Raw genomic sequence first — 57,671 nt, forward strand, 5'->3', positions numbered from 1 at the left:
CTCGGGAACGGCCTCGGAGGCCGTCGGGAAGACGATGAAGCTCGTGCGCATGGGCGCGCGGTTCACGGCGAAGCACTCCGGATCGAGCCAACGCTCCGCGGGGGCTTTCGCTGAAACCGCCGTGGCGGCGCAGAGGGCGAGAAATAGCAGTCTTTTCACTTTCGGCATTTTTTTAAGGTGCGTTATTCGATACCCCGGAAGACGAAATCGGCATAGCGGTACCCCTCGCGGTCGTACAGGCCGCGCAGGCTCCCGAGCCGGCGCACGAAATCGTCGTAGTCGCGTCTTTCCGTCGCCCACGCCACTTCGGACATGGCCGCCAGACGCGGCAGCAGCATGTATTCGGCATGGTCCATCGTGGAGATGTATTCGGTCCACAGATTGGCCTGGACGCCGAGGATGTTGCGGCTCTGCGCCTCGTCGAGCCGGTCGTAGGGATCGTAGCCGTAGAGTTTGCGGATCGGGACGTTGCGGCCGATCGCGAGCGGTTCGCCGTTCTTCTCCGGGTCGGAGGTCTGGTAATAGTCGAGGTAGAAATAGAACCGCGGGGACATGATCGCCCGGTTGCCGAGCTTCGCGGCCTCGATGCCGCCCTCCGTGCCGCGCCACGACATGACGACCGTCGAGGGCGTGACGCCGCCTTCGAGCAGTTCGTCCCAGCCGATCATTTCGCGGCCGTGGGCGTGGAGCCACTTCTCGATGCGGCACACGAAATAGCTCTGAAGGGCGTTCTCGTCCTTCAGCCCCTCCCGGCGCATGCGGCGCTGACAGTCGGGGCACGCTTTCCACCGCACCTTGGGGCATTCGTCGCCGCCGACGTGGATGTATTTCGACGGGAAGAGTTCGAGCACCTCCGCAAGCACGTTTTCGAGGAATTCGAAGGTCGTTTCGCGGCCCGCGCAGAGCACGTCGCTGCTGTAATACCACGTTGTGCGCACCTCGTAGGGACCTTGCGTGCACCCCAGCCACGGATACGACGCGAGGGCCGCCATCGAATGTCCCGGAAGCTCGATCTCGGGAATGACGTCGATGCAGCGTTCGGCGGCATAGGCCACCACCTCGCGGATTTCGTCCTGCGTGTAGTAGCCTCCGTGGGGCTTCCCGTCGTATTCGTCCGAGGTCTTGTAGTGGCCGATCAGCGTCTCCCGGCGCTGCGACCCGATGCGCGTCAGTTCGGGATAGCGTTTGATCTCGATGCGCCATCCCTGGTCGTCGGTCAGGTGCCAGTGGAAGGTGTTGAGCTTGTGCAGCGCCAGGATGTCGATAAACCGCTTGACGTCATCCACGGGGTAAAAATACCGCGCCGCGTCGAACATCGCTCCGCGGTAGCTGAAATGGGGCTCGTCGCGGATTTCCACGACGGGAACGCGGCCGCCGTCGACGAGCTGGCGCAGGGTCTGCACGCCGTAGAGCACCGCCCGGGGCGATCCGCCGCAGATCGACACGCCCTTCCGCGTCGCGCTCAGCGTATATTCCTCGCTGCCGAGCGTGCCGTCCAGCTGCAGGTCGACGCCGTGGTGTACGGGTTTGTCCTCTACGACGGGATTCCGCACACCCGCTTGGGTCAGGTAACCGGCGCACAGCGCGGCGGCGGACTGCAGCGCCGGGTCGTCGTAACCGACCGGGCAGCTGCGGCCGAGGCGGAACGTGCCGTCGCCCCGCTCCACCGATACGGGCCGGGGAATGACATCGGCTTCGGGTTGCGGGGCCTCGGCGCACGCGGCGAAGAGAAACGAGGCGGCAAGGATCAGGATTTTTCTCATGGATTCGGGTTTCAGGCATCGGCGGCCGGGACAGGAATGACCCGCTCCGGCCGGCCGCGCGTTATTACTTGTTGTAACGGATGGCGAAATAGTTCATGCACGACGGCGAGTCGATCGGCTGTGCGGCGTACTCGTCGAGGCTTCCGCCGAGGTTCCGAGCCGCCTGCAGACGGATGTAGACGTTCTTTTTGCCGAGCATTTCGAGCGGGAGCTTCACGTCGACGGGTTTCCAGCCCGCATACTGCCAGTAGCGTGTCGCGGGGGTCCAGCGTGCCATGTCGGGCACGGTGTAGGAGGCGATGTAGGTCCAGTCGCCGTCGGCGTTCATGTCGCCCGTCTCGGACCATGCCACGTCGAAATAGCGCGGCGAACCGTATTTGCCGCTGTCGTAGCGGTCGTTCAGGACGCTCACCTGCATCGACAGCACGTCGGTTTCGATCCCTTCGGTCGAGAAGTTCACGATCCACGCATGCCCGCGGTCGTTGGTCTTGTCCCACCAGTACCAATCGACCCATGCCGGGCCTTCGGCGCTGTTCTTGCGCGGAACCTTGCCCTTGCCGGCGCCGGACGTGTCGCCCGAAGTGTTGCTGTTCACGTCGGGGTTGTCGCGCCACCAGTCGGTCCCGTCTTCGAGGATGATGCCCATGCCGTTGACGTTGCCGATGTTCGACCCGAAGATGAACGAGGACTTGTTGCCCACGGGGCCGAGGTAGCTGAAATCCTCGTTGGCGAGAATCTTGATCGCCCCGGTGCCGTCCTTGTAGCTGTGCGTGAGGTAGCCGTTCGTGCCGTAGGTGGGGTAGACCTTGTTGTTGTCGTATTGCAGGAAGCGGTATTCGGTCAGCAGGGCCGAGAAACTCTCCTCGAAATCTTCGGCCAGTCCGTCGAAATCCGATTTCGAGACGTGGCGCAGCTGATAGCGGCCGATGTATCCGTACGATTCGTCGTCGCCGCTCGCATTGTCCTCCCACTCGAAGCGCGGGAACAGTTCGTGGACGACGATGCCCGAAAGTTTGCCCGAGCCGTAGGGCAGGCGGCTGCCGTCGCGGCGGTAGAGACACGTCGTGTTGGTGTAGAGGTAGATGTGTTCGCCCTCGATGTCGCGCACGAGCGACGCGCACTTCTCCGTGCGGTTGGCGCCCGTGGCATTGGCGTAGCCCTCGTTGATCGGCGTGAGCGGACCCTTGCGGATCGGCAGTTCGCAGTCGGTGAGCGTGACGTAGGTGTAGATGTCGTCGTCGGTCAGCTGGCTGATGCGCTTCTCCTTGCGCGGAATGTCCGCCGCCGTGCCCAGCTCCGAGCTGATGATCATGGCCGACTTCACGCCCTTGAGGGCGAAACGGTCGGGATCGGTGTCGTGCACGAGCCGCACGCCTTTGAGCGAGAGCTGGATGCGGCTGTAACGCATGAAGATGTTGTCGTCGGCCGTTTCGGTCTCGATCAGGAAGCCCAGGCTGCCGTCGATGCTCTCGACATAGGCGGTCTTCTTGCACACCTCGTAGTTGATCGTTGATTCGGTGGTCATGGGGTTGGCTCCCATGTTGCCGCCCGCGGCGTCGCTGACCACCCAGGCCGAAATGTAATAGTCGTTTTCGACGGTCACGACCTGCCCGGGGCCGCACAGGGCGCGGATCTCGGCGAACGTCTTTTCGGTTCCGAAATCGTCGCGGGCGTTGGCCTGCACGACATAGAGCTTGGCCGCCGTAACCTTGTCCCAGCCGTTGGTGAACGAGAGGGTTATCTCCGCCGACCGCATGTTCTCCTGATCGGGGTTGGCCTGCGTGGCGAAGAGCAGCGCGCCCGACGCGTCGTCGATGCGTACGTCGGAGAGCCAGCCGGCGTTCTCCTCGTCGGGATAGGTTATCTTGGTCGTGAGGCGCTCCGAGCCGATGTTGGTGTCGAGCGGGACCGAGACGGAGCCTTCGGCGGCGCTGCCTTTCACCGAGACATTCGGCGCGGGGAACACCAGCCGCTCTTCGATCAGCCCCTCCTGACGGATGTAGACCGTGTCGCGGCGGCGTCCGCTGTCGTCCTGCAACAGCAGGCGCGCCACGCGGGCGAAGGAGTCGTTGGCTTCGTAGGTGACGCTGAACGCGCCGTCGCCCGGAATCCGGTCGGCGTGGGCCTCGGCCCAGGGAGTCGCTTCGAGGAACGAGACGTTGCAGCCGCGGTTGCTGTAAACCTCGACCTCGACCGTGCCGCTCTGTGCCGGCACGATGTATTCGCCCTTGACGGCCCCGAGTTCGATGACGGGAACTTCGTCCGGATCGTCGGTGCAGGCTGCCGCACAGACCGTGAGGGCCGTCAGCAGCAGTAGTTTCCAACTGTTTATCGTTTTCATGGTGTCTTTGTTTTGAAGGGGTTTGTCAATCCAGCAGGCGCACTTCGATGTCGTCGATGAAATAGTAGCTCGTGGGAGCCGCCGTTCCGTTCTTTTCGAAGAAGTTGAACGACGTGTTTTTCGACACGCCGCTGGCGATCAGCCGCACTTCGGTCCAGCCGTCGGTGCCGATCGTGGCGTTGGGAATGTAGGCCGACGTGGCGGGCGTGAATGCCATCTTTTCGCCGTCGATGTAGACCTCCTGATAGGTTCCCTTGTCGATCCAGCTCTGGAACGAGTCGGTCATGTTCGCTCCCTTGACGTAGCAGATCCGGAAGGTGATCTGCACGTTGTCCGAGGCGTCGGCGGGGATGTTCGTCAGCTTCGGCGTGTGGATTTTGCCGCGGCCCAGCGTGGGCGATCCGACACGCATGCAGCCCTGGAACTCGGCGCAGCGATAGAGATAGGTCCAGTCGTAGAGGTTGCGGTTGCGCATGTAGTCCGCCGTGACGTTGTTGGCGGCCGAAGGCGGCGCTACGTTCCACGAATTGGTGTAATCCGCCGTGCCGGCCGCGTTTTCCATCACGTAATAGGGAGCCTCCTCGACGCCCGTCGCCGATCCGTCCGCGGTCGTTCCGGCCAGACTGCCGCTGTTCCGCTGGTCTTCGGTCTGCGTGGGGGAATAGCCCTTCGTGTTGCCCACGTAGTCGCCGCCCCACACGCAGGCGTCGAAATGCTCGGCGAAGATCAGGTCGGCATCGGGGGCGTACTCGATCGCCGGGGTTTCGGTCACGACGTTGCGTTTGATCGTGCGCGGCGTCGGCGAATCGACGGTCATCGTCCGGTGCGAACGGTCGGTGATGCGGATTTTCAGCCCCGAGGCGTATTCGCGGGCGGGCATCACGATGTGGAAATCGGTTCCGTTCTCGCTCAGCGTCACGCCTTCGCCCGCACCGCCGCAGTTCATCACCAGGTGGTAGGAGCGGGCCGAACTCGTCTCGCCCGGTACGAGGATTTTATTTCCTGCATCGTCGGTCCCGAGCGTGGCGTAGCCCGAAACCGGGGTGCCCGAACGGTCCTCGACGAGGATCGAATTGATCGTCGCCGAGCCTTTCAGCGTCAGTTTCAGCACGCCGCACATGTTGCGCAGCCGGATGTTCACGTAGCCCTTCTCTTCGTCGATGCCCGTCGCTTCGCCGTACATCGGCATCGCATTGCGGCCGAACGTGCCGGAACCGGCATGGAACTGCGCCAGCGGCAGTTTGAAATTGGCGGCTTCTTTCGTCTGCTGGAGGAAATTGCAGGCCGAGGGGAACACCGCTTCGTAGCGGTCGGCTTCGGGGACTTCGGGCACGGCGGCCGTTCCGTCTTCGAGCAGGAAGACTTCGTAGGCCGTGCCGTTGATGTCGATCATGTCGCCCGGCTGGAACTTCACCCGCAGGGCGTCGTCCAGTTCGGCGCGCGTGTCGGCTCCGGCGTCGAGGCGCAGCGAAACGTATTTCACCGGAGCGGCTCCAGTCTGCCCGCCGGCCTCTTCGGGGGTTTCGGAACACCCCGCTAACAGCAGGCAGCCGGCGATCAATAGGTTCTGTATCTTTTTCATTTTCGCGTCTGTTTAGTCGGTTACCATTCGTTGTCGTCCTTTTCATTCTCCATTTGGTCGCCTTCCACGCCGCCGATGTCGCACTTCTCCTGGGTCAGGGTCACGTAGCCGGTGGTGATACCCCCCCCCTCGCCGTCGTCGTAGCGCAGGGCGATGCGCGCCGAACGCGGTGCGGTGGGATTGGCCGGGACCTTCACGCTCAGCAGCCCCGCTTCGCGGTCGATGCGGTAATTCGTCAGCCAGCCTTCGGCTCCGGTCAGGTAGTCGCATACGAGCGTTATGTCGCCGTAGATTTCCGGGATGTTGCACTCGAACGCCTGTTCGAACGTCTCGCCGTAGGCCGCCGCCGCGTGGGTCTCCTCGGCGGGCGTCATCGTCAGGCGCAGCGCTTCGGTGCTTTGCGTGACGGTGGCGCGGGTCTCGTAGCGCGTGCCGTTGCCGTCAGCGACCCAGAGGGTTATCGTGGCGAAGCGCATGGCTCCGGTCGTGTTGTCCGCCACCCTGAAGCGCAGCGATTCGTCGTCGAGCGTCACGTCGCCGATCCACCCTTCGCCGCTCTCCTCGCCATAGGCGATTTCGTGTTGCACACGTGCCAGATCGGGGCCGAGGTTGCTGGAAAGGGTCATCGTCACGGGGCATCCCTCGCCCAGCAGCGCGACGCTTCCGGGCGTGACGGTCAGTGTCGGGTCGGCGATGCCCGCGGCCTGCGACATCACCACCTCGCAGGCGCGGTCTCCGGACTGGATGCGGATCGTCGCCTTGCGCGACAGACCGCCGTTGGCGTCGTATTCGAAGAGGAAATCGCCGTTTTCGCGGCCCGACTTCCGGTCGATCCGCGCCCATGCGTCCCCGGACTCCGAATCCACGGAGAGCGACCAGTTTCCGGTCGAGTAGACCATCACGCGGGTCATGCCCTCCGTCGCCGGCAGCGCGACCAGATTCTGATCCACGGCCAGCCGGATCGTCGGTTCGAACGGCTCGTTGCAGCCGCCCAGCGCCCCGCAGAGCGCCGCCAGCCATGCAATGCCTTTATAGCTGAATCTCATAATGTTCCGTTTTTTAGGTTAAAGTCCGTATTTTTCATACTCCTTGTTGTCGAGCGCATAGCCCGAGTAGACCACCTGCGTGTCGGGAATCGGGTAGTATTCGTGGCAGGGCAGGATGGCGTTGCGCACGGTTTCGTAGTCGGCCGATTCGAGGGTCTTGGTGTACCAGATGCCCCACCGCACGAGGTCGAACTTGCGCTGGAACTCGCCGATCAGCTCGCGGGCGCGCTCGTTCTGAATCTCTTCGAGCGTGCGCTCCCAGCTCTTGAAGGCCGAGAACTCGGCGATGCCCGCACGGCTCTTCACCTGATTGAGATAATGCTTGGTCTGTTCGAGGTTCTCCTTCATGCACCAGCACTCGGCCATCATCAGCACGGCGTCGGCATAGCGGAACACCTTGTAGTTGTTCGAGTCGTAGCTGTCGCGCATGCCGGGACACCAGAATTTGGGGCCCAGCCAGGGCCGTGTGGCGACGCTCTTGAACTCCTGCCCGCCGTACTCCCACGCGAGGTTCATCTCCACGCGGCGGTCGCCGCCCGTGCGGGTCTGCAAGCCGGCGCTGAACACCAGATTGGGCCGCATGCCGGGCCACACGTTGGCATCGTCGCCCAGCTCCTCGATCTTCACGCCGTCGAAAATGTCCGACCCCGACTCGGCGGTGGTCTGGTTGGGCATGCAGATACAGGCGTAGTTCGAGGTGTAGATCAGCCCGCCGGAGGTGTAGGAGTGCTGGATTTCGAGGATCGACTCGGGGGTGTTCTTCATGCGGAACGGAATGTCCGAGAGCGGGTATTGGTCGAGCGTGCCGTAGATCTTTTCCAGTTCGCCCAGCGCTTCGAGCGCCGTGTCCCACTGTTTGTTCCACATCGCCATCTTGGCGGCGAGCATCCACCCGACGGCCGCACCCATGCGGTTGTCGGCGATCTCCGACGAACGCACCTGGTCGAGGTCGGGAACGACCTCCATCAGCTCTTCGATCAGGTAGTTGCGCGTTTCGACGGCCGACATGCGCGGCAGGCGGGCCGTCTGGTTGAGCAGTTCCTCGGTGTTTACGTCGATCGTGTAGAAGGGCACGTCGCCGAAGACCGACGTGAGCAGGTAGTAGTACATCGCCCGCAGGATCACGCCCTCGGCCAGCAGTTTGCTGCGGTCGTCCTCGCTCACCGTGGCGTGGCGGATGCCTTCGATGGCGGCGTTGCAGTACATCACGGCCTTGTAGCATTGGGTCCACACCGTGGCTCCGTAGCCGGGCAGCGCGGGCGAGATTTCGAGGCGCGAATCGTAGACCGTCGGCGAATTGTGGTACAGCAGGTCGGTGACGCCTTCGGTCATCACGCCGAAATTGAAATTATAGATCGTCTTGAGCGGAATGTAGCAGCTGTTCAGTCCGGCGATGCACTCCGACTTGTTGCGGTAGAAATTGCTCCGGTTGACGAAAAATTCGGGCGATTCCTGAAGCGAGCAGGCTCCTGCGAGCACCGCCGCGACCGTCAGCAAAACTATTTTCATCGGTTTCATAATCGTAGTCGTTTTTGATTAGTAGCGGATTTGGACGCTGAATATCACCGTGCGCGCCCGCGGATAGGCTCCCATGTCAACGCGCCGCAGCGTCGAGCTTTCGCTCGATGTCGAAACGTCGGGGTCGAAGCCGTTGTATTTCGACCACAGGTAGAGGTTTTCGCCGCTGACACTCAGCGTGATGTCCCGCAGCCATTTCACCCGCTTGCGCAGGTCGAACGTGTAGCCCACCGAGACGTTTTTCAGTCGCAGGTACGATGCGTCGTGCACTTGCAGGTCGCTCGGCACGTGCACCTGCACGGCGCCGGCGCGCGGCAGGTCGGAATCGGGGTTGCGCACCGGGTGCCACGAATTGGCCATGTAGCGGTACTGGTTCGAGGAGTAGGTTCCGGCCATGTAAAGCTCCGAATAGTTGTAGATCTTGCCGCCGAGCGAATAGGCGAAGTAGACGCCGACTTTCAGCTGCCCGATGTTGAACGTGTTTTGCAGGCCGCCGTAGATCGTGGGGTCGGCGTTGCCCAGATAGACCAGGTCCTTCTGGTCCAGCGAACCGTCGTTGTTGGTGTCGATGTAACGCGGCAGGCCGGGGCTGAGCGAGGTCGTGGCCGAAACGTAGGTGTTGGTCACCTTGTTGCGCTCGATCTCCTCCTGGTTGTGCCACACGCCGCCGTACTTGAAGCCCCAGAGGGCGTTGAGCGGACGGCCCTTGACATAGCCGTACATCATGTACTGGCTGTTGCCGGGGCTGTTCATGGCGCTGACGAAGTCCTCCGAGCCGATGTCCTCGACCATCTGCTTGTTGTGCGAGAGCGTGAGCGACGTGGACCACGAGAATTTGGGCTTGACGATGTTGCGCGTCTCGACGGTCAGCTCCACGCCCTTGTTCGACGTGCGGCCGATGTTCTCGAAGTGGCTCGTGAATCCCGACTGCGAGGCTTTCTGGACCGACAGCAGCAGGTCGCGGGTCTTCGAAATGTAGGCTTCGAAGGTGATGTTCAGGCGTTTCTTGAACAGCGAGGCGTCGATGGCGGCGTTGTAGAGGTCGGTGGTCTCCCACGTGAGGTTGTCGCTCGCCACACGCACCGGATAGAACGCCGTCGATTGCGAGCCGCCCAGCAGATAGCCGCCCGAGGTCGAGGTGTAGGCTTCGATCGAACGGTAGGGTTTGATGGCGTCGTTGCCCGTGCGGCCGGCGCTCAGGCGCAGTGACAGCTCCTCGATCCAGCGCACGCGGCGCATGAAATATTCGTTCGAGATGTTCCACTTGACGGCTGCCGAGGGGAAGAAGCCCCACTTGTGGTTGGCCGCGAAGTTCGACGAACCGTCGTAACGCCCGGTCAGCGTCAGGTAGTAGCGTTTCTTGTAGTTGTAGTTCACGCGGGCCAGCACCGACATCTTCGTGATGTAGTTGGTGTAGGAGGTGCTCGTGTAGTTCTCCTTGTCGTAGATGCCGTTCATGTTGTTCCACTTGTTGTCATCGACGATCAGCCCCTTGGCGTTGAGGTCGAAGCCGTTGAGGCGCGATTTCGAACCCGTGAAACCGCCCATCACGTCGAAATAGTGGCCCGTCTTGGAGGTGCGGGCGTAGGTCACGGTGTTTTCGGTCGAGAGCGTGCGCGTGTCGTACTCGGCGCGGTAGCCCTCGCCGCCCTCGCCCTCGTTCTTGACGGGAAGCGTGCTCGGATAGAAGCGGTAGTCGTGGCGCTGGTAGAGGTAGTAGGTGAATTTGCTGCTGATTTTCAGCCCCTCGACGGGTTTGATGTCCACGTACAGCGTGTTGGTCGAGGCGAAGCGTTCCAGCGTGTTTTCGTTCAGGTCGATCGTGTAGCGCGGGTTGTTGATCGTCTGTCCCGAGCCGTAGAAGGGGTTGTAGGTGTCCTCGGGACGCAGCACGGGGGCCAGATAGGTCGCGGCGTTCCACACCGACGAACCGCCGATATTGGCCTTGTTGTTGGCTTCGTCGCGGTAGGAGAGCGACGAATTGACGCCCGCCGTGAACCATTTGGTGAAGTCGTGCGACACGTTGACGCGGGCCGTCGTGCGCTGGAAACCGCTGTCGTCTACGATGCCCTGGATGTCGCTGTAACCCAGCGACACGAAATAGCTGCTGGTCTTCGAGCGGCCCGACACCGAGAGGTTGTAGTTCTGATAGGGTGCCGTGCGGGTGATCTCGTCGATCCAGTTGGTGCCCTTGCCCAGCGAATAGGGGTCGTTGTAGGTGTAGTCCTGAACCGGGCGGTTGCCCATCTGCCAGTTGAAATAGGTCACGTCGTTGCGGTAGAGGGCGAACTCCGTGGCGTTCATCACGTCGAGGTTGCGGGGCAGCTGCGAGAAGCCCATGTCGGCTTTGAGCGTGATCCACGGTTTGCTCACCGTGGGATTGCCCTTCTTCGTGGTGACGATGATGACGCCGTTCGAGCCGCGTGCGCCGTAGATGGCCGTCGATGAAGCGTCCTTGAGCACCGAGATCGACTCGATGTCGGCCGAATTGATGTCGCTCAGATCCTGCACGGCGTCGATGATGCCGTCAACGACGATCAGCGGTTCGTTCGAGGCGGTGATCGAGCGGGTTCCGCGGATGCGGATCGAGGTCGAGGCGGTCGGGTCGCCCGACGTGGACATGATGTCGGCGCCGGCCACGCGGCCCTGCAACGCCTGATCGACCGATACCACCGGAACGTCCTTGATGTCGCCCATCTTGACGTTGGTCACCGAACCCGTGAGGTCGGTCTTCTTCACCTCGCTGTAACCGATCACGACCACCTCGTCGATGTTCTTGTTGTCGGCCGTCAGCGCGATGTCGATCTGCGAGCGGTTGCCGACCCGGATTTTCTGGGGCACATAGCCCAGGTAGGAGAAGTCGAGGACCGATTCGGCGGAGGGCACGGCGAGGCTCCAGGCGCCTTTGGCGTCGGTCGTGGTTCCCCGGGACGATCCCGAGAGCACGACGGTGACGCCGGCGAGCGGGTTTCTGTTGTCGCTGTCGGTGACGACGCCCTTCACCACGCCCGAGGTCCGGGCTGCGGGTTTCAGCGCGACATCGACCTGCGCCCGTCCTTCGGCGGGGACTTTCCGGGCCTGGTAGCCTTCGCGGGAGAATTCGAGCACGGCCGCGGCGGAGGGAACCCGGATGGCATAGGCGCCCTTCGCGTCGGTCGTGGTTGACACGGCCGAGCCGGAGAGCTTTACGCTCACGCCGGCGAGCGGCCTGCCGCTGTCGCCGTCGGTGACGGTTCCCCGGACCTCGGAGGCCGGCTGGGCCGCGAGGGTGGAGAGGGCAACCGATACCAGTACGGCCAGCGTACCGATCATTTTGCAGAGTTTTCTCATATTGTCAGATAGTGTTTTAGGGGTGCTTCGTTCAGCGTTCGATCCGCGTGACTACGCGGAAGTCGCGGTTGCGGATATGGTCCGTGCCGACGATCTCGATCTCGGCGCCGGGGTCCTTCGGGGTGTAGAGATAAAGACGCACGGGTTTCTGTTTGAGCCACGTGTAGCGTTCGTAGGGGATGATGCCCTCCTCGACCAGCGAACGGGCCAGCGGATCGTAGCGCTGGACCAGCTGTCCGCGTCCGTAGGTCAGCTCGCCGTTCTCGCGGCAGACGAAGGTCCAGTTGGGGGCCACGCCCCAGAAGAATACCAGCACCGACGGCGCGCCGCCCGCGGGGTCGAGGGCCGAGGAGCTTGCGATGCCCGTGTTCGAGGTGACGCCCTTGTTGTAGACACGGTACTGCTGTTTGCTGTTGCCGTTGGCCCAGTCGATGAGCGAGCGGCTTTCGAGGCGGTCGCCCCGGAAGACATACTCGGTGAAAGCGGCGGGGTAGCCGTTGCAGCAGATGCCCTGCCGGTACCACCAGTTGCCCGTGACGGCCGGATGGACGTACTCCACGATCCGGTCGCTGACGCGCGTCGTGCCTTCGGTGTGCCAGTCGCCCGTCATGATGGTCACGTCGTAGTCCTGCAACAGCACGAACAGTTCGTCCTTGTTTTTGAGGTTGTACCAGATGTCGTCCCAGGCGCCGTTGTTGGCTACGAGGGGCACGTGGCAGGCCACGACGAGCTGCCGGATCTCCGGATCGAGCGCCCGAAGGTCCTTGTAGAGCCATGCGAGCTGCTCCGGGGCGATGATCTTGTCGTATTTGTTGCGCCCGTGGTAGAGCATGTCGTCGAGCACGACGTAGTGGACCTTGCCGATGTTGAACGAGTAGTAGGTCGGCCCGAAATACTTGCGGTATTCGGCTTCGGCCTCGTAGTCGTTTTCGTATTTGTGGCAGTGGTCGTGGTTGCCGATGACGTGGTACATCAGAAACGGGGTGTCTTTGGCCAGACGCAGGTATTCGGCCATGCCCGTGTTGTTGCGGAACCAGTATTCCGAGTGGGTCATGTCGCCCAGGTTCAGCCCGTAGACCGGCGTGCGCCGCATCAGGCTGTCGGCATATTCGACCAGCCGGGGCATGAAGTCGTCGCGGAACTGGATCGAGTCTACCGGGGCGATGACGTTGCCGCTGCCGGGCGGGATGTCGATCACGCGGCCCGAGACGTGTTCGTCGGCCACCACGAGCAGCGTGTAGTCGTCGTTGGCGGCGCGCGTGAGGTGGAAATCGAACTGCTGGACGCTCTTCTTGTCCGCCGTCTTGTCGAGGGCGTGGAAGAATTTGGGCAGGAATCCGGAATAGACCTCCGGGTCGTAGCCCCTCGGCGTGGAGATCATCACGAACTCCGAGCGCGACAGCTTGGTTTTGAGCCAGTAACGGCCCTCGGCATCGGTCTTCACGACGTTGAATCCGTCGGAGACGACGACCCCTTCGACGCCGCGTCCCTCGCATTCGACGTAGCCTTTGACCGTGGCTCCCGGTTTGTCGGGGAGGGGCGGCAGTCCGGCGCTCCGGACCGGCGCCGCAAGGAGTGCGGCGACAGCCAGGAAGAGCAGGATTTTTCTGTTTTTCATCATGTTGAAATCGGTATATGGGTTCGGATTTATTCGATCTTCGTGTCGATCACGTGCAGGAGCGCTCCCTTTTGGTCGGTCACCGTGATCCGGATGGCCGCCGCGGGGTTCGCGGGGACGTATTGCAGCCAGTGGTCGGCCGTGCGGACCGTCGCGCACCACGAATAGCGCTGCCATCCGATCAGCCCCTGGTTGCAGAAATCGCGGTGGATGGGGTCGTAGCGCGCCACGCGGGTCAGCCGGCCCGAGGTCTGCACGCCGTTCTCGTAGCAGTCGAAGGTCCAGTCGGGACGCATCTCCCAGAGATTGACCAGCACCGCGGGCGAACCTCCGGCGGGGTCCGAGGCCGTTCCGGGGGCGACGGTTCCGGTGTTGGTCGTCACGCCCTTGTTGTAGACGCGGTAACGCTCCGTGGCGTATTCGTCGCCGATGGGTACGATGCGGCGGCTCATCGAGGTTCCGTTGACGGTGCAGGCCGCGAAGGCCGCCGGGGTCCCGTCGTTGCAGAGGAGTTTGTACCACCACGTGCCGCATGCCGCTGGGAGGATGTATTCGGAGGCTTTGTCGCTGATGCGCACCGAGTGGGCGTGGTGCCAGTGTCCGCTCATCACCGTCAGGTTGTAGTCGGCGAAAAGCGCGTAGAATTCGTCGAAATTTCCGAGCGCCTTTTTATAGGAGCCGTCCGTCTGCAATCCGTTGACGGTCGGCACGTGCATCGCCACGACCACGTCGCGCACGGCGGGGTCCGTCGCCGCGAGGTCCTTGCGCAGCCACTCCATCTGGCGGTCGTCGATCCGCGTGTCGTAGGCGTTCGAGCCTTTGTAGACCATGTCGTCGAGTACGATGTAGTGGATGCGGCCCAGGTTGAACGAATAGTAGGTGGGGCCGAGCGCCGCCTTGTACTGGGCGTCGGCCGTGTCGTCGGCGACCTTGTGGCAGTAGTCGTGGTTGCCGATGGCGTGGAAGACCGGGAAATCGACATCTTTCATCGCCTCGATGTACTGCGGGAAGGAGTAGTTCTTCGAATACCAGTATTCCGAGTGGGTCATGTCGCCCAGATTCAGCCCGTAGACGCGGTATCCCGCGGGGGCCGAGGCGGCGTGGGCGGCGAGCGCGGGGACGAACCGTTCGCGGCATTGCTTGGCGTCGAGTTCGGCGACGACCGTTCCGCTGTCGTTCGGATAGCCCGGTTTGCGTCCCGAGATGTGTACGTCGGCCATGACCAGCAGCAGGTGGCGGGTGTTGTCCGCGGCGGTCAGGTCGAAATCGAAGCGCTGCGTGCCCGGTTCGGCGGGATCTATGGCCGCATAGAATGTCGGAAGGATGCCGTCGCGGGCCGTTTCGTAGCCCGAGGGTACGGAGATGCGCACGAAATCGGCCGACGAGAGGTCGCTCGTAAAGGAGTAGTAGCCTTCGGCGTCGGTTTTCACGACGTTCGCGCCGTCGGAAACCGCGACGCCGGCGATGCCACGGCCGTCGCAGCGGACATATCCGCAGATATTTCCCTCTCCGGCGGGAGGGGGTACGGGGCCTTCGGAAGACGAGTCGGACGAACAGCCCGCGAGGAGCGTCAAGGCGAGCGCCGCCGATGAAAAGCAATTCAGAATTCGGTTCATTCGGGTTTGGATTTTCGTGTTGCCGTGTGGCAACGGTTAGTCGGTACGGCAAATGTACCCATAAATGAATATCCTCCGCAGGAGGGCTGCGAAAATCAAACCCTTTGAAAAATAAAGGGGCTGAATGTCAGTCTGTTGCTGATAATTCGGGTTCGTTTTATCAAACTGTGTAACGGCATTGTAACGCCCGAAAAGCGCCCCGGAAGGTGATTTTGATTCCGAATTTTATTATCTTGTCTGACCGAAACACGCCTTTTGCCATGAACCGAAGCCTTTGCTGTCTGCTGTTTGCCGCCGTATCTCTCACGACGGGCTGCCGGGACGAACTCGATCACGAACTCGACAGGACGATCCGCGAACTGAACGATGTCATCCGCAACGAAGCGGTCTATGTGGAACGCCGCCACCGCATCATCCGCAAATACCGCGACATTGCGGACACCACCCGCAGCAAGCGGACCCGGGCCTGGGCTTATACCACGCTGGCGGGGCATTACAGCCATTTCCAGCTCGATTCGTCGGCCTATTATTGCAGGATGGCCCGTGCGCTGGCCGAGGAATTGGGCGACGAACGGCTGATCAACGATGCCAAGGTCCGCACGGCCATCGTGCTGATCGGCAATGTCGAACTCGCGGAGGCCAACCGCATTCTGCGGAGCGTCGATACGACGGACAGCCGGAAGGTGGACCTGACGCTCTACTACCGCACGCGGGCCACGGTGTTCCGCGAATCGAAACGCTTCAGCGTCTTTCCCGAGGTGCAGAGCCGCTATGACGATTCGCTCAAATACTACCTCCGGGCCTATCTCAACCGCGCTTCGGGACCGCGCATCGCCTATCAGAAAAAGAATTTCGAAGCCGAACTGCTGCGTCTCGAAGGACGCAACCGCGAGGCGCTGGAAAAGCTCGAAGGGCTGATCCGGGACGACATCGACAGCCTCGATATTTTCCAGAAGGGCAACATCACCTACCAGATCGCGCGCAACTACACCGACATGGGCGACAACCGGCGGGGCATGCTGTGGGCGGCCCGGGCTTCGATCTACGAGCTTTCGGCCTCGACGCGCGCCCACATGTCGCTCTACCGGCTGGCGCAGATACTCTACGAGACGGGAGAGATCCGGTTGGCGAACGCCTACATCAAACGCACGCTGAACGACCTGACGGTCAGCAACTACCGTCTGCGGATGGGGCAATACGCCGAATCGCTCGACATGATCACCCGGTCGTTCGACAAGTCGATGCGCAGCAGACTGCTGCTGACGTTCTTCACGGCCATATCGCTCTCGGTGCTGCTGATCGTCATTCTCTGGCAGGCGATCCACACCCTGCGGCGCAAGCGGGAGATCGAACGCCTCAAAGACAGCTATCTCGAAATCAACCGCCAGTTGACCGACATCAACCATCGGCTCAACGCCACCAACAGCGCGCTGGTGCGGACCAACGACCAGCTCAACGACGCCAACAGGATCAAATCGGAGTACGTGAGCCAGTATATGCAGCTTTGCAGCTCCTACATCCAGCGCCTCGACACCTACCGCATGGGGATCATCAAACTGCTCAAGACCGAGAGCGCCGAGCAGACGCTCATCACGCTGCGCTCGCAGGAGCTGATCCAGACCGAGCACCGCAATTTCCTGCGGCTTTTCGACGAAACCTTCCTCGGGCTGTTTCCCGACTTTATCGAACAGGTGTGCGGGCTGCTCCACGATCCGGAGCGTTTCATGCCCAAGCGGCGCCGCCAGCTCTCGACCGAACTGCGCTACCTGGCGCTGATCCGGCTGGGCGTTTCGGACTCGGCGCAGATCGCCATGTTCCTCAACAGCACGCTTTCGACGATCTATACCTACCGGGCGCGGCTGCGCAACGCCCGGATCGACAAAATGTCGGACATCGAGGAGCAGATCCAGCGTATCGGCATCTCGTAATGACAAGAGGCGGGACCGAAATCCCGCCTCTGCCGTCGTTTCCGCTCCGGATCAGCGCTGCCGCTGGGAGTATCCGGCGAGGTTGTAGCTCACGGGCTCCGTGCTGTCGCCCACGCGGTAGATGCCGAATTTGAAGTAGTAGCCGTCCTCGTCGTTGCGGCCTATGAGTATACGCTCGTTATCTACCAGATGATCGGTCCGGCCGTCGCAGGTCATCCGTACGTCGAGGCGTCCCGGACGCACGATCGTCTCGGCCTCGCCGCCGTACTGCGTCCAGTCGATCTCCACGGTGAAGGTCACCCAGCGCTCCTTCGGGAACTCTTCGAAAGGCATCCGCGCGGCTATCGTCGAGGCTTTGAACTCCGAGGTGACGGGCTCCATCACCCGGGCTTTGGCCGCATTGGCGTTGCAGCGGTCGGTCTTGTCGGTGAACCAGCGGCGGTCGGAGTTGGCCTTGATGTAGAAATACCCTCCCGAGAATCCGAACGCCAGCGGGGGATAGCCGCCCTGTTCGACCTTCCAGCCCGTCGGTTTGCCCGCTTTCCAGACTTTGCGGCCCTTCTTGTCGGCGCTTTCCACCCGTTCGTAAACCGTGTCCTTCCTGATGACGACGGTGTCCTGCATGGCGAGGAACTCCTCTGCCGGGAGCTTCATCACGCGCCCGTCGGGAGCCGTCACCAGCGTCCGGTCGGGCATGCCGTGCCATTGGGCGAAGATCGTCGATACTTCGGGACTCAGCTCCGAGGGAATCCAGATCGAAAAGGTGTAGCTCCACGACGTGCCCTGCGGACAGATGCCCTTGCCGTGGTGGTAGACGGTCTTCATCCGCTGGGCATCGGTGTAGGCCTTGTCCGGGAGCGCCGCGAAGTCGGCCGCCGTGGCGTAGCACCAGGAGAGTTCCGAACGCCCTTTGGTCTCGCCCGGGGCATAGCCTTCGAGCGTGTTGTCGTCGCGTCCGAGCGTGAAGCGGTAGGAGGGTTTGCCCGCGTACATGCGGGTATGGTCGCGGCCGAGGGCTTCGGGTTTGCGGATGCCCACGGCGACCCACTCGCCGTCGATCACCTGACTCATCCGCGCCGAATCGGCCTGGATGTTCACCCGTTCGGGCAGCGGTTCGTAGCCTTTTTCCTGAGCCGTCGCCGGCATGGCGGCCAGCAGCAGCACGATTGCATACAGTCGGTTCATCTTAGCGGAGTTCATATCCCAGTTCGTAGGTTTTGGCGCCCACGCGCACCGCGAAGCGGAGCGTGTCGCCCACGGGGGCCTTTTCCGGAACGATGGCGATCGAGCCTTGGAACGGCGCTTCGTCCGGGGCGATGACGGTGACGAAGAGCATCTCCCCGCCGGCGTCCTTCTGCGCCTCGACGGCGTAGGCCGGACGCTCCTCCTTCTTGCGGTAGGCGGTCGAAACCCATCCCTCCTCCTCGCGGATCTGCACGGGAACGGTCGCCGAGGTCTTGATGCGGATGTTGTTGCTGTCGGCGAAGAGCGTGCGCACGGTGCCGTCCCTGGCGTATTCGATCCGGCCCGGACAGAGGTTGAAATGCACTCCGACCTTTCCGGCGGCCGTGCCCGACACCTGGTCGGTGATCACCAGCAGCCCCTCTGCGGTGAAGAACATCGCCCGGCGGTGGGTGAGACCCTCGTAGGAGGGGTTCTCGGTTACCAGCGTCGTCAGCTCGGGCGTCGCCTTCCACAGCAGGAGTTTCGAATCGGTCTTTTCGAGGTCGCGGTCGTCGAGCGTCACGGTGTTGTGCACGCGGGTCTGGCGGAACCAGTTGCGCTGGGCCAGCACGGCGCTGTCGCCGCCGTAGACGTAGCTGCCCGAGTCGGGGAAGAAGTTGCGGCCCCGGCGCCAGTAGTCGAACGTGCCGTTGTCGGGCTGGTTGTGCCAGAACGCCGGGGGACCTGCTTTCACGACCGTGACTGCGGCATCCTTGTCCCATCCCGTGCGCAGGACGTAGAATCCCGATGCCGGGAACTGCTGCGAGGTGTAGTCGGGGAGTGCGCCCTTGCGGCCCTCCGTGGCGAACCATTGCAGCTGTTTGTCGTCGGGGAAGACCTTGCTCCAGCTGCGGAACTGCCGCTGGAGGGAGCTCTTGTCGTGGCTCTTGGTGTCGCCGAACATCGGGTTGGAGTAGTCGGGGAAGAGCAGGTTCCACGTCACGACGGTCATCTTCCCGACGGTCTCGACGTAGCTTGCCGGAAATTCGCTCTCGTATCCGTTGGCCGAGGCCATGCCGAGGACTTTGAGGAAGATGTCGATGGCGGCGATGTGGTAGCCGAAATCCAGCTCGAACTGCATGCCGTCGGGGTAGACCTGCACGCCGATCTCGCGGTTGAGGATCTCGATGCCGCTGCGGCGCCACTCCGCGGCTTCGCGGAACTCCGGGAAGTAGATGCCCGCAAACAGCATCCGCTGGGCCTCGAACAGCAGGTGGTTGCCCTGCTTGGAGTAGTTGTGCAGGATGTGGTCGGCGTGCTGGCGGTAGGTGCGCAGGAAGAGGTTGAGGAACTGGGGCGTGAAGCGCGGCGAACGGATCGTCAGCGCGAATTCCGTCAGCAGGTCCTGCAAACGGCGTCCGGCCTCCATCGGACGCCATGCGAAGCGGATGTTCTCCTTTTCGGCGGCGATCTCGGCCTCCGATGCCCCTGCGGCTTTCAGCCGTTCGACGCCGTCCAGCGGGTTTTTCTTCACCCAGTCGGCGTACTGCTCCATCCATGCGTCGATGTATCGGGCATCCTGGGTGACGTAGTAGCATTTGGCCAGCGGGATGAACCAGTAGTGGCGGTGCAGCTGCCAGCGCAGCTCGTTGTCCTTCACGGGCCAGTAGCGCCAGTCGATGTCGTCGCCGTAGAAATAGGAGGGCTGATAGCCCTTGTGGGCGTAGAATTTGTGTTCCAGCGCCTCGTCGGCCTGCTTCTGCTCCAGCTTGCTGACCTTGACGTTTTCGAGGTCGAGGCCGAAGAGTTCGACGGGTTTGCGCGTGCGGAAATATTTCAGCAGCTCCTTGTCCGCGGCGGCGACGTTGCCTTTTGCGACGGCTTTCTTCACCGCCTCCATGCCCGGACGGTCGAGGTCCAGCAGGTCGTAGAGCGACTTTTCGTCGCCGAGGGCCGGGGTCGTTTCGGCGGCCGATGCCGCGCCGAGCGCCAGCGCGGCGCAGAGGGTCATCAGGATTCGTTTCATGGCAGTTATTTTAGGTTGTATCTCTTTCCGTCGATTTTGACTTGCAGCCGGTCCCCGCGCCAGGCGGCTTCGACGCGCTGCGCCGCGGCGTCCGCGGCCGGGAGCAGCACCGTCACCAGCCGCACGGGCTCTCCGGTGCGCTTCCGCACCGTGAAGGCGTAGGCCGGACGCTCCGAACGCTGGCGGTAGGTGCGCGACACCCATCCTTCGCGGCGCTCCATCCGCTCCGCGCCGAAGACCTTCAGCAGCAGGTCGTTGCCGTCGCCGAAGCGGGTCGCTGCGGAACACGCGGCGAAATCCTCCGCCGGATCGCACTCCACGAGGTTGTAGTGCAGGGCCACTTCGCCCTCGGCCGTTCCGAAGGCTTCGTCGGCGATGACGAAGAAGCGCCGGTCGATGAACCACACCGTGCGGCGGTGGGTGAGGCCCTCGTAGGAGGGGTTCTCGACCGTCACGATGTCCGTCGCGCCGTCCGTCTCCCAGCGCAGGCATTTCGAGTCGGTGCGTTCGAGGTTCCGGCCCTCGAGCGTCAGGGTGTTGTGAACCTGCGTCCGGCGGAACCAGTTGCGCTGGTCGGTCACCTCCTTGTCGCCCGCGTAGACGTAGCTTCCCGAGTCGGGGAAGAAGTTGCGGCCCCGGTGCCAGAGTTCGAACGTGCCGTTGTCGGGTTGGCAGTGCCAGAATCCCTGCGGCCCGGCTTTGAGAACCATCGCCGTGGCGTCCGCCTCCCAGCCGTTGCGCAGGACGTAGAATCCCGAGGTGCGCAGTGCCCGCGACAGATGCTCCGGGGCGGCTCCCTCGCGGCCCTCGGTCGCCATCCAGCGGATCGCGGCGTTGTCGGGGAAAACCTCGGCCCACGCGCGGTAACAGGGCATCAGCTCCTCTCTCTCCCGGAACCGGTTGTCGCTGAACAGCGGCGTGGTGTAGTCCGGGAACGAGCAGTCGATATAGGCGTCGATCATCCGCTCGACCGTGGCCAGATACTCCGCCGGGAAATCGCCCCGGTAGCCGTTGGCGTCCATCATTTGCAGCGCCTTGAAGAAGATGCCGATCGACTCGTGGTGGTAGTGGAGGTCCAGTTCGTACTGCATGCCGTCGTCGTAGACCTGTTCGCCGATCTCGCGGTTGAGTATCCCGACGCCCGTCTCGCGCCAGCGGTCCGCGTCGCGGAACTCGGGGAAGAACACCCCCGCGAAGACGAGCCGCTGGGCCTCGAACAGCAGGTGGTTGCCCTTGGCCGAGAAGTGGCGCGTGATATGCTCCGCATGGCGGTGGTAGTTTTCGAGAAAATGCAGGAGGAAATCGGCGTCGAACGCCTCGGCGGGCAGAAAATAGAGGAACTGGTGGATCTGGAACTCCAGCCGGTCGCTCACCTCGAGGGGCCGCCAGGCGAAATAGACGTTCTCGGCCTGCGTCCAGTTTCCGGCCTTGCGTTCGTCATACGCCGTGAGGGGGTTCTTGCGCATCCAGTCGAGGTATTCGGCGCACCACTCCGCGGCGTAGCGTTCGTTGCCCGAGAGGCGGTAGGCTTTGCCCATCGGCACCCACCATTTCATGCGGTGCAGCTGCCAGCGCAGTTCGTTGTCCTTCACGGGCCAGTACTCCCAGTCGATGTCGTCGCCGTAGAAAAAGGAGGGCTGGTAGCCCTTGTGGACGAAGAAACGGTGCTCCATCGCCTCGTCGGCCCAGCGTTGTTCTTCGGGGGTGATCGTGATGCCGGCGGGGTCCGCATCGGGGCAGACGACGCCCGTGCGGCGGCGGTAGTAGTCCAGCAGGGCTTCGGCGGCGGCCTTGTCGTCGCCCGCGGCGTGCAGTTCGGCGACGCGTTCCAGCCCGGGGCGCGTGAGGTCCAGCAGCGCGAAGACCGTGGTGTCGGCCTGCACCCGCATCAGCGAGGGCAGGAGGGCCAGCAGGAGGGCGATAAGCAGTTTTACAGGTTTCATGGTACGGCAAAGGTACGACAAAGCGCTGTTTCCTTTTATCAATAATGACCAATCCTTTCCCGAATTTCTGCAAAGGGGTTTCAGTTTTGTGCAGTCCGATGCCGGATTTGTCGAATGACGGCGCCCGAAGGGGCCTGCGGCGCGGTTTTAGGACAAATTTAAGGTCCGATTCTACAAAATCGAAAGCCTTTTGCACACGTTTCGCGTTTTTGGGGACAATCTCCGGGGCTTGCGCTGTCGGTTTGTGGTAATTTTGTATGACCGAAAAACTACGCCTATGACCTCTCTCAACCACGCTCCGCTGGCCGCATCGCTCGCCGCCCTGACCGTGGCCGCCGATGCCGCCGCCGCTTCGAAACCCGAATCCGCCTCCGGGAAGCGTCCCGGCATCATAGTCATCATGACCGACCAGCAGACCGCCGCCGCCATGTCGTGCGCCGGCAATCCGTGGGTCCGGACTCCGGCTATGGACGCGCTGGCCGCCGACGGCGTGCGCTTCACGCGCGCCTACTGCCCCTTTCCGCTGAGCGGTCCTTGCCGCGCTTCGCTCGTCACGGGCCGCATGCCCTTCGAGGTCGGGGCCTTCGACAACGCGATCCGTCCCAACGACGCCGACATGCGGGCCGGCATCGGCCACCGTCTCGCCGAAGCGGGTTACGAGTGCCTCTACGCCGGGAAATGGCATGTCCCCGAGGTCAACCTCCCCGATTCGGGCACGGGATTCCGCCGCATCTCGAAGATGGACGACGCGGCGCTGGCCGACGCCTGCGACGCGGCGCTGAGGGAGTACGACGGCTCGAAGCCGCTCTTTCTGGTCGCTTCGCTGCTCAATCCCCACGAAATCTGCGAATACGGACGCAACGAAACGCTGCAATACGGCGAGCTGGCGCCCTTCTCCACCGACGAGTGCCCCAATCTCCCGGCCAATTTCATGCCCTCGACCTATGCGGCCGAAGCGCTGACGCTCGAACACGCCTCCTCGCCCCGCTACCATGACACCTACACCTACACGCAGGACGACTGGCGGCGCTATCTTTACGCCTATTACCGCCTCGTGGAGCGCGTCGATCGTGAGGTGGGGCGCATCGTCGGGGTGCTGAAAGCCCGCGGGCTCTACGACGACTCGGCGATCATCTTCCTCTCGGACCACGGCGACGGCGTCGCCGCCCACGGCTGGAACCAGAAATGGAACTTGCAGGAGGAGGTCGTCAACGTGCCGCTGATCGTCAAGGCCCCCGAAGGCGCCGGCCTGCGGGGCGTGCGCAACGACGAGGCACTGTCGAACGTCGGACTGGACCTTTACGCCACGGTCTGCGACTATGCGGGCGTCGCGCCCGATCCCGGACGCTACCGCGGACGGAGCCTGCGCCCCGTGGCCGAAGGCCGTCAGACGACGCTTCACGACGAAGTTTTCGTCGAGACGCTCCTCCCCGGCCCCGGCATGCGCGGCTGGTGCGTCGTCGGCCCGCGCTACAAATACGTCCTCTACCAGTGGGGCCGCAACCGCGAGGCGCTGTACGATTTGCAGGACGATCCCGGCGAGATGCTCAACCTGGCCGTCGATCGCCGTTACGAAGCCGAGCTGAACCGTCTGCGCCGGGCGATGTACGACTGGGGCGTGCGCATCGGCGATCCGAAGCTCGTGCGCAACCTGCGGCCCTGGGCCGAACCCCGGAACTGAAACCGAAAACCGACCCGATATATGAAAAACCTCGATTCCGTGCGGTGCGGTGTGCGTTACGCCGCCGTGCCGCTGACGCTGGCAGCCCTCGCGGGGTGCAGCGAGGGGCGCACCAGACGCCCCAACATCATCGTCATGATGACCGACGACCACACCACGCAGGCCATGAGCTGTTACGGCAGTCTGCTGGTCGAAACCCCCAACCTCGACCGCCTCGCGCGCGAAGGCATGCTCTTCGAGAACTGCTACGTCTCCAACGCCATCTCGGGACCCTCGCGGGCCTGCATCCTCACGGGCAAGTACAGCCACGTGAACGGATTCACGGACAATTCGCGCACCTTCGACGGCGACCAGCAGACCTTCCCGAAACTCCTGCACGACGCCGGCTACCAGACGGCGATGATCGGCAAGTGGCACCTCAATTCCGACCCGCAGGGATTCGATTTCTGGAGCATCCTCGTGGGGCAGGGCGAGTATTATTCGCCGCTGTTCGTCGAAAACGGCGAGGAGCGGACCGAACCGGGCTACGTGACGGACATCATCACCGACAAGGCCATCGGATTCCTCGAACGGCGCGACAAGTCGCGGCCCTTCGCCATGCTCTACTACCACAAGGCACCGCACCGCAACTGGATGCCCGCGCAGCGTCATCTGGGCATCAACGACGATAGGGTCTTCCCCGAGCCTTTCAACCTGCTGGACGACTATTCGGGGCGCGGCAGCGCCGCCCGCGGGCAGGCGATGGAGATCGGCCGCGACATGTGGCCCGAGTGGGACCTCAAGCTGATGACCCCCGAGCAGCTGGCGCAGTCCTACGAATTGGAATCCTCGGGCGACGCCAACAAGGACGACGTGTCGCGCGCCAACGACTGGCGCAGCAGCGTCATGCAGTATCAGGCGGCTTACAACCGCATGACCCCCGAAGAGCGGGCCAACTGGGACCGGGCCTATGCCCCGCGCATCGCCGAGTACGAACGCATGAAGGGCCGCGTGTCGCAGGAGGAGCTGACGCGCTGGAAATACCAGCAGTACATGAAGGACTACTGCGCCGTCATCAAGGGCGTCGATGAGAACGTCGGGCGCCTGCTGGATTATCTGGAAGAGATCGGCGAACTGGACAACACGATCATCGTCTACACCTCCGACCAGGGCTTTTTCCTGGGCGAGCACGGGTGGTTCGACAAGCGTTTCATGTACGAGGAGTGCCAGCGCACGCCGCTGCTGGTGCGCTATCCGAAAGCCGTTGCGGCGGGCGTCCGCACCCGGGCGCTGGCCATGAACATCGACCTGGCCCCGACGTTCGCGGACATGGCCGGGCTGGAGGTCCCCGCCGACATGCAGGGCCGTTCGCTGAAGGAGGTGCTCACCTCGGGCGGCAAGACCCCCGAAGCGTGGCGCACGGGCGTCTACTACCACTATTACGAATACCCTTCGTGGCACTCCGTGAAGCGCCACTACGGCGTCCGGACCGACGATTACAAGCTCATCCATTTCTACAACGACGTGGACGAGTGGGAGTTGTACGACCTGAAAAAGGACCCGCACGAGATGTGCAACGTCTACAACGATCCCGAATACGCCGCGGTGCGCAGCGACATGCACGCGCGTTTGGAAAAGCTCCAGCAGGAGTGCGGCGACACGGACCCCTGCGAACGGGAGTACGAATTTTTCCGCGGCGCGGACCGACTCTGAAAACAACTTAAAACGCATCATACGATGGATAGAAGAGACTTTCTGAAGGCTTCGGGATGGACCCTGCTCGGCCTGGCGGCCGCGGGAACGCTCCCCGGATGCGCCAGATCGGGCGGCAGGGATTCGCTGCCCGGCAACCTGAAAAAGGGATTTCCCTCGCTCAAGGACCTGAAGGTGTTCTGGGGCGACGTGCACAACCACTGCAACGTGACCTACGGCCACGGCGACCTTGCGGACGCTCTGGCCGCCGCGCGGCAGCAGCTGGATTTCGTTTCGGTGACGCCCCACGCCCTGTGGCCCGACATCCCGGGCGAGAACGACCCGCGGCTGAACTGGGTCATCGGCTACCACACCGAGGCTTTCAAGCGTCTGCGCGCCGGAGGCTACGACAAATACCTCGCGGCCGTCGAGGCGGCCAACCGTCCCGGGGAGTTCCTGACCTTCCCCTCCTACGAGTGCCACAGCATGGAGCACGGCGACCACGTGGCGTTGTTCCGCGACTTCGACGCCCCGCTGGTCGAGTGCACCTCGGTTCCCGACCTCAAGGAGAAACTCAAGGATTACGATTGCTATGTCACGCCTCACCACATGGGCTACATCACCGGATTCCGCGGTTACAACTGGGCGGCTTTCCGCGAGGACCGGCAGACGCCGTTCGTCGAGATGTTCTCGCGCCACGGGCTCGCCGAGAGCGACACGGGCGACTACGACTATCTGCACGACATGGGTCCGCGCATCTGGGAGGGTTCGATCCAGTACGGTCTGGAGCAGGGCCACAAGTTCGGTCTGATGTGCTCCACCGACCAGCATGCCGGCTATCCGGGCAGCTACGGCGACGGCCGCATCGGCGTCTACGCTCCGGCGCTGGACCGCGACGCCATCTGGGAGAACATGGGCAAACGCCACGTCTGCGGCGTCACGGGCGACAAGATCAAGATCGATTTCCGCATCAACGGCGGCGCCTCGGGCGACGTGATCCGGGCCGGACGGCGCGAGATATACCTCAATGTCGAGGGGCAGAATGCCATCGACTACGTGGACCTCATCAAGAACGGGCAGTGCATCGCGCGGCTGAACGGTCCGCACCGCGCCGCCGCTCCCGGCGACGGGACGATCCGCACGAAGATCAAGGTCAACTTCGGCTGGAACCGCGAGGAGGAGTACGTGCATTGGCAGGGCGAACTGCGGCTGACCGACGGCACGATAGACGACATGCAGACCTGCTTCCGCGGCGCGGCCTTCACCTCGCCGCAGCCCGGCGAGACGGAGTTCCACACGCGCGTCAACCGTGTCGTGGAGCGCGACGGGCGGCACGTGGCGCTCGACATGTATTCGTCGAAGAACCCCAACGTGATGACCCCCGCCATGCAGGGCGTCATCCTCGATGTGACGGCTCCCCGCACGGCGAAGCTCGTCGCCGAGTTCAACGGACACCGCTACGAACACACGATCGCCGAACTGCTGGAGGGCGCCCGTGCGCATTTCCTGCGCGGATGGCTCTCGGAGGCCGTGCAGTTCGAGCGCGCGCAGCCCGAGGCGGCTTTCTGCGTCGGACACCGCATGGTCGATGACAAGGCCCAGCGCGATACCGATTATTATTACGTGCGCGTGCGCCAGCGCGACGGCCAGTGGGGCTGGAGTTCGCCGATCTGGGTGGAAAGGGCCTGACGATGGTACGCCATGCGATCGGAATAGACCTCGGCGGCACTTCGGTGAAGTACGCCGTGGTCGCCTCCTCCGGGGAGGTGCTTTTCAACGGTCAGCTCCCTGCCCTGGCGCAGGAGAGCGCCGAAGCGGTGCTGGGACAGATTCTGAAAGGCGTCGAAGCCTGCCGGGAATATGCCGCGGGCGGGAGCCTGACGCTGGCCGGGGTCGGCATCGGCACGCCGGGAGTCGTCTCGGCCGACGGCCGCACGGTGCTGGGCGGTGCGGAGAACATCGCGGGGTGGGAGAACGTCCCCCTCGCCGACCGTATCGAGCAGGCCGCGGGGCTGAAAACCCTCGCCGGCAACGACGCCAACATGATGGCGCTGGGCGAAACGCTGTTCGGGGCCGCGAAGGGGGCTTCGGACGTGGTGTTCGTCACCGTCGGGACCGGCATCGGCTGCGGCGTGCTGATCGGCGGCCGTCTTTTCCGTGGCTACCGCAACCGCGGGATGGAGATGGGCCACATCACCGTCAAATGCGACGGCGAGGCGTGCGCCTGCGGCGGGCGGGGATGCCTGGAGCATTACGCCTCGACCTCGGCGCTCGTGCGGAGGTTCTGCGAACTGAGCGGCGCCGGGGCTGACGGAGCCGACGGCAGGGAGGTGGTGCGCCTCTACAAGGAAGGGAACCCGGCCGCCGTGCAGGCTATGGAGGAGCATTGGAACTACCTCGCGCACGGCATCGCCTCGATGATAAACCTCTTCGCCCCGCAGCGCGTGGTCGTCGGGGGCGGCATCTCCGAAGCCGGGGATTTCTACCTTGCGAAGCTCCGCGAAGGGGTCCGGCGGCAGATGATGTCGGTCTGCGGCGAAGACACCGAACTCGTGGCGGCCCGGCTGGGCAACCGTGCCGGGTGCATGGGCGCCGCGGGACTGGTGCTGGATAAAATGCAGGGACGATGAAAAGAATCCTGCTTCTGGCCGCGCTTTTCGCGGCCCTCGGCGCCGAGGCGCAGCTTCCGGCCGAAATCCGGCTCGACAAACGCTCGCTGCGGCCCCGCTACCGCGAATGGGCCCGGCCGTCGGGCGGCGTCGCGGTGACGCAGAATCCGCCCGCGCTGCTCTGGCCCGCCGCGGGCGACTCGAAGCGCTCTCTCTACCGCGTGCGGCTGTCGCAGGACAGCACCTTCGCCGGAGTTACGCCCTCGGAACCGTTCGAATGGGCGGCTTATGCCTGCCACGAGCCGCTGGCCGAAGGACGCTGGTACTGGCAATGGTCCGTTTCGGAGCCCGGCGCCCCGGAACGCTGGTCGGAGGTCAACGCCTTCACGGTCGATGCTTCGTGCCGGCGGTTCGCCACCCCGACGGGTGCCGAACTGGCGCGCCGGGTCGCCGCCATGCCGCACCACAGGCTCTATGTCCCGCGTGACGGGGCCGACGCTTTCCGCACGCGGGCGCAGCGGAATCCCGAAGCCCGGGAGTTGGTCCGCAAGGCCCGCAGGAACCTGAATATGGACCTCGTGCCCGTCGCCCCGACACGTCCGCGCGACACGACGGGGATGACGCCATTTCAGAAAAAATCGCTCGTCAACTTCATGTACCACAAGTTCGGCGAGGTGGTCACGCAGCCCGTCGTGGACTTCTCGACGGCCTACCTGATCACGGGCGAGGAGCCGTTCCGCGACGCCGCGGTGCGCCACGCCCTGCATGCCGCGTCGCTGCCCGTTGACAGCGACGCCACATCGGAGGATTTCAACCGCTCGGCCATCATGTACGGGCTCGCGGTGGGCTACGATACGGCCTGCGACCGCATGACCCCGGAGGAGCGGACCGCGGTGCTCGAAGCCATCCGCGTCCGGGGCGAACACTTCTACCGCCACTACGTCAAGGATTTCGAGACCCATTCGATGGACAACCACGTCTGGCAGCACACCTTCCGCAACTTCTTCTTCTCGGCCATCGCCACGCTGGGCGACCTTCCCGAGGCCGAAAAGTGGTTCCGCTACTGCTACGAGGTGTGGTGCGCGCGCTTCCCGATCCTGGGCGGCGACGACGGCGGCTGGCACGACGGCAGCAGCTACATGCAGGCCAATCTCGTGACGTTCATTTACGTGCCGTTCGTCCTCTCGCGCCTGACGGGCACGGATTTCTTCGACCTGCCGTGGTTCCGCAACCTGCCGTCGTTCCTCGTCTACTCCTTCCCGAAAGGCTCCTACGCTACGGGCTTCGGCGACGACTACGAGAAGATGACCTCTCCGTCGCAGCTCTACATGGGTTTCGCCGACGCGCTGGCCCGCGAACTCCGGAGTCCCGAGGCGCGGTGGTATGCCGACCAACTGATCGGCAGCGACCCGAAGAACCTCTACCGCTCGAAGGGCTTCACGCTCTACCGCATCCTGACCGACAAGCCGATCGACAACGTGAGCCCGCAGGCCCCCGGGCGCAACACCTCGCGCTTCTATCCCGACGCGGGCTTTTCGCTGATGCATACCGATCCGGCCGATGCGTCGGACGACCTGATGGCGGCCTTCTTCGCCCTGCCGTTCGGCTCGACGGGACACGCCCACGCCGCGCACAACGGCTTCACGATCAACTACGGCGGCCGCCAGCTGTTCGGCGGCACGGGCTACTATTCGAATTTCAACGACAAGCATACGTTGATGCACTACCGTTCGCGGGGCCACAATACGATCCTCGCCGACGGACTGGCGCAGGTCATCGGCGAGAACGGCTACGGCTGGCTGGCGCGCTTCGCCGACAACGAGGCGCTGACCTACACGCTGGGCGACGCCTCGCACGCCTACGACTCGATCCGCACGCCGTTCTGGATCGACCGCATGGAGAAATCGGAGGTGGCCTGCACGCCCGAAAACGGCATCGGCGATCCGGGCGTCACGCGCTTCCGCCGTCATTTCCTCTTCCTGAAACCCGACGTGATCGTCGTTTACGACGAGCTGGAGGCCCGCGAACCCGTCGCGTGGACGTGGCTGCTGCACAGCCACAACCGCATGGCGCAGGCCGGAGAGAACGCCGTCGCGGCCTCCAACGGGGCGGCCGAGGGGCGGATGGAGCTCTTCACCTCGGGAGAACTGACGCTGAACCTGACGGACCGCTTCTTCTCCCCGGCGATCAACTGGAAGAAGCGCACGGGACCCGACGGCCGGGTGCAGGAGTATGTGAATCATTGGCATGCGGAGTTCACGACCGCGGCGAAAAGCCGTGCGCAGCGTTTCCTGGCCGTCTTCCGCATCACCCCCGAGGGGCGCAAGCCGCTGACGCTGAAAGGCGGTGCGAAGGGGCGCGTGACGGTCGGCGGATGGAGCGTCTCGGCGGAGCTCGACGCCTCGAAACCCGCGTCGCTCTCCGTCACGGACCGCCGCGGCAACGCCGTGCTCTACAACACTCCGGTGTCGGAAACCGCGGGCAGCACCGTTGTCCGTCGCCGGGGCGAGCCCGCCCGCGAACTGGTCGATGTCGTGCCGGCTTCGGTGCGCTGACGCCGCATCCGAACCTGCCGCCGGACGTTTCTCACGCCCGGCGGCGGCGTTTCCGGGACCGAAAATCGGCCCGGAGGTTCGGATTTTCCGAAAAAAAACGTATATTTAGCCTCCCAAGCCTCTACGATATGCTGAAACTCAAACCTACGCTTCTCCTGTTCGCACTTCTTTCCGTTTTTTCCGGCAGGGCCTTCGCCGCGGCCATCGAATTCCGCACGCTGTCGGTCAACGAAGGATTGTCGCAGAGCACCGTGCTGGCCATTGCGCAGGACGGGATGGGGCGTATCTGGATGGGCACGCAGGACGGGCTGAACTGCTACGACGGTTATTCGTTCTCGGTGTTCCGCTGCGTGGAGGGCGATCCGCAGAGCCTGGGCGACAACTCCGTCAACGCGCTCTACGCCGACGGGGGCCTGCTCTGGATCGGCACGGCGTCGGGACTGTCGTGTTACGACGCGGCGGCGCAGCGGTTCGAGAATTTCCGCCTCGAAGGGCGCAACATGCAGGTCGCCGACATCGCCGCCACGGCCGATGGCGATCTGATTCTCGCCACCGATCTCGGCATCGTGCTCTTCGACCGCGAGAGCCGCGAGCTCGAAATCCGGACCTACCTCGCGGGCATCAGCGTACACGCCGTCTGTCCCTCGCGCGACGGATTCCTCGTCGGGACCTCCAACGGCGTCTACACCTATTCCTCGACATACGGCAACGCCGTGCGCATCCTGCCGCAGATGGCCCGCTACGACATCGCCAGCATCGTCGCCGACGGCGACGGATACTGGGTCGCCACCCACGGCAACGGCCTCTACCGTCTCGACGGCGCGTTGCAGGTCACCGGACGCTATGACGCCGCATCGAATCCCGGGCTGGTTTCGGACTACATCCGGGTGCTGAAAACCGACTCCGGAGGGCGTCTCTGGATCGGGACCTTCGACGGGCTTTCGATCCGCGACCCGCAGAGCGGACGCTTCGAACGTCACGTCCATACCTCCGACCCGGGGTCGCTGAGCCACAATTCGATCCGTTCCATCTTCATCGACGCCCAGCGGGGCGTCTGGCTCGGGACCTACTACGGCGGCGTGAGCTACTATCACCCGCTGGCCCGGCGTTTCGGCATCCTGCGCCACGATCCGGTGCGCAATTCGTTGGGCGACAATACGGTGAGCTGTATCGTCGAGGACCCCTCGTCGGAGAGCCTCTGGATCGGCACCAACGACGACGGCGTGAACCTCTACGACCGCCGCACGGGGCGTTTCTCGGAGTTCAACACCGCCAATGGCGCCCTGCTGTCGAACAACGTCAAGTGCGTGCTTCCCGACGGCCGCGGGCGCGTGTGGATCGGCACCCATGCCGGGGGCCTGAGTTCGATGGACGTTGCGACGCGGCGCACGCGCCACTACCCGGTCAACGCTTCGATCCCGATCAACAACAGCTGCTATTCGCTGCTCGACGGCGGCGACGGCACGCTGTGGGTCGGCACGCTCAACGGCCTGCTGTCGTTCGACATCGCCGCGGGACGCTTCTCGCGCCACCTCTGCACCGATTACGAATCCAAACTGGGGTCGTTGCAGATCACGACGCTCTTCCGCGACTCGAAGGGCCGCGTGTGGATCGGCACCGGGGCGGGGCTGTACCTCTGGCAGCCCGACGTGAAGCAGGTCATGGCCTGCGAACTGACCCTTGCGAAGAACGGAATTTCCCCCCCCCTCCGGCAGGATGTTCCGGTCATGTGCGTCGCGGAGGATACGCACCGTAACATCTGGATAGGCACCCGGCAGGGGCTTTTCCGCTACAACGCCCCGGACAATTCGTTCACGCGCTTCACCGTGGCCGACGGGCTCCCCAACGATTTCGTCTACGGCATCCTCGAAGACGAGCTGGCGCGGCTGTGGATCTCGACCAACAACGGACTGGCCTGCTTCGACACGCAGAAGAACACCTTCCGCCGCTACTCGTTGTGCGACGGCATCGCCAACAACCAGTTCAACATCTACTCCTACTGCCGGAGCCGCGACGGCGTTTTCTGGTTCGGCGGCATCGGCGGCATCACCTGGTTCCGGCCCCACGATCTCGTGGACAACCCCTTTGCGCCCGCGCCGCAGATCACGGGCGTCGATGTGGCCGATTCGGACGGCGACCGCCGCGTGCGCATCGAACGCGATTCGGCCGGGTGCGTCGTCGCGGCGGCGTTCCCCTCGGTGCGCAACATCTTCACGGTGCGCTTCGTGGCAGTCAATCCGCTGGCCGGAGGCCGCAACACCTTCGCCTACAAGCTGGAGGGATTCAACACCCGCTGGTACGAAACGTCGCACCTCGAAGCCAACTACTCGAACCTCAAGCCCGGGCACTACCTCTTCAAGGTCCGCGCGGCGAACAACGACGGACGCTGGAACGACGAGCCCGCGACGGTCGAGATCCGCGTGCTGCCGATGTGGTGGCAGACCCTTGCGGCGAAGATTCTGTGGGTGCTGCTCGCGCTGGGATTCGTCGGGGGCGTCGTGGCGGCGCTGCTGGGACGTATCAAGATGAAGATGCAGCTGCGCGTGGAGCGGCTGGAAAAGGAGTCCATCGGCCAGCTCAGTCAGGAGAAGATACGCTTCTACATCAACCTTTCGCACGAACTGCGCACGCCGCTGACGCTGATACTCTCGCCCTTGCAGGAGATCCGCGAGCACGGCACGGCCGACAAATACGTCGCCTCGCGCCTGAACTACATCTACCGCAACAGCCTCAAACTGCTGCACATTATCAACCAGCTGCTGGACTACCGCAAGGCCGAGCTGGAGATGTTCAAGATGAAGGTCGCCGTGCAGGATGTCGATGCCATCGTCGCCGAGGTCTTCTCGATGTTCGAGGAGGTGGCCCAGAACCGCGACATGGACTATATCCTCAGCTCTGAGCTGAAAGGCGAGGCGCTGCCCGTCGATAGGATGTTCCTCGAAATGATGCTCACGAACCTGCTCTCCAACGCCTTCAAGTTCACGCCCGACGGCGGCATCGTCCGCGTCGCCCTGCAACGCGGCGAGGGGTGTTTCCGCCTCACGGTCCGCGACTCCGGCATCGGCATTCCGCAGGACCAGCAGGAGCGCATTTTCGAACGTTTCTACCAGGTCAACGAATCCCACGCCGGGTCGGGCATCGGGCTGTCGATCGTCCGCCGCATCGTCGAGCTGCACGAGGGTTCGATCTCGCTGCGGAGCGAGCCGGGGCGCTTCTCGGAGTTCACCATCACGCTGCCCGACGACATAGCGGCCTATCCGGCCGGGAAGCGCGCCGGGGAGCACGACGTGCGCGCCTCGATCATCCGCGACGCCGAGAAATTCCTGCCCGAGGAGTGGTCGGGCGAGAGCGGCGATTTCGCCCCCGACGAGGAGGCTTCGGAGGAGAAGCGCGGCACGATCCTCGTCGCCGAAGCCAACGCCGAGGTCGCGCGCTATATCGCCGACCATTTCAAGTCCCGTTACGGCGTGGAGACCTTTTCCGACGGCAACGAGGCCCTCGAAAGGCTCAAAATGCTGGAACCCGACATCATCATCGCCGACCGGGTGCTGCCGGGGCTCGACGGGCTGAAACTCTGTCAGGCGGTGAAGCAGAATATCCGCACGTGCCATATCCCGGTGGTGCTTCTCGCCGCGGAGGGCAGCGTCGAGGAGCAGATCACGGGCATCGAGGCCGGGGCCGACAGCTACCTGCCGATGCCGCTGTCGATCTCGCTGCTCGCTGCCAACGTCCAGAACCTGCTGAAAGCCCGCTACCGGATGCGCCACTACTATTCGGACGACGCGGAGATCGACCCCGACAAGATCACCTCCAACTCCATGGACGGGGAGTTCCTGAAGAAGGCCATCCGCATCGTCGAGGAGAACATGGACAACGAGGAGTTCTCGTCGAACGATTTCAGCAAGGCGCTCTGCATGAGCCGTTCGAACCTCCATCTGAAGATGAAGTCCATCACGGGCGAGTCGGCCACGAAGTTCATCCGCAAGATCCGCTTCAACTACGCCTGCAAACTGCTGCTGGACCGCAAATATTCGATTTCGGAGATCAGTTCGATGGTGGGCTTCAACTCCCCGTCGTACTTCGCCACGAGCTTCAAGAAGCACGTCGGGTGCCTGCCCACGGAGTATGTCCGCAGCCGTTCCAAGAGCGGCGAGAAAGCGGGGTAGCCCTTCTCCCGTGAACGGAAAATCCCCCGGAACCTGCCTTTCCGCAAGGTTCCGGGGGATTTTTATGGAGTGAGTCGGCCGCTTCTTCTCCTATTTGGAGAAGATCGACGAAATCTCCTTGTAGTTGTGCACGCGTTCGATAACGTCGGCGAAGAGGTCGGCGACCGACAGGACGGTGAATTTGTGCAGGTCCTTGTCGGGGTTGAGCGGAATGGTGTCCGTCACGATCACCTCTTGCAGGGCGCTGTCGTTGATGCGCTCGTAGGCCGGGCCCGAAAGCACCGGGTGGGTGATGGCGGCGCGGACGCTCTTCGCCCCGCGGGCCATGAGCATGTCGGCGGCCATGCAGATCGTGCCGGCGGTGTCGATCATGTCATCGACGATCAACACGTTGCGGCCTTCCACGTCGCCGATGGCGGTCATCTTGCCCACGACGTTGGCTTTCGCGCGCTCCTTGTGCGAAATGATGATCGGCGTCCCCAGCAGTTTGGAGTAGTTGTTGGCGCGTTTGGCGCCGCCCATGTCGGGAGCCGCGATCGAGAGGTCCTCGATGTTGAGGCTCTTGATGTAGGGTACGAAGATGCCGCTGGCGTAGAGGGCATCGACCGGAACGTCGAAAAATCCCTGGATCTGGTCGGCGTGCAGGTCCATCGTCATCACGCGGTCCACACCTGCGGCCATCAGCATGTTGGCCACCAGCTTGGCGCCGATCGGCACGCGGGGGCGGTCCTTGCGGTCCTGGCGTGCCCAGCCGAAGTAGGGCACCACGGCCACGACCTGATAGGCCGACGCGCGGCGTGCGGCGTCGATCATCATCAACAGCTCCATGAGGTTGTCCGAGGGCGGGAAGGTCGATTGGATGATGAAGACCGTGCAGCCGCGGATCGACTCGTTGTAGCAGGGCTGGAATTCGCCGTCGCTGAAACGCAGGACCTCCGACTGTCCGAGCGTCGTGCCGAAGCTCGCGGCGATTTTGGTGGCCAGGTATTCCGAACCGCGTCCGGTGAAGATTTTGATTTTGTGGATAGCCATAGGTTACGAGGATTTTTTTGACGCTGCAAATATAGGACAATAGGATTAAAAAATGCCTCCGCGCGGGCGCATTTTTTCAACAATCGGTTAAACATTTCCGGAACGGGGCGGTTTTCGCTCCCGCGGCCGGCCGTTTCGCCTCCGTTTCCGGGGCTTCGGGGGTCAGTTCTGACGCAGGCATTCGTCGATGAAGGCGAGGATCTCTTCGCGTCCGGTGCCTTTCTCCGACGAGGAGACGAACATCGGCGGCAGCTCCTCCCATTGTTCGGCGAGCGCCGTGCGGAACCGCTCCACGCTCTTCTGCTGCTGGGTCTTCGAGAGTTTGTCGGCCTTGGTGAAGATGATGGCGAACGGGATGCCGTTCTCGCCCAGCATCTCGATGAAGCGCAGGTCGATCTTCTGGGGTTCGAGCCGGATGTCCGCCAGCACGAACAGGAAGTGCATCTTCTCGCACTTGAGAACGTAGTCGGTGATGAGTTTCGAGAACTCTCCGCGCTGCGTCTTCGACGTGCGGGCGTAGCCGTAGCCGGGCAGATCGACGAGATACCAGGCGTCGTTGATGCGGAAATGGTTCACCAGACGGGTTTTGCCGGGCGTTCCCGACACCTTGGCCAGCCCTCCGCGGGCGGTGAGCATGTTGATGAGCGACGACTTGCCGACGTTGCTGCGCCCGATGAAGGCGATGTCTTTCAGGCCGTCTTTCGGGACCTGCGATATGCGCTCCGAAGAGCATTTGAATTCGGCTTTGGTGATCTGCATCGTTCTGCGGTTTTTCGCAAGGACAGTTGTGCGAGCCGGGAGCAGAAGCGAATTCATTCGACTGTGCCGGGGCGCCGCCTGTCCGAGCGGTGGTTTATCCTTTGCAAAGATAGTGATAAAAACTGAGAGTTAGAGCGGATTGGAGCAAGAAGGTTGTAAACAAGGGGGTTAGAGAGAACCGGACTGCGAATTCGAAGCCAAAGTGAAGCCATTGAAAAGCCAACTGAAACCGGAGTTACGTTACTATCCCGTTACTCTGTTCCGAATGGTAAAGGCGGTTTTGGGGAGGATTTCAAAGCACTGAAATACAAGCTCTATTCGTCTTGTTCCGACTGCAAATATAGCCGAATTTCCAAAATTCGGGCAAAGGGAGGCGGGAAAAGTTCTATTTCGGGTGCGATTGCGTTGATATGCTGCGATTTGCGTATCGAAGAATAGCTCTATAAGAAATAATTTTGTAACCAAAAAATTGTAGAGTTATGAGATCGACATTCAAAGTTTTATTTTACCTCAAACGCAATGCCCCGAAAAAGAATGGGCTTATTCCGGTCATGTGCCGCATCACGGTAAACAGCAAAATCGCCCAGTTCAGTTGCAAGTTGGATGTAGAGGAGAAGTCGTGGAACGTAAAGTCAGGCCGTGTCTCCGGCCGCAGCATCGCTGCGCAGGAGGCCAACCGCATGTTGGATAAAATCCGCATAGGTATCAACCAAGCCTATCAGAAGATCGCCGACCGCGACAACTATGTAACCGCCGAGAAAGTGCGCAACGCTTATCTGGGTTTGGGTATGAACCACGAAACCTTGCTGGCGGTATTCCGTCAGCATAACGATGATTACGAGAGGCAGGTGGGCAAACTCAAAAGCCTGCGCAGCTATTGGAAATACTGCGTCGTTTACAAACACCTCGCGGAGTTCGTCGAAAAGCGGTATAAGGTCAGCGACATTGCGCTCAAAGAGCTTACTCCAGCATTTATCACGGACTTCGAGTTGTTCCTGCGAGTGGAAAAGAATCACTGCAACAACACGGTCTGGTCGTATATGATGCCGTTTCGGAAGATTATCTATATGGCTGTCAATAACGGCTTGTTGCAGCGCGATCCGTTCTTCGCGTACAGCATCACCAAAGAAGAGACCAAACGGGGGTTTCTGACCCAAGAGGAAATCAGGCTGCTGATCAACGGCACATTCAAAAAGAAAAGCTACGAACTGATCCGCGATCTGTTCATCTTCTGCACCTTCACGGGCTTGAGCTGGACGGATATGGCGAACCTTACCAAAGCGAACCTGCGCACCTCGTTCGACGGGCATCTGTGGCTCGACACGAACCGGCAGAAAACGGGTGTCGAAACCAATATCCGGCTGTTAGATGTCGCCAGACACATCATCGAGAAATACGACGGCATGGCCGAAGGGGACAAGCTGCTGCCCGTTCCGTGTTACGAAAGCTGTAAAAGAGGCATCAAGGCAATAGCGAAGAAGTGCGGTATCGAAAAGAACGTCACGTGGCATCAAAGCCGCCACAGCTATGCGACGACCATCTGTCTCTCCAACGACGTACCTATCGAAACGCTCTCGAAAATGCTCGGACACCGGAGCATCCGGACGACGCAAATCTACGCTAAAATCACGGCAGAGAAAGTGAGCCGCGACATGGAGAAACTCGCGCAGCGCATCGAGCAGATGGAGAATTTCATTTGTCAGGCAATATAATCCGATCCTCTAAAATGAAAAGCGATGAAAAAAGAAAGAGACATCATTACGATAGACGAGCAGGGCAGATTGAATATGCCGGCCGATACCGCCGATATATGGATGACGGAAGCGGAGATCGTCGAACTGTTCGGCACGACTGCCGGAGCGGTACATGCGGCTATCAAAGCCCTCCTCGAAGAAAACGTCCTGCACGGTTGCAAGGTCTGCTGATACGTCCGTCTGAAAAACGGCAATAGTGCAGACGTGTATGACATGGAGATTGTCATAGCCCTCGCGTTCCGGCTGAACACCTACCCTGCGTCGGTTTTCAAAAAGTGGCTGGTAAAGAAAGCCACTGCACCCCGACGCACGAAACCTCCGATTGTCATTCGGTATAAGGATGGGCTTCTGAATTGAACCGGACAAGCAAGGAAACGGGCAGGCTTCGACACCTGCCCGTTTTCATTTTCAGAGAATTGCATTGCGGTAGTTTTCCGTAAGGAGCTTCTTGATGTCCGTTTCACAAGAAAAAGCCTTTATACCTTTGATCTGTTTGATGTTTAGCAATAAATAGTTAATTTTGTAAGAAGTATAAGTACCATATAAATTTATGAATCAACAAGAATTTAACTTGGATTTCGATGCGTTTGTTCGTTCGTTTGTTCAGAATCGAGATACTTCTTTTGCATTCTTATTAGGAGCCGGAGCGTCTATTACCTCGGGAATACCATCTGCCGATGATTGTATTTGGGATTGGAAGAGAATGATTTATTGTTCTTCCCAGTCTTCCATTCCTCCATTTATCGACCCCAAATCCGATACTTGCAAAGATATCATCCAAAAATGGCTTGACAGTCAAGGAAAATTCCTTCCTGCTGGAGATCTAAAAGAATATTCTTTCTATGCGGAAGAAGCATTGCCTATTGAAGGTGATAGAGTGAAATATTTTGAGCATTTAGCTTAAGGGAAACAACCATACATTGGATATAAGCTTTTATGTCTTCTGAACAAATACGGCATTGTCAGATCTGTATGGTCAACCAACTTCGATGGCTTGGTCGAACGTGCTGCTCAACAAGCCAATATTACGCCTATTTGCATAAATCTGGATTGTACCGATCGAATATATCGGACGGAAAGTACCAGTGAATTATTATATATTGCCTTACATGGAGATTATAAATATACATCATTAAAAAATACTTCTAAAGAGTTGGATAATCAACATCCGACTTTTGTAACAGCATTAAAACGATACTTCAATGATAAAAATCTCATAGTAATCGGCTATAGTGGTCGTGATCAATCCCTAATGTCGGCATTGACTGAAGCATTCTCTGAAAGAGGCTCTGGACGGATATATTGGTGTGGCTATGGTTCCCATATTTCACCCGAAGTGGAATCTCTTTTGAGGACGGCAAGAGAAGCGAGTCGGGATGCATATTATATTGATACCGACGGATTTGACAAGACGATGTTTTCGCTTGTTATAAATTGTTTTCAAGCTGATATCGAGAAGAAAAAAGAGATCATGTCTATATTGGAAAGTGTTCCCGAAGACAATGATACATCTTCATTTTCAATTCATATAACGCGAACGGACAAATACTTGAAAAGTAATTTGTATCCCATAATTTTCCCAAAAGAATTGTTTCAATTCGAGATAGAATATCATGAAGGTGAAAGACCTTGGACTCTTTTAAGAGAGATTACTAAAGACCAAAATATTATAGCTGTTCCATACAAGCAAAAAGTATATGCTTTATCCACAAGTTCAGCTATCAACAATGTATTTGGTTCCCGACTAAAAAGCGATATCGAACGGATTCCCGTTTCAATGGACGATATAGAGCGAAAAAGCAGTTATAGAGAACTGTTTTTAAGCGCCACGCTTCAAAGTATTGCGATAATTCGAGGACTCAATGTCGATATTAGGCATAATACACTTTGGCGCTCCGATATTTTTAGAAATGACAATGGCACTTTGATACATGAAGCTATAGAATGTTCGCTCGTTTTTGTGCCACAGCAAAAATATGCTCTGCTTTCTTTGCGACCTACAATATACATAGAAAATTCTCACATGGTATCGAAAGAGAAAAAGCAAGAATATGCGCGAATCTATTTGGATAAAATGTGGAATCAAGCATATAGTAAAAAACTCGCCCAATGGGAAAATATTATATTCGGTGGTGCTCGTCTTTCTTTTGAAGTTCCCCAGAATTCCGGGAGCGGATTCAAATTTCAGATAAGCCATAATTGCGGATTCTCCGAAATACAATATCAGGACAATACCGAACGCGGATATTCATCCAAATCGTATGATAACAAAAGAACCATCTATCGAGGACTTCAGCTCAAAGAACCTGAATTGGAATTTGTAAATACATTTGCAGACAGACCTTTTTTAGATTCAAACCCCATGAGAGGACTGTCAAATCACAGACCTTATGACTCTTGGCAGAAAGATGTATTGCTGCAAAATGTAAGATTGGGCGTAATATGTCCTAATGTACATACGGATATATTCAAATCTTTCTTGCAACGATTAAACACAACCATTCAAGCGAACGATAATTCGGATTATATTCAGCCATATACGGGATTCCATAGTATATACAAAACATTGTTGGAAATTCCCGACAACGGTACTGATAAATGGATAAATATAGAAGCTACTCCAAAAGATACGCTATCTCTTGCACGATCAATATGCTTTCAAGCCAATAGCTTGGCAGATAAATATCCGGGAATTGTGATTGTAATTTTCATTCCCGCATCTTGGAGTATTCACAGACAATTCAAACATAACGGGGAATCATTTGATTTGCATAATTATATAAAAGCGTATGCTGCCCAACATCGTTTCACAACGCAAATCATAGAAGAAAAGACTTTGAGAGACCCTATGGTGTGTGAAATTTGTTGGTGGCTGTCATTAGCTTTATTTGTTAAGGCAATGCGTATTCCTTGGGCATTAGCTAATCTTGATTCAGATACAGCGTATGCAGGCATAGGTTATAGCGTCAAAACGAATAGCAAAGGCAAAGTGGATATTGTCTTGGGTAATGCTAAAGGGCAGGGTTTAAGATATAAATTATCAAAAGTAGAACAACCTCGATTCGACAGAAAAAAGAATCCATATTTAACCTATGAAGAAGCTTTTAAGTTTGGAATAACCATACGCGAATTGTTTGTCAAATCTATGGATAGATTACCCCGTCGAGTCGTTATTCACAAACGAACTCCATTCAAAAAGGAGGAGATCGAAGGCATTACTCACGCATTAATGCAAGCTGGTATTAAGGATATTGATTTAATAACTATCAATTATGAATACGATGCCAAATTTATTGCTCAAAAGGTCTATTATGATAATATTTCCGACGATTCATATCCTGTTTCGCGGGGAACCTGCATAAAGTTGTCGTCAAGGAATGCTTTACTATGGACACATGGCGTTGTTCCGTCAATTAGGGAGCGACGACGTTACTATCCCGGTGGTAGATGTATTCCGTCGCCTCTTAAAATTACCAAATATTACGGCAAAGGGGAAATTTCAACTATTGCTTCTGAAATCATAGGATTTACAAAGATGAATTGGAATTCATTCAATCTTTATACCAAATTACCGGCGACGATTGATACGTCAAATACATTAGCACAAGTGGGAAATTTGCTACATCAGTATAATGGAGCGACTTATGATTATCGGTATTTTATTTAATGACCATTTATATCTGTAATCTTAAAGTCGTGTTATTCATTTATTACAGAGTTATAAGTTTCATGTAACTACGAGAAAAGATGACGAGGTTGTGAATTGAACCGGACAAGCAAGGAAACGGGCAGGTGTTGAAGCCTGCCCGTTTTCATTTTCAGAGAATTGCCTTGCGGTAGTTTTCCGCGAGCATCTTTTCGATGTCGGATTCCCGATAGAGGACTTTGCCGCCGAACACGATATAGGGTATCTTGCGCATGGTACGATACTCCTGCAAGGTACGTCGGCTGACTTTCAGCCGGGCGATCACCTCCTTGTCGGTCATGTATCGTTCTCCTCCGAGCGGCGGATGAAAATCGTCCATGAGCTTATCTACCTCCTTTGCGCATTTCTTCAAAGCGTGCAATGCCGACGCGATGCGTCCGTCCTCCGACGTGATTACGTTACTGTCATTCATCTTTTCTGTGGATTTAGTGGTTGGTATTTTCATTCAGGTATCCTCTCGCCCGGATTGCAATAAGGCGGCTTCTTTCAACAGCCGCACAACTTCCTCCGGCCTGAAATAAAACTTGCGGTTCACCCGCGTGAAGGCGATCATCCGGTTGTCGCGCAAGGTCTGCAAGGTTCGCGGGTTTATACGCAACAGGCGACATACCTCCTGCCCGTCGAGCCACTTCTGCATCTGCTTGTCATTGCAACGGCAACATAACACGCCGACCTTTCCCACGAGCGTCTCCGTAGCGGCGAGCAACGCCTCGAATGTTTTCTCTTCTACGATAACTATTTCCATGTCCTACGATTTTTAAGATTTGCGGCAAATCTACTCAATCTCTCCGTACCTGCTTGCTGTCCGATGTTTCGTGGCAGCTTGTGGCGTCCGTTTGGCACAGTTTGGCGTTGTACCGGTCGCATACTGAAACTGCTCTTGCCGACAATAGCAGGTATGTTGCCCGTGTAGAGCCATAGATTTCGCCCAATAGCCCAACGTCGCAACCAAACCAATGTCGGACGGTCTTTCGCAACCGAACGACGTGCGTATGCCGTTCAGATTGTTCGGCTGTTTGTCGGTCTGTTCCTGCCGACCTTCGGCTGTCCAGCCCGATGGCCGCACATTGGTTTCTACGGTAAGAAAATATCGGTTGTATAGCTTTTGCCTGAAATGACAGTGGTGTTGTCGGAATGGCGACGTTTTGTACTTTTGCTTCTTGAATAGTCGTCTCGGAAACCTTTGTTTTGCATCCAAATGACAGGACGCATCGCTCGGCTTTATGCTGCGGTTGAAATCGGTTCTCCCGCAGTCTGCTCGAAGGCGAATTTTTATGTTCGTCGGAACATGGCAAGGTGTGTATCGAGTTACTCGATACCTTTCGGGTTACTCCCGAAAGCCTTGCCCTGACGGGGAGCAATCGCCCCTCCGAAGTCGGGCGATTAGAAGAATGATTGGTAAACAGAATATTCTAACAACAGCGTATTGCTGGTTTAATTGTAACCAACGAACTCATGATTTAATGTATAGAATTAACCATAGTCCGTAAAAGATTCCAGCAAAACCATGAAAAATCACAAAAGATTCTTGAAAAAACTTTGATTGAATTTGATTATGCAAAACGGCAATTTTCGGGTCGTTAATGAAAAAAGGTTGCTGGAACTTTGCGGTATTAGAATAAAAATAGGAGAACCGAAAAGTACCATCTTCGGTTATATTTTCTCGATTATATCATAGTGGAGAAAAAACAATCAATTCTATAATGCAGTTAAAGGTATTTCCCCAATATCGAAAGTCCTTTCTCCAAATCTTCATCCGACAGCGACGCATACCCCAGTCTTATTCCGCATACAGGCTCTGAAAAGCTGAAACGATCCGGCGTATAGAAATGTACAAAGGATTTATTTGCTTGTTCTCTGACCTTATACAAGTCTATTTTATCGTTAGTGGGAACCAGCCAGAAAGCCAGACCACCCGTCGGGATATTGTACTTCACCTTTTCGTGCAGATGCTTCTCCAGCATGGAAGCGAAAAAGTCTCTTTTTTTCCGATAGACTTCGGCCATCCTTTTCTGATGCCTGCGAAGTTCGCCGGAATCGATCAGGTCGAGCAAAGCCTGCTCCATGAAATTGTCACCCTGCATATCCATGATTCTGCGGAGTTCTCCCACTCTTTCAATGAAATCGATGGAGCTATAAATATAACCGATTCGTATGGCCGGAGCAATCAGTTTGCTGAATGTGCCTATGTACACGTAATTCTGCACCTCGTCATAAGCGGCTATCGGCATTACGGGTCGGAGACCGAAATGAAACTCGTTATCGTAGTCGTCCTCTATGATTGTAAATCCGTAATGGTTTGACAGCTCGATAAGCCTCAAGCGTTTGCTCAGGCTCAATGTCACGGTGGTAGGATACTGGTGGTGAGGTGTCAGATATACGGCTTTGACGGAATCCCGTCCGGCGAATCGTTCTATATCCTCCACGCAGATGCCGTCCGGTTCCACCTTGACAGGAATGATTCTGGCTCCCGCATGTCTGAATGCCTCCCACGCAGGTTTGAATCCGGGATTCTCCACCAAGATCACATCGTCCTTTTTCAGCAGACAATGGGCAGTCAGGAACAGCGCCATCTGGCTCCCGCGCGTTATACATAATTGTCCGGCGGAGGTTCTCATCTGCCTGTTTCGATTCAGCATCCCGGAAAGGGCCTCACGGAAATGCAAATCGCCCAGTTTATTGGAGAGATTCATTATCTGCCACCTTGCTTTTTGCTTGAAAACCCGCCGATAGGCTCTTGCCAGTTCGTTTATCGGCGAACGGGTAATATCGGGAATGCCGTCGTCGATGAATATCTGTCCGCCTCGGAATATTTCTTCGCTATCCGCAATCAGCGGTCTGTTTCTCTTGGAACCCACAGCCAACGGCAATGTTTCCGACACGACAGTCCCGTGCCGTTCTGTTGTGCTGATCCAACCTTCGGCCGAGAGGATTTCAAATGCCCGTACAACGGTATTCCGATTGACTTTTAATTCTGCACTCAACTGCCGTGTACTGGGCAGCGCCGTTCCCGGCAGGAGCGAACCGTCTTTAATGGCGGAGATAATTCTGTCCGCAATCTGTATATAAATCGCTTCAGGCAAACTTCTGTCAATGGTCAGTTGCTTGAAGCCTTTGCTTTCTGGACTACTCATATTTATTAAAACTGGACTACAAAGATAGTCCAAACAATCCGTAACTTTACACAAAATTCAAAATAAGAAGAATCATGCAGCATAGAATGAAAAGTCATCAACTGACTACGGAGCAGATTAACCGGCTTTTACAGGAATGCCGAACCGGAAGTTTGGCTACTGTCGGAAACGACAACACTCCCTACATAACGCCGATTCATTATGTATATAAAGATGGCAGCATATATTTCCACGGATTGCCCAAAGGGCAAAAGATAAGCAATATAAAGGCGAATCCGTCTGTGAGTTTCAATGTTTACAACATGGTGAGGCTGCTGCTCGATGAAAGCGGGAATCCCTGCGATACCAATACGGAATATCAAAGCGTGATAGCACAGGGACGGGCGGAAATCGTGAGTGACATAGACCGTAAAAGAACTGTTCTCGATGCGATTGTGGATAAATACACCCCTCGGTATTCGGGACAGCGACTACCCGACAACATGGTGAAAGGGACTGCCGTCGTGGCAATCAATGTAACGGAACTGACAGGGAAATACTGGGAATAAGCATATGGTCGATATAAAGGGCAACCTTGCGAAGGTCGCAGCTACTCTGCCTCGGGATGTAGAGTTGCTCGCCGTCACGAAATTCCATCCGGTCGAGGCTTTGCGAGAAGCCTACGACTGCGGACTGCGCCGATTCGGAGAAAACCGTGTGCAGGAGTTGCTTTCCAAGCAACCTCATCTGCCCTCCGATATAAAGTGGCATTTCATCGGTCATTTGCAATCGAACAAGGTAAGACAGGTAGTCGGTCGCGTCGAGATGATAGAAAGCGTGGATACGGTGCGGCTTCTGAACATCATAGACCGTGAATCCCAACGTGCCGGGGTCGTAAGCAAAGTTTTGCTTCAGCTCCATGTCGCCCGCGAGGAAACGAAGTTCGGTTTCTCGGTGGATGAACTGATGGATTTCTTCGAGAACAGAGGTTTTGAATCCCTGTCGGCCGTACATATCTGCGGACTGATGGGCATGGCATCGAACACGGATGATTACGAACGGGTATCCTCCGATTTTCGGGAAATAGCACGTTGCTATAACCTGATAAGAAACGATGAGCGGTTCGGATTGTGCGGCTTCGACATATTGAGCATGGGGATGACCAATGATTATGAAATCGCCATACGCGAAGGCAGCAACCATGTGAGAATCGGCACAGCCATTTTCGGTGAACGGGAATACTGACAAAAGACAATAAAAACAAGATTGAATCATGAGAAGAAAAGACAGAGAGGTCAAAGATATGGACGGTATCTTCGACATTATAGAAAGATGCGACGTCGTGCATCTGGGTATGGTGGATAACGGGAAACCGTATGTCGTCGCCCTCAATTTCGGATATGAACGCGAGGGCGATGACCTGATTCTTTATCTGCATTGCGCTATGGAAGGTAGAAAAATTGACATTTTGCGCGGCAATCCCGACGTATATTTCCAGATGGACTGCGTGAACGAGTTTATCGAGGGGACATCGGAACGGCCTTGTTCCTATTGCTGGAGATACGACAGCGTGATGGGCAGCGGACAGGTGGAATTTGTCGAGGATGCGCAGGAGAAAATATACGCTCTTAACAAGCTGATTCAGCATGTAGGAAAAACCGATGAGATATTTTCATTTCCGCCTGCATCATTTGCCCGTACCCGTGTACTGCGCATACGCTCCAATGATATTACAGGCAAGCATCATGAATAGATGTACACCTACGAGCAGATAAAGACATATTTCGACCGCATAAATTATCATGGCGGCATGGAGCGGTCTGTGGGAAACCTTACGGCGATGCACAGACTGCATCTGCTATATATTCCCTACGAAAATCTGGATTTGTTGAATGACGTTCCCCTTTCGCTTGCGGAAGAGGATTTATACGATAAAATCATAACGAAACGACGCGGAGGCTATTGTTTCGAGCTGCAAGGAGTGTTTTGTCACCTGTTGAAATCGTTGGGATATTCGGTCGCTCAATATGCAGGTCGCTTTATGGATGAGCCTTGGCATATCCAGATGCGTCGCCACAGGATTCTGGTTGTCAGTCTGAACGGGAAAAGATATGTCTGCGATGTAGGTGTCAGAAGCGAATCGCCGCGTGTTCCGCTCGAACTGGTCGAAAACCGGGTGCAATCCGATTCCATAAGCGAGTATCGCTATGAGAAAGATTCCTTTTACGGATGGGTGCTGATGCAAAAGGAGCGGAACAAGGACTGGAAGCCGCTTATAGGCTTTACCGAAGAACCGCAGATCGACGATGATTTCATAATGCCGTCATTCTATTGCGAGAAGCATCCGGATTCTACGTTCAATAAGTTCATGAAAATCTCGATTTTTACGGACGACAGCAACAAAACGATTGTAGGCGATGTTTTCGGCGTATATTCCGATGCCATAGTTAAAGAAAGGTACAAGATTAAGTCCAATGAGGAGGCAATGAATATTCTGGCAGTTGTTTTTGGTATTGAAGTACCGAAGAATTATCGAACTCGTATATGATAAAAAACCGTGTTGCTCTTGGCTTCAATTATAAAATCCATATAGGGTGATGATATACTTCGTATAAAAACAGCAATTTTCGGGTCGTTAAAAGGAAACGGTTGTCGCAACTTTGCAGCATCGAAACCGAAAATAGTTAATTGTGTAATGAATAAAAACTAATTATTATGTCGCTGGCAATGGTGCTTGTCTTCGAGATTCTGATTCTCTCGTGGCTCTTTGCCAAGTTGGGATTTCTCTCAGCCGACTTCATGCGCCGCTACCGCAAACATGCCATTGTGGTCATTCTCGTGGTGGCGGCAATTATTACCCCGACCTCGGATGTTTTTACGCTGTTGTTGGTTGCGTTGTCGATGTGGCTGTTGTATGAGGCGAGCATTGGATTAATGAAAAACAAGTAACAGAAAAGTCATTCTTTTTAAGGAATAAATCCCCTCCGTAGATTACCGTATGCAACAATACGAAATTTTGACCCTCAAAATTTATTACTTAAAAGATGAATGATTATGACACATTATATTACGGCGGATCATTTGGTCGATACCGCCACAAAAGCCGTCACGGAGGAACTCTTTCGTGAATTCGACAAAGCCTTGCAATCGTTTTGCAATGAAGAACAAGATAGAATAGTTGTTTTCCGCACGTTGCGCTACACCCGAATCCGATTGTATGTTTTACGAAAATACCTTTCCGATGACGAGGCTGCGACACGTAATACACAAAGTCGTTTCTTAGAAATAGCACTCGGTTATATCAATACGGAATTGGAACTGCTTACCCGGTATGGAGGCCGAGCCGAAACACCTGCCATGCGCATGCGCTGGACCGGCACACTTGTCGAAATGGTCGAGTTGATTTACGGCTTGCAGGAGATGCGTTGTATCGACGACGGAGATACTCCGATCAACGAGCTGTTCGCTTTTTTCGGCTCGCAGTTCGGACTGGAAATAAAAGTTCGGAATTGCTACGATACCTATCTGGACATCAAACGTCGTAAGAATGATAGTCGGACGTACTTTCTCGACAAGATGCGCGACCGGCTGAATCTGCGAATGCAACGAGACGATGAAAAAGAAATGAAACGACGACGATGATGAGTAATGCGGGCGGGGAAAATCTCGTCCGTATTTTCTATAAAATTCAGCTTGTTTATTTTGTAGTTTCCGGGAAATTCTCTACATTTGCATAGAGTTGTTCGACGAGTTGAAAAGTGCAGCATTTCAGCGCAGTTACATGGTCGCTAAATCGTTACCGACAACTTTCCTCTTTTCTGCTTTATCCTGTCATTCAGTCAGATACGCAAAAGTTTTTTATCCTCCGCAAAGATAGTGCAATCCCTCCGGCGAACCAAATTTACTCCGGTCATTGCTTCCGTCCGCGTCCCTTGCGGCGAATGGCGGCGGCTTTTGCACTTTTTTTGCAGCGGAACGGCCGGACTAAAAACACCTGATTTATGAAAACTCCCGTTATGACGATGCTGGGCGCCGCTGCGCTGGCCGTCTTCCCGCCCCAGGCCGAAGCCTGCACCCGCGCCGTTTATCTCGGACCCGACGGCATGACCGCGACGGGCCGCACGATGGACTGGCGCGAAGATCCGCTCACCAACCTTTACATCTTTCCGCGCGGCACGGCGCGCCGCGGTGCGAATACGGACAACACCGTTTTCTGGACCTCGAAATACGGCACGCTCTCGGCCGCCGGCTACGACATCGGCATCACCGACGGCATGAACGAGGCCGGGCTGGTCGCCAACCTGCTCTTCCTGCCCGAATCGGTCTACGAGCGTTCCGGCGACACGCGCCCCGTGATGGGGCTGAGCATCTGGACGCAGTATGTGCTGGACAATTTCGCCACGGTGGACGAGGCCGTCGCCGAATTGGAGAAGGAGGCGTTCCGCATCGACGCCCCCGACCTGCCGAACGGCGTGAAATCGCGGCTCCACCTGGCGATCTCCGACGCTTCGGGCGACAGCGCGATTTTCGAATACCGCGACGGCAAGCTGGAAATCCACCACGGACGCCAGTATCAGGTGATGACCAATTCGCCTTTCTACGCCGACCAGCTGGCGATCCTCGGCTACTGGCAGCAGATCGGGGGGCTCACGATGCTGCCGGGAACCAACCGCGCTTCGGACCGTTTCGTGCGGGCGTCGTTCTATATCAACGCCGTCGCGCAGTCGGCCGATCCGAAGATCGCCGTACCGGCCGTGATGTCAGTCATGCGCAACGTTTCGGTGCCCTACGGCGTTTCGATGCCCGACAAACCGCACGTCGCTTCGACGCGCTGGCGCACGGTCTGCGACCAGAAGAACCGGGTCTATTACTTCGAACCGACGCTGGCGATGGAGACTTTCTGGATCGACCTCGCGGCGATCGACTTTTCGAAGGGCAGCGGCGAGCGGACCCTTACGCTCGCCGGCGGACAGAGCTACGCGGGCGACGCTACGGCGAAATTCCGCAAGAGCGCCAAGCCTTTCGCGTTTCTCTTCGGGGCGTGATCTCGTCCGTCCGAAATGAAAAACCCCGGCTGTGAGGCCGGGGTTTTGCGTGTCAGCGGTGCCGGGGGTATTTGTTGTTGAAGCGGTAGCCGACGCCCAGCATCAGGAAATTGGGCATGTGGAAGTCGCGCAGGCTGTATCCGATGTGGACGTAGGAACTGTGCGTCACGGCGACTTTCAGGGTCAGCATCTGGTAGAATGATTTCAGGTCGCCGCCCTTGTGCAGGACGTTGACACCCAGTCCGATGCCGATGTTGAAGTAGGGCATCACGAACTCCCCGCGGGCCGAAACTCCCAAAGCGATCTGCCTGTCGAATCCGGGTTTTTCCACCACGAGGTCCGGCCTGCCGCCCATCGGTACGAGCTGGTCGGCGATGGAGATGTTGGCGCTGCCGTCGTAAACGCCGTCGAGCGACACGCCCGCGCGGAACTTGTAGCCGAAGTTGTACATCGAGGCGAAATTGAACCCCACGACCGTATAGGCGTCCGGTGCGGCTACCTGTATGTCGCCGTCCTCGATGCCCTTGCGGCGCCACGAGCCGAACAGCGTGAGGTCGTAGCTGAAATGGCGCGGGAAGGCCGGATAGGCGGTTGTCGTGGGGGCTTCGGAGGGGTTGCGGCCGAAATTGTAGGTCAGTCCGGCGCGCAGGCCCACGGAGTTGAGGCCCGCGTTGGGGAACTTGGTGTTGCCGTTGGAGAAGTGCGAGAGCGAGACGCCCGCCGAGAAATCGACTTCGCGCGTGACCATCCAGTTGAGGAAGAAATCGACGTTGAGAAAGGCGTTCATCTTCGATCCCATCATCATGTTGAGCCGGTTGGTCTCCTCGTCGTAGGGCTTCCAGCCGAACGAAAGGCCGAAATTCCACTCGTAGTCGAACGACAGCCGGGGGCTGATGCGGGCGATGCGGGCTCCCTGGAAGAGGTAGGCCGCGACCGGGTTGCCCAGCTCGTCGGGGTTTCCGAAGTCGTAGTAGGCGACCCCGATGCCCTGATAGGCGCCGCCGTAGATCCGGTCGGGGAGCGATCCCGGGCGGAACTGGAACGAGTAGCGGAGGTGTCCCGAGAGCGAAAGGTCGATGGGCTGCCCGGCCGTGTTGTTGCCCTGTACGAAGGGGTTGGTCGGGAAGATGTATTCGGGGCGGAACTCGCCGCCGAGGCGGTGCATGAAGCGGCGTTCGGAGGCCGTCTTGCCGCTGCGGACCCTGTTTTCTGCGGCGGCAGGCCGGGCGGCGTCGAATCCGGACCGTCCGCGCAGCCCGGCTTCGTAACCTGCGCGGTACCCAGCCCTGTATCCCGCGCGGTAAGTGTCGCTGCCACGGTGACGGAGACTGTCGGGAGCTTCGGATGTCGTTTCGTCGGCCGGGGGAGCCGTGCCCGGAGGCGTTTGTGCCGCGGCCGTTCCGGACAGGAAGAGCAGGGTTCCCGCGAGAACCGCAGTTTTCCAGATCCGTATCTTGTTTTTCATCGTGAGACTGAAATTCATGTTTTGACGCCGAAGTTACGAATTTTTCCGCAATCCCGGCACTCGCGCGCGTACTAATACTAAAAAAAGTCCTCCCTTTTGGCGGGGGAGGACTTGGAGTGAATCGGCCTGCGGAGTGTTACACGCGCTTGCAGGCACGTGCGGATCAGTACCCGAGTATGCGGAGCATCGAGCGGTAGGACTGTTCCTTGGCGAACAGGCGCGTGTAATACTCGTTGTCGGACTTGTCGCGGTCGATGATGATGTGCTTGGGCGCGGGGATCAGACAGTGCTGGATGCCGCCGAAGCCGCCCAGCGACTCCTGATAGGCTCCCGTGTGGAAGAATCCGATGTACTGCGTGTTGCCTTTTTCGAGTTTCGGCAGGAAAATGGCGCTGGTATGGCACTCCGAGTTGTAGAAATCCTCGCTGTCGCACGTCAGTCCCCCCAGCAGCACGCGCTGGTACTCCTTGTCCCAGTTGTTCACGGCCAGCATGATGTAGCGCTGGTTGATGCCCCATGTGTCGGGCAGGGTGGTGATGAACGATGAGTCGATCATGTACCAGTTCTCGCGGTCGTTCTGCTGCTTCTGGTTGACGATCGAGTAGAGCGCCGCGCCGCTTTCGCCCACGGTGAACGATCCGAATTCGGTGAAGATGTTGGGCTCCTCGACGCCGTTGCGCTGGCAGATGTTCTTGATCTGCGCCACGATCTCTTCGGTGAGGTATTCGTAGTCGTACTCGAAGTTGAGCGAGTTCTTGATCGGGAATCCGCCGCCGATGTTGAGGCTGTCCAGCTCGGGGCAGACGGTTTTCAGTTCGCAGTAGACGTTCATGCACTTCGACAGCTCGTTCCAGTAGTAGGCCGTGTCCTTGATGCCGGTGTTGATGAAGAAGTGCAGCATCTTGAGCTGGAATTTCTTGCTGTTCTTGAGCTTGGCCTTGTAGAAATCGACGATGTCGTTGTAGCGTATGCCCAGCCGCGAGGTGTAGAAATCGAACTTGGGCTCCTCCTCGCAGGCGATGCGGATGCCGACCTTGCATTTCTTGGTGAAGGCGTCCTCGAAGAGTTCGAGCTCCTCCTTGTTGTCCAGCACGGGGATCGTGTTCGAAAAGCCGTCGTTCACGAGCTGGGCGATGTTCTCGACGTACTGCGGGCGCTTGAAGCCGTTGCAGATGATGTAACGGTCCTTGTCGATGATGCCGCCGTCGTAGAGGGCGTTGATGATGTGGATGTCGTAGGCCGACGAGGTTTCCAGATGGATGTCGTTCTTCATGGCCTCCTCCAGCACGAACGAGAAGTGGCTCGACTTGGTGCAGTAGCAGTAGTTGTACGAACCCTTGTAATCGACCTTCGCCATCGCCACATTGAACATGCGCTTGGCGCGGTTGATCTGTTGGGAGATCTTCGGCAGGTAGGTGATTTTGAGCGGAGTTCCGTACTGTTTGATCAGTTCCATCAACGGAATGTCGTGGAAATTCAGCTCGTTGTCCTCGACGGTGAACTCATCCTGCGGGAAATCGAACGATTGTTCGATCAGGTCGATGTACTTGTCTTTCATGGTTCGTTCGGTATGGTTTTTCCGATCCGGCTCGGCTACATCGTGAATTTTCGGCCGAAGTAGCTCGCCCGGATTTTTCAAAAAATCGGGATGCAAATCAAGTGAATATTTTCCGGATAACCAACACTTTGTCCGATTATTTTGAAAAAGGGCGTTATATTTTGCTTTTTTCTATGAAAAAAGGTATTTTTGAACCCGGATTAAAACGTGATTCGACAGTGTTGATTCCCATTATAAAACAATATCTGGCCGCTCACAAGCGGCTGGTCGTGCCCCAGCTCGGCGCGTTCATCGTCAAGGAGCCGGAGCGGAGCATCGTCTTTTCCGAACTGCTCAAGCGCGACGACGGAGTCCTGCGGGGGCTTCTGCGCGACGGCGGAACGGGGGATCTGGAGGCCGCCGGCGAGATCGACCGCTTCGTTTTCGAGGTGCGTCACGCCGTGGAGCGCGGACAGGAGTATCCGCTCGAAGGTCTCGGGGTGATGAAACCCGGTCCCAACGGCACCATCGCCTTCGTCTATGCACCTGCGCCTGCCGCGCCGCTTTCCGGCGGTGAAAGGCCCGTCCGCCCGCCTCAGCTGGAGCCGGGAAAACTGGCCGAGGCCGTCCGCACGGCCTTCGCCGAGCCGCACGTGTCGCCTTCGGCGAAGATGAACCCCGACCCGTCGGTGCGGGGACTGCGCTACGGCAAACCGCACAAGAACACCGACGCCTGCCGCTATGTTGACCGCGTTCCGCGGCGGCGCGGCGCCGACTGGTTCATCTGGATTGCGATCATCGCCGCCGTGATCGCCGCGGGCGCCATCGCCTTCGGTTACTGGCGCGATGCGAAGGAGCGGCAGGCCGAAGCGGAATACATCGAGGCGCCGGCCGCCGGGGGAGTCTCACAACCCGAACAGAACGAATAAATGACAGACATCACGACCGTAAAACAGCGCTTCGGCATCATCGGCACCTCCCCGCTCCTCGACCGGGCGTTGGAGGTGGCCCTGCGTGTGGCCCCCACGGACCTGACGGTGCTCGTCACGGGAGAGAGCGGTGTGGGCAAGGAGTTCTTTCCGCAGGTCATCCATGCCTATTCGGCGCGCAAACACAATAAATATATAGCCGTCAACTGTGCGGCGATCCCCGAGGGAACGATCGACTCGGAGCTGTTCGGCCACGAGAAGGGCGCCTTCACCGGGGCCCTCGAAGCCCGCAAGGGCTATTTCGAGGAGGCCGACGGCGGCACGATCTTCCTGGACGAGGTGGCCGAGCTGCCCCATTCGACGCAGGCGCGCCTGCTGCGGGTGTTGCAGACCGGGGAATTCATCCGCGTGGGCTCGTCGAAAGTGCAGAAAACCAACGTCCGCGTGGTCGCCGCCACGAACGTCAATTTGCAGGAGGCCATCGCCAAGGGGCGTTTCCGCGAGGACCTCTACTACCGGCTGGGCACGGTGCCGATCCTCGTGCCGTCGCTGCGCGAGCGTCCCGAGGATATTCCGCTGTTGTTCCGCCGCTTTGCCGCCGACGTGGCCGCGCAGTACCGCATGCCCGCCGTGACGCTCGACGACAGCGCCCGCGAGATGCTGATGCGCTACTACTGGCGGGGCAATATCCGCCAGTTGAAGAACGTCGCCGAGCAGATCTCGGCCATCGAGCAGACCCGGGTGATCTCCGCCGAGGTGCTGGCCAAATACCTGCCCCCGCAGGGCGGCGGTGCGCCGATGGCCGCCGGAGCGCCGCATCCGGACGACATGACCACCGAACGCGAGCTGCTCTACAAGGTGCTGTTCGACATGCGCGCCGACATCAACGACCTCAAACGGATGATGGCCGAGCTGATTCAAGGTGCGGGGCGCTGTCCGGAGCCGGTCCGCGACATCAAGGCCCTGCTGCCCTCCACGGCGCAGAGCAGTTTCATTCCGGCCGTTCCCGCCTGTCCGCCGCAGGCTCCGGTCTATGCCGAGAGCGAGGTGGTGACCGACGAGCCGCCCCGGGAGATGACCAAGGCCGACATGCAGCGCGAACAGATCGTCCGCGCGCTGCGGCGCAACAACGGCCGCCGCCGTGAGGCCGCCGCCGAACTGTTCATGTCGGAGCGCACGCTATACCGCAAGATAAAGGAGTTAGGAATTGAGGACAATTCCTAACTCCAATTAAAAATTAAGAATTAAAAATGCGCAGGCTTCGGAATAATTTTTCATTTTTCATTTTTCATTTTTCATTGCTCGCGGCTGCCGTCGCGAGCGTGGGTTGCGGCGTGGCCATCAAATACTCGCTGTCGGGCGCTTCGATCCCGCCCGACGCCAAGACCTTTTCGGTGGCGTACTTCCCCAACAACGCGACGATGGTGTCGCCGATCCTGAGTTCGACGCTCACCGAAGCGCTGGTCGATATTTTCACGCGCCGCACGCGCCTGATGCAGGTCGATGAGGGCGGCGATTTCGCTTTCGAGGGCGAGATCGTCAACTACACCTCGACGACGGCCTCGGTGTCGAGCGACGACTACGCCCTGCTCAACCGTCTGACGATCACCGTCAAGGTGCGCTTCACGAACGCCCTCGACGAGAAGGCTTCGTGGAACAAGACCTTCAGCGCCTACGAGGACTACGAATCGACGCAGCTGCTCACGGAGGTCGAGGGGACGCTCATCCCGCAGATCGTCGATAAACTCGTGACCGACATTTTCCAGGCTTCGGCCTCCAACTGGTGATCCTGACATGACCGATCTGAAAGCATACTTCGCCGCACCGCGCACCGCCGCACGTCCCTCCGCCGCCGAGATCGGGGCGCTGGTCGCGGCCTGTCCGTGGTTCATTCCGGGGCGTATCCTGCTCGGGATCGTCACCGGGGAGGAGGACCCGCTGACGGCGCTGACGGCTCCGTGGCGGGCCGAGAGTTCGTTGCGCATGCCGGATGTCGATGCCTCGGCGCTGGACCGGCTCTCGTCCGACGAGATCATCGACCGTTTCCTGAAGGAGGAGAACTTGCGCATCGTTGCCCAGGAGGGGGAACCCGAGGAGGAGGTGCAGATCCGTCCCGAACTGGAGGAGGACGACGAGGTGGTTTCCGAGGAGCTGGCCGAAATCTATCTCGCCCAGGGCCTTCGGGACCGGGCCGTGGCGATTTATCGCAAATTAAGTTTGCTAAATCCCGAAAAAAGTGTTTACTTTGCCGAGTTAATTGGAAAAATAGATAACAATAATTAAAATTTACGGATATGTTATACACGATTTGCATTGCCCTGATACTCGTTGCGAGCGTATTGGTGATCCTCGCGGTGTTGGTGCAGAACCCCAAGAGCGGCATGGCCGCCAATTTCGGCGCGTCGAACCAGGTCATGGGTGTGCGCGAGACCTCCAATTTCCTCGAAAAGTTCACCTGGGCGATGGCCATCGCCATCGTCGTGCTGAGCCTCGCCGCTACGCTGACCATGGACAAGGGCCGCGTGATCGAGAGCAATACGAAGATTTCGAACGACGCCAAGGCATTGCAGGAGCGTGTGCTCGAGTCGGAGATTCCCGCCCCGATGCCGCAGGCCGAGATTCCGGCCGCCGAGCAGCCCGCTGCCGACCAGTCGGCCGAGTAGTTCCCGGAGGGGCCGGAAAGGGCGGGCCGGAGAGTCGGCCCGGACGATAAAAAGAGACCGCGGAAAAATCCGCGGTCTCTTTTGTTTTCGCCTTTGCGGCCGGAGATGCCGCCGGGCGGAATGTCCCGATGAAGCGGTCAGAGATGCTGCGGGCTGAATGCCCCGATGGTCTTGATGCGCTCCTCGAAATTGTCCCGCGAAACGAGCGTGTGACCTTTGATCTTCGAACGGTAGTTGTAAATCGTGCTCACCGAGTAGCGCAGCAGGGCGGCGATCTTCGACGAGTCGTTGATGCCCAGCCGGATCAGCGCGAAGATGCGCAGCTCGGTGTTCAGCAGTTCGCCCTTCTTGGGCTCGATGCGCGCCTCCTTGTCCAGCAGCGAGTTGAAATCCTCGATGAACGTGGGGTAGAGTTGCAGGAACGTCGTGTCGAAATTGCGGTAGAACTCCTCCAGCTCGCGGCTGTCGCCGTCGCTCGATGCGTACTCCTTCTTCAGTTCGTCGATGCGCCCGTCGCGCAGCAGACGGCGCACCCGGCGCCGCGAGTCGATGATCTTGTCGATGTATTCCGAACACATCGTCAGGAAAATGCCGATGTACTCCTCCTTCACCTCGTTGGCTTCGGAAATCTGGCTGTTGAGGCCGGCCAGCTGTTCGTTGATCCGTTGAAGGTCGTTGTTCGAGATGTTGAGCCGGTTGTTGGCCTGTTGCAGTTCGAGCCGCGCGAGGCTGAGCTTGCGGTTCTGGCGCAGGACGAAGATCACGCCCCCGAGGGCCAGCAGCATGAAGCAGACGATCGACACCACGAAGATGTTGTACATGGCGTCCATCCGCTGCCGCCGGGCCATGTAGGCTTCCTCGATGACGTGCAGGGCCAGCGCGTCCTGCCAGGGCCGGAGCCGGGAGTTGAAGAACCGCGCGTCGTCCATGACGATCCGCATGTAGCGCATCGCCCGCTGGATGTTGTCGTCGTCGAGCAGCGTGTTGGCGAGGCTTTTCAGCGCCGCATTGTCGCGGATCGCCAGCTGGATGTCGGTCATCGCCGAGCGGGCGAACCACACCTGCGCCGTGAGGGTGTCCTTCATCAGGTCCGCCACCAGCGCCCGCATGT

At 58.9% G+C, this 57,671-nt stretch carries 42 protein-coding genes and 1 pseudogene (2 of these 43 only partly in view); 23 read left to right on the forward strand and 20 right to left on the reverse strand.

Annotated elements, in window-relative coordinates:
* The 9 genes from NQ519_RS12920 to NQ519_RS12960 all read right to left on the reverse strand — a co-directional run.
* Positions 1–168, reverse strand: the 5' end (the start) of a protein-coding gene (locus NQ519_RS12920; protein ID WP_019150742.1) for a glycoside hydrolase family 2 TIM barrel-domain containing protein. It extends 2,949 nt beyond the left edge of the window; only the first 168 of its 3,117 coding nucleotides appear in the window; the start codon lies at positions 166–168; its stop codon lies off the left edge, out of view.
* A 14-nt stretch (positions 169–182) separates the two neighbouring features.
* Positions 183–1,763: a beta-N-acetylhexosaminidase gene (locus tag NQ519_RS12925; RefSeq protein WP_019150741.1), complete on the reverse strand. Its 1,581-nt coding sequence runs from the start codon at positions 1,761–1,763 to the stop codon at positions 183–185.
* A 64-nt stretch (positions 1,764–1,827) separates the two neighbouring features.
* The gene (locus NQ519_RS12930) at positions 1,828–4,104 is read right to left on the reverse strand and encodes a DUF5689 domain-containing protein (protein WP_019150740.1); all 2,277 of its coding nucleotides are present in this window, start codon (positions 4,102–4,104) and stop codon (positions 1,828–1,830) included.
* Positions 4,105–4,129: 25 nt separating this feature from the next.
* Positions 4,130–5,686 (reverse strand): hypothetical protein, encoded by a 1,557-nt coding sequence (locus tag NQ519_RS12935; protein WP_227901097.1) that lies wholly within the window; start codon positions 5,684–5,686, stop codon positions 4,130–4,132.
* A gap of 20 nt (positions 5,687–5,706) precedes the next feature.
* Positions 5,707–6,732: a BACON domain-containing protein gene (locus NQ519_RS12940; RefSeq protein ID WP_019150738.1), complete on the reverse strand. Its 1,026-nt coding sequence runs from the start codon at positions 6,730–6,732 to the stop codon at positions 5,707–5,709.
* Positions 6,733–6,750: 18 nt separating this feature from the next.
* Positions 6,751–8,250 (reverse strand): RagB/SusD family nutrient uptake outer membrane protein, encoded by a 1,500-nt coding sequence (locus NQ519_RS12945; RefSeq protein WP_019150737.1) that lies wholly within the window; start codon positions 8,248–8,250, stop codon positions 6,751–6,753.
* Positions 8,251–8,268: 18 nt separating this feature from the next.
* Positions 8,269–11,580 carry a SusC/RagA family TonB-linked outer membrane protein gene (locus tag NQ519_RS12950; RefSeq protein ID WP_052308429.1) on the reverse strand — a complete coding sequence of 1,104 codons (3,312 nt, stop codon included), beginning with the start codon at positions 11,578–11,580 and terminating at the stop codon, positions 8,269–8,271.
* Between the two features lie 31 nt (positions 11,581–11,611).
* On the reverse strand, positions 11,612–13,198 hold the full coding sequence (locus tag NQ519_RS12955) for a metallophosphoesterase N-terminal domain-containing protein (protein ID WP_147513179.1): 1,587 nt from the start codon (positions 13,196–13,198) through the stop codon (positions 11,612–11,614).
* Between the two features lie 29 nt (positions 13,199–13,227).
* Positions 13,228–14,814 carry a metallophosphoesterase N-terminal domain-containing protein gene (locus tag NQ519_RS12960; protein ID WP_026076520.1) on the reverse strand — a complete coding sequence of 529 codons (1,587 nt, stop codon included), beginning with the start codon at positions 14,812–14,814 and terminating at the stop codon, positions 13,228–13,230.
* A 260-nt stretch (positions 14,815–15,074) separates the two neighbouring features.
* Here NQ519_RS12960 and NQ519_RS12965 point away from each other — a divergent pair, with 260 nt between their 5' ends.
* Entirely contained in the window at positions 15,075–16,742 is a 1,668-nt protein-coding gene (locus tag NQ519_RS12965) for a DUF6377 domain-containing protein (protein WP_019150733.1), read from the forward strand.
* A 51-nt stretch (positions 16,743–16,793) separates the two neighbouring features.
* Here the strand turns inward: NQ519_RS12965 and NQ519_RS12970 are convergent, their stop codons facing one another.
* The 3 genes from NQ519_RS12970 to hepC are packed head-to-tail and all read right to left on the reverse strand — an operon-like array spanning position 16,794 to position 21,875.
* Complete coding sequence (locus tag NQ519_RS12970; protein ID WP_019150732.1) at positions 16,794–17,927, reverse strand: heparin lyase I family protein; 1,134 nt, start codon at positions 17,925–17,927, stop codon at positions 16,794–16,796.
* A gap of 1 nt (position 17,928) precedes the next feature.
* Positions 17,929–19,932 (reverse strand): heparinase II/III family protein, encoded by a 2,004-nt coding sequence (locus tag NQ519_RS12975; protein ID WP_019150731.1) that lies wholly within the window; start codon positions 19,930–19,932, stop codon positions 17,929–17,931.
* A 5-nt stretch (positions 19,933–19,937) separates the two neighbouring features.
* Entirely contained in the window at positions 19,938–21,875 is a 1,938-nt protein-coding gene (gene hepC / locus NQ519_RS12980) for a heparin-sulfate lyase HepC (RefSeq protein WP_019150730.1), read from the reverse strand.
* Positions 21,876–22,152: 277 nt separating this feature from the next.
* Between hepC and NQ519_RS12985 the strand changes: the two genes are divergently transcribed.
* The 6 genes from NQ519_RS12985 (at position 22,153) to NQ519_RS13010 (ending at position 34,557) form a co-directional block, all read left to right on the forward strand.
* The gene (locus NQ519_RS12985; protein ID WP_019150728.1) at positions 22,153–23,556 is read left to right on the forward strand and encodes a sulfatase family protein; all 1,404 of its coding nucleotides are present in this window, start codon (positions 22,153–22,155) and stop codon (positions 23,554–23,556) included.
* 21 nt (positions 23,557–23,577) lie between these two features.
* Positions 23,578–25,248 (forward strand): sulfatase family protein, encoded by a 1,671-nt coding sequence (locus NQ519_RS12990; RefSeq protein WP_019150727.1) that lies wholly within the window; start codon positions 23,578–23,580, stop codon positions 25,246–25,248.
* Positions 25,249–25,272: 24 nt separating this feature from the next.
* Entirely contained in the window at positions 25,273–26,916 is a 1,644-nt protein-coding gene (locus NQ519_RS12995) for a hypothetical protein (protein WP_019150726.1), read from the forward strand.
* A 2-nt stretch (positions 26,917–26,918) separates the two neighbouring features.
* Positions 26,919–27,857, forward strand: a complete 939-nt coding sequence (locus NQ519_RS13000; protein ID WP_026076517.1) for an ROK family protein — start codon at positions 26,919–26,921, stop codon at positions 27,855–27,857.
* Entirely contained in the window at positions 27,854–30,391 is a 2,538-nt protein-coding gene (locus NQ519_RS13005; RefSeq protein WP_019150724.1) for a DUF4962 domain-containing protein, read from the forward strand. The genes NQ519_RS13000 and NQ519_RS13005 overlap by 4 nt, the downstream gene beginning before the upstream one ends.
* Positions 30,392–30,519: 128 nt before the next feature.
* Complete coding sequence (locus NQ519_RS13010; RefSeq protein WP_019150723.1) at positions 30,520–34,557, forward strand: hybrid sensor histidine kinase/response regulator transcription factor; 4,038 nt, start codon at positions 30,520–30,522, stop codon at positions 34,555–34,557.
* Between the two features lie 90 nt (positions 34,558–34,647).
* On the opposite strand, the gene NQ519_RS13015 is transcribed toward NQ519_RS13010, so the two are convergent.
* Positions 34,648–35,589, reverse strand: a complete 942-nt coding sequence (locus NQ519_RS13015) for a ribose-phosphate diphosphokinase (RefSeq protein ID WP_019150722.1) — start codon at positions 35,587–35,589, stop codon at positions 34,648–34,650.
* Positions 35,590–35,751: 162 nt separating this feature from the next.
* Complete coding sequence (gene yihA / locus NQ519_RS13020; protein WP_019150721.1) at positions 35,752–36,348, reverse strand: ribosome biogenesis GTP-binding protein YihA/YsxC; 597 nt, start codon at positions 36,346–36,348, stop codon at positions 35,752–35,754.
* Positions 36,349–36,827: 479 nt separating this feature from the next.
* Between yihA and NQ519_RS13025 the strand changes: the two genes are divergently transcribed.
* The 4 genes from NQ519_RS13025 to NQ519_RS13040 all read left to right on the forward strand — a co-directional run bounded on the left by NQ519_RS13025 (position 36,828) and on the right by NQ519_RS13040 (position 41,769).
* The gene (locus tag NQ519_RS13025; RefSeq protein WP_019150720.1) at positions 36,828–38,060 is read left to right on the forward strand and encodes a site-specific integrase; all 1,233 of its coding nucleotides are present in this window, start codon (positions 36,828–36,830) and stop codon (positions 38,058–38,060) included.
* A gap of 24 nt (positions 38,061–38,084) precedes the next feature.
* Entirely contained in the window at positions 38,085–38,273 is a 189-nt protein-coding gene (locus tag NQ519_RS16290) for a hypothetical protein (protein ID WP_044118626.1), read from the forward strand.
* Positions 38,274–38,652: 379 nt separating this feature from the next.
* Positions 38,653–39,006, forward strand: coding sequence for a hypothetical protein (locus NQ519_RS13035; RefSeq protein ID WP_227901096.1), 354 nt, complete (start codon positions 38,653–38,655; stop codon positions 39,004–39,006).
* 54 nt (positions 39,007–39,060) lie between these two features.
* Entirely contained in the window at positions 39,061–41,769 is a 2,709-nt protein-coding gene (locus NQ519_RS13040; RefSeq protein WP_227901155.1) for an SIR2 family protein, read from the forward strand.
* A gap of 151 nt (positions 41,770–41,920) precedes the next feature.
* On the opposite strand, the gene NQ519_RS13045 is transcribed toward NQ519_RS13040, so the two are convergent.
* From NQ519_RS13045 to pdxR, 3 genes are all read right to left on the reverse strand, one after another.
* Complete coding sequence (locus NQ519_RS13045; RefSeq protein WP_026076516.1) at positions 41,921–42,220, reverse strand: helix-turn-helix domain-containing protein; 300 nt, start codon at positions 42,218–42,220, stop codon at positions 41,921–41,923.
* Positions 42,221–42,253: 33 nt separating this feature from the next.
* Positions 42,254–42,553 carry a helix-turn-helix domain-containing protein gene (locus NQ519_RS13050; RefSeq protein ID WP_019150716.1) on the reverse strand — a complete coding sequence of 100 codons (300 nt, stop codon included), beginning with the start codon at positions 42,551–42,553 and terminating at the stop codon, positions 42,254–42,256.
* A 964-nt stretch (positions 42,554–43,517) separates the two neighbouring features.
* The gene (gene pdxR / locus NQ519_RS13055; RefSeq protein WP_019150715.1) at positions 43,518–44,942 is read right to left on the reverse strand and encodes a MocR-like pyridoxine biosynthesis transcription factor PdxR; all 1,425 of its coding nucleotides are present in this window, start codon (positions 44,940–44,942) and stop codon (positions 43,518–43,520) included.
* Positions 44,943–45,028: 86 nt separating this feature from the next.
* Here pdxR and NQ519_RS13060 point away from each other — a divergent pair, with 86 nt between their 5' ends.
* From NQ519_RS13060 to NQ519_RS13090, 7 genes and pseudogenes are all read left to right on the forward strand, one after another.
* Positions 45,029–45,490, forward strand: coding sequence for a pyridoxamine 5'-phosphate oxidase family protein (locus tag NQ519_RS13060; protein WP_218915853.1), 462 nt, complete (start codon positions 45,029–45,031; stop codon positions 45,488–45,490).
* Between the two features lie 4 nt (positions 45,491–45,494).
* On the forward strand, positions 45,495–46,166 hold the full coding sequence (locus NQ519_RS13065) for a YggS family pyridoxal phosphate-dependent enzyme (RefSeq protein WP_019150713.1): 672 nt from the start codon (positions 45,495–45,497) through the stop codon (positions 46,164–46,166).
* Between the two features lie 28 nt (positions 46,167–46,194).
* A complete protein-coding gene (locus NQ519_RS13070; RefSeq protein WP_019150712.1) occupies positions 46,195–46,674 on the forward strand; it encodes a pyridoxamine 5'-phosphate oxidase family protein in 480 nt (159 codons plus the stop codon).
* Complete coding sequence (locus tag NQ519_RS13075) at positions 46,675–47,469, forward strand: arylamine N-acetyltransferase family protein (RefSeq protein ID WP_019150711.1); 795 nt, start codon at positions 46,675–46,677, stop codon at positions 47,467–47,469. It begins immediately after the preceding gene.
* A gap of 158 nt (positions 47,470–47,627) precedes the next feature.
* A pseudogene (locus tag NQ519_RS13080) lies at positions 47,628–47,870 on the forward strand (twin-arginine translocase subunit TatC); the annotation flags it as partial.
* A 99-nt stretch (positions 47,871–47,969) separates the two neighbouring features.
* The gene (locus NQ519_RS13085; RefSeq protein ID WP_019150709.1) at positions 47,970–48,563 is read left to right on the forward strand and encodes an RteC domain-containing protein; all 594 of its coding nucleotides are present in this window, start codon (positions 47,970–47,972) and stop codon (positions 48,561–48,563) included.
* Between the two features lie 359 nt (positions 48,564–48,922).
* Positions 48,923–49,966, forward strand: coding sequence for a linear amide C-N hydrolase (locus NQ519_RS13090; RefSeq protein ID WP_019150708.1), 1,044 nt, complete (start codon positions 48,923–48,925; stop codon positions 49,964–49,966).
* A 52-nt stretch (positions 49,967–50,018) separates the two neighbouring features.
* Here NQ519_RS13090 and NQ519_RS13095 read toward each other — a convergent pair whose 3' ends face one another.
* Both NQ519_RS13095 and NQ519_RS13100 read right to left on the reverse strand, forming a co-directional pair.
* Positions 50,019–51,431 carry an acyloxyacyl hydrolase gene (locus tag NQ519_RS13095; protein ID WP_026076514.1) on the reverse strand — a complete coding sequence of 471 codons (1,413 nt, stop codon included), beginning with the start codon at positions 51,429–51,431 and terminating at the stop codon, positions 50,019–50,021.
* Between the two features lie 163 nt (positions 51,432–51,594).
* A complete protein-coding gene (locus NQ519_RS13100; protein ID WP_026076513.1) occupies positions 51,595–52,989 on the reverse strand; it encodes a type III PLP-dependent enzyme domain-containing protein in 1,395 nt (464 codons plus the stop codon).
* 218 nt (positions 52,990–53,207) lie between these two features.
* Here NQ519_RS13100 and NQ519_RS13105 point away from each other — a divergent pair, with 218 nt between their 5' ends.
* From NQ519_RS13105 to secG, 5 genes are all read left to right on the forward strand, one after another.
* On the forward strand, positions 53,208–53,897 hold the full coding sequence (locus tag NQ519_RS13105; protein WP_044118625.1) for a hypothetical protein: 690 nt from the start codon (positions 53,208–53,210) through the stop codon (positions 53,895–53,897).
* On the forward strand, positions 53,898–55,121 hold the full coding sequence (locus tag NQ519_RS13110; RefSeq protein ID WP_019150704.1) for a sigma-54 interaction domain-containing protein: 1,224 nt from the start codon (positions 53,898–53,900) through the stop codon (positions 55,119–55,121).
* Positions 55,122–55,195: 74 nt separating this feature from the next.
* Complete coding sequence (locus tag NQ519_RS13115; protein ID WP_019150703.1) at positions 55,196–55,684, forward strand: LptE family protein; 489 nt, start codon at positions 55,196–55,198, stop codon at positions 55,682–55,684.
* Between the two features lie 7 nt (positions 55,685–55,691).
* Entirely contained in the window at positions 55,692–56,180 is a 489-nt protein-coding gene (locus NQ519_RS13120; protein WP_019150702.1) for a hypothetical protein, read from the forward strand.
* Positions 56,181–56,191: 11 nt separating this feature from the next.
* On the forward strand, positions 56,192–56,560 hold the full coding sequence (gene secG / locus NQ519_RS13125; RefSeq protein WP_026076512.1) for a preprotein translocase subunit SecG: 369 nt from the start codon (positions 56,192–56,194) through the stop codon (positions 56,558–56,560).
* Positions 56,561–56,697: 137 nt separating this feature from the next.
* Here secG and NQ519_RS13130 read toward each other — a convergent pair whose 3' ends face one another.
* On the reverse strand, positions 56,698–57,671 hold the 3' portion of the coding sequence (locus NQ519_RS13130; RefSeq protein WP_019150700.1) for a DUF6377 domain-containing protein. The gene runs 688 nt beyond the window's last position; 974 of the gene's 1,662 nt are visible here — the last part of the coding sequence; the start codon falls outside the window, past its right edge; it ends in the stop codon at positions 56,698–56,700.

The organism is Alistipes senegalensis JC50, from assembly GCF_025145645.1.
Taxonomy (GTDB): domain Bacteria; phylum Bacteroidota; class Bacteroidia; order Bacteroidales; family Rikenellaceae; genus Alistipes; species Alistipes senegalensis.

Bases quoted from the DNA above. Each gene is read 5' to 3' on its own strand.
- NQ519_RS12925 (WP_019150741.1), bottom strand. From the start codon at position 1,763: ATGAGAAAAATCCTGATCCTTGCCGCCTCGTTTCTCTTCGCCGCGTGC.
- NQ519_RS12930 (WP_019150740.1), bottom strand. From the start codon at position 4,104: ATGAAAACGATAAACAGTTGGAAACTACTGCTGCTGACGGCCCTCACG.
- NQ519_RS12935 (WP_227901097.1), bottom strand. From the start codon at position 5,686: ATGAAAAAGATACAGAACCTATTGATCGCCGGCTGCCTGCTGTTAGCG.
- NQ519_RS12940 (WP_019150738.1), bottom strand. From the start codon at position 6,732: ATGAGATTCAGCTATAAAGGCATTGCATGGCTGGCGGCGCTCTGCGGG.
- NQ519_RS12945 (WP_019150737.1), bottom strand. From the start codon at position 8,250: ATGAAACCGATGAAAATAGTTTTGCTGACGGTCGCGGCGGTGCTCGCA.
- NQ519_RS12950 (WP_052308429.1), bottom strand. From the start codon at position 11,580: ATGAGAAAACTCTGCAAAATGATCGGTACGCTGGCCGTACTGGTATCG.
- NQ519_RS12955 (WP_147513179.1), bottom strand. From the start codon at position 13,198: ATGAAAAACAGAAAAATCCTGCTCTTCCTGGCTGTCGCCGCACTCCTT.
- NQ519_RS12960 (WP_026076520.1), bottom strand. From the start codon at position 14,814: ATGAACCGAATTCTGAATTGCTTTTCATCGGCGGCGCTCGCCTTGACG.
- NQ519_RS12965 (WP_019150733.1), top strand. From the start codon at position 15,075: ATGAACCGAAGCCTTTGCTGTCTGCTGTTTGCCGCCGTATCTCTCACG.
- NQ519_RS12970 (WP_019150732.1), bottom strand. From the start codon at position 17,927: ATGAACCGACTGTATGCAATCGTGCTGCTGCTGGCCGCCATGCCGGCG.
- NQ519_RS12975 (WP_019150731.1), bottom strand. From the start codon at position 19,932: ATGAAACGAATCCTGATGACCCTCTGCGCCGCGCTGGCGCTCGGCGCG.
- hepC (WP_019150730.1), bottom strand. From the start codon at position 21,875: ATGAAACCTGTAAAACTGCTTATCGCCCTCCTGCTGGCCCTCCTGCCC.
- NQ519_RS12985 (WP_019150728.1), top strand. From the start codon at position 22,153: ATGACCTCTCTCAACCACGCTCCGCTGGCCGCATCGCTCGCCGCCCTG.
- NQ519_RS12990 (WP_019150727.1), top strand. From the start codon at position 23,578: ATGAAAAACCTCGATTCCGTGCGGTGCGGTGTGCGTTACGCCGCCGTG.
- NQ519_RS12995 (WP_019150726.1), top strand. From the start codon at position 25,273: ATGGATAGAAGAGACTTTCTGAAGGCTTCGGGATGGACCCTGCTCGGC.
- NQ519_RS13000 (WP_026076517.1), top strand. From the start codon at position 26,919: ATGGTACGCCATGCGATCGGAATAGACCTCGGCGGCACTTCGGTGAAG.
- NQ519_RS13005 (WP_019150724.1), top strand. From the start codon at position 27,854: ATGAAAAGAATCCTGCTTCTGGCCGCGCTTTTCGCGGCCCTCGGCGCC.
- NQ519_RS13010 (WP_019150723.1), top strand. From the start codon at position 30,520: ATGCTGAAACTCAAACCTACGCTTCTCCTGTTCGCACTTCTTTCCGTT.
- NQ519_RS13015 (WP_019150722.1), bottom strand. From the start codon at position 35,589: ATGGCTATCCACAAAATCAAAATCTTCACCGGACGCGGTTCGGAATAC.
- yihA (WP_019150721.1), bottom strand. From the start codon at position 36,348: ATGCAGATCACCAAAGCCGAATTCAAATGCTCTTCGGAGCGCATATCG.
- NQ519_RS13025 (WP_019150720.1), top strand. From the start codon at position 36,828: ATGAGATCGACATTCAAAGTTTTATTTTACCTCAAACGCAATGCCCCG.
- NQ519_RS16290 (WP_044118626.1), top strand. From the start codon at position 38,085: ATGAAAAAAGAAAGAGACATCATTACGATAGACGAGCAGGGCAGATTG.
- NQ519_RS13035 (WP_227901096.1), top strand. From the start codon at position 38,653: ATGAATCAACAAGAATTTAACTTGGATTTCGATGCGTTTGTTCGTTCG.
- NQ519_RS13045 (WP_026076516.1), bottom strand. From the start codon at position 42,220: ATGAATGACAGTAACGTAATCACGTCGGAGGACGGACGCATCGCGTCG.
- NQ519_RS13050 (WP_019150716.1), bottom strand. From the start codon at position 42,553: ATGGAAATAGTTATCGTAGAAGAGAAAACATTCGAGGCGTTGCTCGCC.
- pdxR (WP_019150715.1), bottom strand. From the start codon at position 44,942: ATGAGTAGTCCAGAAAGCAAAGGCTTCAAGCAACTGACCATTGACAGA.
- NQ519_RS13060 (WP_218915853.1), top strand. From the start codon at position 45,029: ATGAAAAGTCATCAACTGACTACGGAGCAGATTAACCGGCTTTTACAG.
- NQ519_RS13065 (WP_019150713.1), top strand. From the start codon at position 45,495: ATGGTCGATATAAAGGGCAACCTTGCGAAGGTCGCAGCTACTCTGCCT.
- NQ519_RS13070 (WP_019150712.1), top strand. From the start codon at position 46,195: ATGAGAAGAAAAGACAGAGAGGTCAAAGATATGGACGGTATCTTCGAC.
- NQ519_RS13075 (WP_019150711.1), top strand. From the start codon at position 46,675: ATGTACACCTACGAGCAGATAAAGACATATTTCGACCGCATAAATTAT.
- NQ519_RS13085 (WP_019150709.1), top strand. From the start codon at position 47,970: ATGATTATGACACATTATATTACGGCGGATCATTTGGTCGATACCGCC.
- NQ519_RS13090 (WP_019150708.1), top strand. From the start codon at position 48,923: ATGAAAACTCCCGTTATGACGATGCTGGGCGCCGCTGCGCTGGCCGTC.
- NQ519_RS13095 (WP_026076514.1), bottom strand. From the start codon at position 51,431: ATGAAAAACAAGATACGGATCTGGAAAACTGCGGTTCTCGCGGGAACC.
- NQ519_RS13100 (WP_026076513.1), bottom strand. From the start codon at position 52,989: ATGAAAGACAAGTACATCGACCTGATCGAACAATCGTTCGATTTCCCG.
- NQ519_RS13110 (WP_019150704.1), top strand. From the start codon at position 53,898: ATGACAGACATCACGACCGTAAAACAGCGCTTCGGCATCATCGGCACC.
- NQ519_RS13120 (WP_019150702.1), top strand. From the start codon at position 55,692: ATGACCGATCTGAAAGCATACTTCGCCGCACCGCGCACCGCCGCACGT.
- secG (WP_026076512.1), top strand. From the start codon at position 56,192: ATGTTATACACGATTTGCATTGCCCTGATACTCGTTGCGAGCGTATTG.